This is a genomic window from Echinicola marina, assembly GCF_020463795.1.
GTDB lineage: Bacteria > Bacteroidota > Bacteroidia > Cytophagales > Cyclobacteriaceae > Echinicola > Echinicola marina.
This window is the reverse complement of record NZ_CP080025.1, coordinates 2,455,858-2,513,528: the sequence shown is the minus strand read 5'-3', so window position 1 is coordinate 2,513,528 and position 57,671 is coordinate 2,455,858. Positions and strand designations below refer to the sequence as shown.

The window sequence follows — 57,671 nt, the reverse complement described above, 5'->3', positions numbered from 1 at the left end:
AAAAAGAATAGAACCAGGAATACTGTAGAGAGCAGGTATGCGAGCAGATAATAGACCCAAGGTGCCTTCTTTTGTCGTACTTTGGCAAAGCCCAGGATCACCTGTCTTCTTCCCAATAGACTTATCAGCATAGCCAATACAATAATTACAGCGATCACATTCAATAACAAATCCCCCAAACTTGGATTTAAGGAAGAAGAGGCATAATAATAGGGATCAAAAAGGGCCAGATCAAAATAATCTTGCGGAAAATTAAACACCAGCATAATTGCCCTTACACTTCCCAAGATGGAAATGGTGTAAAAAAGCGCCACCTTTTTATTACCTCTCCTCCAGAGTCTCATCACAAAATCTCCACCAAGAATAAATACCAAGCCTGTTAATGAAAAGAAAAAGAGGATCAAAGTGGTATTGGATTTACTCCCAACAGCCTTATAACCACTTCTTAAAGAAATGGAGAAATAAAAAGTACCATCTTCAGCTTTAATATTTTCATATCCAGACATGGGCTCGGAGGCCAAGATAAATCTATCATTCCCGAAAATTTCTTGATTAAAACCAGAACGCAAATACTCATTATCTATCTCGACCTTATCATTTAGGGAATAGACTTGGGCCATCCAGTAAACCTTATTATTCCTGATCACACGCCTCACCCTACTGAAATAGGTTCCCTTTTGATTATCTATCAACTGATAAGGCCTGTAGTTTGCCCCGGTCTTGAAAAGCTCAAAATCAGGTATCATGGTAATACTGGACCAGTACAAGAGCTTCCCATCCTCACTGTACATATAAAATGGATGTTGGGAGGGAAAATTAAGTGAGCTAAAAGAAATCTGCTTTTCAGGCCTATTGTTCATCAAAAGCTGAATAAAATCATCATCAAACTGCTGAGCAATGATTTGAATTTTGTCCTCAATTTTTTGGATGGCCTTTTCTTCTGGATGTAAAGGGCTTGAAAAAAAATTAATGGCCAAGACAATCGCCATTGAAATGATCGCAAAAATTAATATAAGCCTTCTTTTCTTTAGCATAATTTATTTCACAATAGACTAAAAATAAAAAAGCAAAGTTGATTTTCAAACTTTGCTTTTTTATTTATGTACTTCAAATTTCCTTATACAGCTTGTTTTCTCCGTTTTCTGGAATTCCTATACCATAAAAACCCAATAATCCCTGCTAGCAAATAAGGGGCCACAAACAAATAAAGAATTCCCATATTCAAACTCGCCCCCACTGTGGTATCTCCATTGGACACATTATTTTCTACAGAGGCCCTACACATGGCACATTGTGCCAAACCATAAACTTGAGGTAAAATCACCAAAAGAAAACTAAAATATACTCTTTTTAGTAAGCGCAACATAATATTCAAACGTCTAATCTCAGCTATTAGTTTAATGGGTGTAATAAGGACTGATCATCCAATACACCAGCACACCACTAATCGTTACATAAAGCCAAATTGGGTAAGCATACCTTACGATCTTTTTGTGCTTCTCTACCATCCCCTTGGTACCATAATAATAAGCCAAAAGAATCGGAAAAAGCGCCACTGCTGCCAAGATAATATGACTTATCAATACAATAAAATATACAGTTTTAATAATCCCTTCCCCTCCAAAGCTAGTACTTTCGGCAGAAGCATGATAAATCACATAGGACACCAAAAAGATCGCCCCAAGACCAAAAGCAATGCTCATACTTGCTCTATGATATGGAATCATTTTGTTTTTAATGAAAATCAAACCAGCTATCAATGCCAAACTGGCTGAGAAATTGATTACAGCATTGAGATGAGGAAGAAAATACACCCATTCACTGGCCAGATCAAGCTTGGCCGGCATAAACAATAAGATAGCCACGACTACCGGAATCAAAACCGAAACAATGGTAATCAATTTAAACATTCCTTTTTCTGCAGGATTTGCCATATTACTGCTTTCCATGTAATAATATTTTTGTCTCTAAAATCAATAAATCCACATCCTCTCTATTCGTACCGCTATAGTAACCTCTTATTCTTCCTTCGCCATCTATCAAGGCCAGTTTGTCACTATGGGTGAAATTCTCAGGGACGCCTTGCCCATCTATGGTAGGCAATACAAAACCGCACCTTGCCAAATCATAAACTTCATCTTTTGGTCCATTCAAAAAGAACCATTTTCCTTTCTTGGCACCATGTAGTTCACTGTATTTTTTAAGGACTTCGGGAGTATCATAGCTTGGGTCTATGCTAATGGAATAAAGCTGTACTTGTTCCTCATCCCTAAAGGCATCCTGAACCCTTTCCATTTCAAGGGACATCACAGGACAAATACTAGGACAGCTGGTAAAGAAAAAATCAACGATGGTCACTTTTCCCATCATTTGGGACTTTCCTATCCTACTGGAATCTTGGTCTACAAATTCAAACTCAGGAATATAATGCTGCCCAACTGTGTCCAGCTGACAGTCCCCAAATGGGTCCTGAATGCCATTTTCATACAGTATGGGGATCTCATATTCATTTTCACCGAAATTACGGAGAAACAGTATAATCAGAACAGGTACCATCAAAATACAGACAAGCACCATTCCTTGCAATAATCTAACAACTTTCATATCTCCACTACAAACAAAAAAGTAGGTTGGAAGCATTCCCTCCAACCTACTTTTTTTATCAAATTATTTTTGGATTACCATCTCATCAAAAAGATTTCTGCTCCTTCCTTGGAAAGTGCTATGAGCAACCACACCAAGAAGATCAATGGAAGCATGATGGACCAAAACAAAACTTTTGATTCATCTTTTAAGTGCATAAATTCCATCATGATATATGAAGCTTTTACGATGGTCAGCCCTACGAATATTGCGAATAACAACATTCCTCTTTCCATAGTAAAGGCCAAAAGAAATTCAACAGCCGTAATAACCAATAAGATCAATGCTGTCTTCCAAATCTTTCTAATCTTTTCCTTATTTCGAGGAAGAACCTCTAAGGTTGTTTTATTTTCAAGTGATGACATAACTAATAAATATTTTAGAGGTTAGACAAGGTAGTAGAAGGTAAATACAAATACCCAAACTAAATCTACAAAGTGCCAGTAAAGGCCTATTTTTTCGACCATTTCATAATGACCTCTTCTTTCGTATACCCCCACTGCAGCTTGGTAGAATGCCAAGAAAAGCAATACTACACCTATAGTAACGTGGAATCCGTGGAACCCAGTGATAAAGAAGAAAAGTTGTGCAAACGGAGCCGGTCCGTATTCATTCACATGAAGATTTGCACCGAACACTGTTTCGGTTACCGTTTGACCAAATGAGTTCACATAAGTCATCAAAGTACCTACATCAGTACCGTGGATGAAGTGACTCCATTCCCAAGCCTGACAGCTCAAGAAAGTAGCTCCACCTACGATAGTCCATAGCAACCATTTAACAACATCGTCTTTATCATTTCTATGACCAGCTTCTACTGCCAATACCATAGTTACTGAAGACATGATCAGAATAAAAGTCATTATGCCTACGAAAACCAATGGAGCATGAATACCATGGACAAAAGGCACAGCATCAAAAATCATTTCAGGAATAGGCCAGTACTCATTGGAACTGGTGAATTCGTTTACATGACCAGAAAACGCCGGATAACTTACCCTAATAGCACCATAGGTAATCAGAAAAGCGGCAAAAGTAAAGATGTCGGAAAGTAGGAAAAACCACATCATAAGCTTTCCATAGCTGGCCTTCAAAGGCTCATTTCCACCACCCCATGTTCCTCTCTTGGAGTTGATTTCAATTGCAGTCGATGACATATATTCTAAATTTTAACTTTATATTTCAATGATTCAATAATAAAAAGACAAACAAATAAATCCAGAGACCTCCAAGAAAGTGCCAATAAGTGGCGCACATTTCCATGGTATTCATCCTCTGAGAATGTATTTTATATCTATAGGACGAAATTAATACAATAATTAGAAATATCACACCACTAATCAAGTGGGCAGCGTGCAATCCTGTCAACACATACATAAATGAACCTGCCGGATTACCCACAAAATAAACATCCCTTTCTACCAATGCTTCCCAACTAAACCATTGTCCAACCAAAAATGTCAAACCCAGTATGGCAGTAATCGTCAAAGCTATTTTTAAATTCCCCATCTGATCATTCTTAGCAGAAACATATGCCCAATGCATACTACCACTACTAAGTAAAATCACTGCAGATGTAAACCACAATACCTCAGGTAGACTATAATCCAACCAATTCCCCTCTCCCTGTCTTACAATAAATGCGCTAGTCAAAGCAGCAAATATCATCACTACACTAACGATAAATAACCACAGGGCAAACTTCTTTGGATGCATAGCAATGGGTTGCTCTGCCCCTTCAGTATATGCTAATTTCTCTTCCATTATGGTATTTTATCTAATAAATAAGCTATCTGCACTATAGGTAAATATAGGAACGAACCAAACATGATCTTCAGGGCTGATTTCCTTGAACAGTCTCTCATTAATGAGAATGTCTGCGCCAAAAATAACACCCCACAAATAGTGGCTACAATTCCTGAATTCAACCCTGTCAAGCCAAAGTAGCTTGGCAATAATCCTAGAGGCAATAAGAACAGCGTATAAATCATAATTTGTATCGCTGTATTCAAATCTTTCCTTCCGCCTGAAGGAAGTAATTTAAAACCAGCTTTCTTATAATCTTCATCACTTACCCAAGCAATGGCCCAAAAATGGGGAAATTGCCAAATAAATTGAATTCCAAATATAATCAATGCCTCATAAGTAATGGCCCCTGTTGCAGCAGTCCAACCCAATAATGGCGGCATAGCTCCTGGAATAGCTCCAACAAACACAGCAATAGGTCCTACTCTTTTTAAGGGTGTGTACACGAAAACATAAAGAATCATGCTCAATATACCCAAACCAGTAGTGATAGGATTAGTAAAGAACCATAAGATACTTATCCCAATCAAAGCCACTATTACCGTAAACCAATACGCTTCATTTAAAGAGATAATATTTAACGGTAGAGGACGATTTTGCGTCCTCTTCATCAACTTATCATAATCTCTTTCCAATATCTCGTTCGCAGCTCCAGAAGCACCACTGATCAGAAATCCTCCGACCATTAGCGCAAAGAACTTGCCCCAAGAAAACATCACCCCACTGTCTCCTAAAATAAACCCGAAAACAGCAGAGAAAGTAACTAATGCTGAAAGCCTGAATTTAATCAATTCGTAATATGCTTTCGAACGGATTAATATGCTGTCAATTAAGGACGCTTCTGATAAATTAACTGTCCTCATGAATTGGTTGTATTTAACACTATTCTTTTCTGATCACTTAACTGTAATAGGATCACAAATTGCACTCCAATAATCATCGATCCAACCAAAAGATGAATCGGCTGAAGGAATGCAGGAATACCAAAATAGGCCATCCCCACACCAGTGACAATCTCAAATAAGATCAATATCACTAAGATTTGCGACCACTTAAATATATTTGATCTCCTAAAGGAGACTTTATACACCTTGTAAATAAACAAAAGGTGTATTCCCAATAAAATCAGAGAGAAAGACCTATGTATAATAAAATCGATACCAAGAAGTCCGATCCAATTACCACGGAAAAGATCTCCTAATCTGGCCGCGATCATATCCACTTGCTCTCTAACTTGCGTACCCCAAATTACTTGAACAACCATTAAAATAAATGCGACTAATAAAAGCCCAAATAAGTTTCCTGGTTTATCCAGTTGCTGCCTCACAGTATGATTAATTTTATTCGCTCTAAAATGAATATAAAGTAACAAACAAACAATCAACAGCGCCAACAACATATGAACCGTTATCATCCAATGCAAAAGATTGGTAGATACAACTATGGAACCAATCCAACCTTGAAAGATAACCAATACCAAATTCAAAAAGGAGAGCACAGCAAGGGTTTTGTCCTCTTTTCTAAGTCTCCAAGAATAGATAAAGGTAGCTACAACCAAGAGTCCAATGATTGCTCCTGTCAGCCGGTTCAGGTATTCAATCCAAGTTTTAGTGGCATTAAATTCACCTTCTATAAGTATTGCCTTATCATGCTTTATTTCTTCGGCCTTTTTATGAAAACCAAAACCATGCAGCATTTTGACAAACCTTTCGTTCTTCTCTAACCTTTTGTTGAGATAGATATCTTGATAATTGTCCGGAAGCTGGCTTACATCCGTTGGAGGCACCCAGCTTCCAAAACATTTTGGCCAATCAGGACAGCCCATTCCGGAACCGGAACTTCTCACTATCCCTCCTACCAAAATCAAGAAATAAACAGCTATCACAGTGATCAAACTGACCCTGCGAAAGCTGTTAATATTTTTAAGATTCTTTTGATTCATTAGCTACAAGGACATCAGCACCCTCTTCAGCCATAATTTCTCTTTCCAATTTAACCTGCTCAGCTTCGTGAGGAAGATTAGATTCTGGAGTAGAGGACAATGGTACAGTTTGAGGGATGAAATCATCCTTTGCACCAGGCTTAGAGTAATCATAAGGCCACCTGTAAACTGTAGGAATTTCTCCAGGCCAGTTACCATGACCAGGTTCTACTGGTGTAGTCCATTCCAATGTATTGGATCTCCAAGGGTTCTGAGGAGCTCTTCTTCCTTTGTACATGCTATAAAAGAAGTTGAACAAGAAAATAAATTGAGAACCAAAGGTAACGATAGCAGCGGCCGACACGAACATGTTAAGATCAGTGTACATATCTGCAAAGTTGAAGTTGGTCCAGCTGTAATATCTTCTTGGGAATCCTGCAATACCGATGTAGTGCATTGGGAAGAACACCATATAAACCCCTACGAAAGTCAACCAGAAGTGGATATACCCCAACTTCTCATCGATCACTTTACCGAACATTTTAGGGAACCAGTGATAAATACCGGCCATCATCCCAAAGAATGCCGCAGACCCCATTACCAAGTGGAAATGGGCCACCACGAAGTAGGTATCATGCAATTGAATATCAATGGCTGAGTTACCTAAGAAAATCCCTGTAATACCACCTGAGATAAAGAAAGACACCATACCGATGGCAAACAACATCGCAGGCGTGAAAATAATATTTCCTCTCCAAAGTGTGGTCAGGTAGTTAAATACTTTTACAGCTGATGGAACCGCAATGATCAAAGTCAAGAACATAAAGATTGAGCCCAAAAACGGATTCATACCTGACACAAACATATGGTGCGCCCACACCACAAAGGATAATACAGTAATACCCAACAAAGACAGAATCATGGCCTTGTATCCAAAGATCGGCTTTCTGGAGTTGGTGGCGATCACTTCAGAAGTAATACCAAATGCCGGCATGATCACAATATATACTTCAGGGTGTCCCAAGAACCAAAACAGGTGCTGGAACAATACTGCGCTACCTCCGGTATTTGGAAGAGCCTCACCACCAATATAGATATCGGACAGATAGAAAGATGTACCGAAACTTCTATCGAAAACTAATAATAAGGCTGCTGAGAAAAGTACAGGGAATGACAACAAACCAATTACGGCAGTCAAGAAGAATGACCAGATGGTCAATGGAAGTCTTGAGAAAGACATCCCTTTAGTTCTTAGGTTTATTACAGTAGTGATATAGTTAATACCGCCCAACAACTGAGAAGCGATAAAAAACACCATAGATATCAACCAAAGTGTCATACCCAATCCAGAACCTGGAATGGCTTGCTCCAAGGCGGACAATGGAGGATAGATAACCCAACCACCACCAGCAGGACCAGTAGAGATGAACAAGGAGATAAACATGATCACACCAGCTACAAAGAAGAACCAGTAAGAAAGCATATTCATAAAGCCTGAGGCCATATCCCTTGCACCAATCTGCAATGGGATCAAATAGTTCGAGAAAGTACCACTCAAACCTGCTGTCAATACAAAGAACACCATAATGGTACCATGCATTGTCACCAAAGCCAAGTAAAAATTGGTATCTAAAGCCCCAGACTCATCAATCCATCCACCTAGGATAGGCTTCAAGAAAGTCATGTCCATGTCAGGGAAACCTAACTGTAACCTAAAAAGGATAGAAAGGAAACCACCAATTAATGCCCATACAATACCGGTAACCAAAAATTGTTTACCGATCATTTTATGGTCGGTACTAAAGATATACTTAGTGATAAAATTATCACTATGTGCATGATCATCGTGATGATCATGCTCCGTAGTACCATGCGTTGATATGTTAGCTACTGCCATAATTATTTTATTATATCAAGTTATATCTTATTCAGCGCTTTGAATCTGAGCCAATTCTTTGATCTCAGCTGGAGCATCAGCGATCAAAGTAGGATCCATCTCAATAAAGGTCTTTTGCTCGGCCATCCACTTTTGGTATTCTGCTGGCTCTACTACTTCAATTTCTCTTCTCATGGAGAAGTGACCGCCACCACAAACCTCTGTACAAGCAATTTCGTACACAAATTCATCGTCCCCCAATTCAGCTCTCATTTCAGCAGTTGTCTTGGTAGGTACAAACCAGAATCTAGTAGGCATGCCTGGTACTGCGTCCATTTTCAATCTCATATGAGGGGCAAAAACTGAGTGAAGTACATCTCTAGAACGAATCTTAAATAAGACTGGCTCTCCTTTTGGAATCACTACCGTTTGAGCTGGAAAATCATCCAAGGCATTTTTATCAGTAAAGTCAATACCTCTAGAGTTAGATGGATTGATCAACCTATAATCATAATTGCCTAATTGATTGTCCTTACCTGGATATCTAAATTCCCAAGCAAACTGATATCCCATTACCTCTACAACATGAGCATTTTCAGGGGCTGGAGCAGTAATATCAGTCCAAGACTTCCAACCGTAAACAATCAATACTGTCAATACAAGAGCCGGAACTGCAGTCCAGATTACTTCCAATTTATTGTTATCAGGGAAGAATGTAGCTCTACTATCTTCCTTGTATTGGTATCTATAACTAAACCAAAACAAAAGTATATGGGTAATAATGAAAACCACTCCCGTAATAGCCATAGTCACCCAGAACAATTGATCAGTTACCACACCATGCTCAGAAGCAATAGGTAGGTTATAATTATCGAATTCCTTGATAGAATACCAGAACATCAATGCTCCAGCTGCTAAAAGGAAAACGATGAAGAGCGCAGCATTAACTTTGTTACTTCCAGTAGCAACTTTCTTTTCAGAACCCTTTACTACAGAAACCAAAGTTTGTATCCTGTATACCATCCAAATGATGGATACCAACAATAAAACACCTAGTGCAATAAGAAATCCGTACATAATTTTATCTTTTTCGGATACGTATTAAATGTGATGATGATAAGTTTCCTCCAACATTGGATGATTCTTAGCGATAAGGTTTTTCTTAGCAAGACCTGTCAACACTACAGTAATCACTACTGAACCATATAATAAGAACATACCAACTTCCATAAATCCTAGTCCACCATTGTGACCCAATGTACCTGGCTGAACCATCAAGAAGAAATCAACCCAGTGACCTACGATAATCAAAGTACAAACTACTTTCAAGAAGATAGTATGTCTTTTAGCATCTCTGGTCATCAAAACCAAGAATGGCAATACAAAGTTTAGGATAATATTCACAAACATGAATGATCCATACTTATCACTATTCAATCTTTCTAAGAAGTAAACGGATTCTTCAGGAATATTGGCATAATAGATCAACAAGAACTGAGAGAACCATAGGTAAGTCCAGAAAATGGAGAATCCAAAAATGAATTTACCTAAATCGTGCAAGTGGTTTTCATTGAACATCTCCAAGTATCCTCTTTCTTTCAACATGATGGTTACCAAACAAATAGAAGAAAGACCAGCTACAAACCAAGATGCAAACACATACCATCCAAATAAGGTAGAGAACCAGTGTGTATCAATTGACATCACCCAGTCCCAAGCACTAATAGAAGACGATACAGCAAAAGTAACCAAGAAAATAGCAGACCACTTTCTGATATTGTACCAATAACTATCCCCCCCATTGATATCTTCCTGTAAAGAAAGATTTTTCAATTTATTGAAGAAGAAGATCCAAAGTCCGAAGAAAATGACCAATCTAGCTACCCAGAAAATAGGGAAACTACCTTTGGCCAATGGCCAATAGAAGAATCCGCCTTTTCCATCTATAATAGCATCGTAATGCCCGCTATCTTTAACAAAAAGATCATGGTGAGTCCAGTGGAACAAGTCATGACCAGCAACGAAATAAGTAACGATCATCAAAATAGCTGCAAACGGGAGCCAGTTACCAAAAGAGATCATTACCCTTAAGATCGCTGTAGCCCATCCGGCCTGCGCAGCATATTGTATTGCAAAGAAGAAAACACCTATAATAGCAATACCAGCAAAGTATACATTATTGATCCATAGGTTAGCGAAAAAACGCTTAGACCAATGGAATTCATCATGTCCACCAGCCTCATGTCCTGCTTCAGCAGCGTGTGCATCACCATGACTATCTGCTGCAGCTACATGTTCGGTCTGATGACCTGCAGCTTCATGTCCTCCATGTGAATCACCTCCCATAGAAGTGAAGATACCAATGACCAACAAGATCGCCCCAATACCTCCAACCATCATGATGGTTTTCTTCAGGGCAGCCGTGAAGTCAAATTTTTGATCCAGGTTAAAATTTGTAACGTGCGCCATTATTATTGTTTCTGAATTTCTTGTTTAACATAGTGAACAATCTTCCATCTTCTCTCAGGAGTAATCTGAGAACCATGGGCTCCCATTCTACCTTTTCCGTGCGTAATCACATGGAAAATGTGTCCTTCTGTAAGGTTGATATAAGCACCACCGGTCAAGTTAGCCACACCACCGATTACTTCACCTACTTTACCATCTCCTTGACCACTGGCTCCATGACATGGAGAGCAGTATTGTGTAAACAAACGCTTACCGTCCGCCAAAACCTGATCAGTCAGTTCAATTGGATTTTCTACTGCATCAGCTCCTTCCAGATCAGCTACTTTTAATCTGTAAGGAAGCATATCATATTGATTACGAGCTACTGTGTTAGCCACAGGCTCTCTCATATTCATATTGTGTGGATTGTGAACATTACTATTGAAAAATTCACCTTTTCCATCTTCTCTGTTTGACAACCAACTACCAGCTTCTTCATTTTGAATTTGGGTAAGTGGCTCATAAGCTACAGAGTGGTACATTTGAGGAGCATATTCCAGCCCCTGATCATCGCCTGAAGCCCCGCAAGATACTACTCCCAAAGAAGCAGCAGAAAGCGCAACTAAATATATGGACTTAATAATTTTCATATCTTCAATGTTACCTATTCAAAACTTTTATTATTCACCTCTGAAGCTCCTGAAGATTGAAGCAATTCTTTGATCTTCGCTTCTTCAATATTAGCATTGTTGGCAATATCAATCGCCATTACATGCTTGTCATCAGTACTTCTCAAATCAAAAATTCGAGGTTGAGCCCAAGGCTTCAGATCACTGCTTATCATAAATACTCCTACCATACCGAAAGAAGCTAATAATACAGTAAGTTCGAAGGTTACCGGAATGAAATCAGGAAGCGGAGCGAAATCCTTACCACCAATGATCATAGGCCAGTCTACTGACATCATTAGCAACTGCATGGTCAAGGCCAAACAAGTCCCTAACAATCCGAATAAAAAGGCCGCAATTGGCAACTTACTTCTATTATATCCTAATACATCCTCAAGACCGTGCACTGGATATGGAGTAAATACCTCATGGATCTTTACACCACTCTCACGTACCTTGGTTACCGCATCTTTCAAAACATCCTCATCTTCATAAATACCGAGGATAAAATTCGTATCTCTTTCCATTATTTATTTACTTTTTCAGATGAAGACTTTAATACTGATTTCACCTCAGCCATGTTGATTACTGGGAAGAATTTAGCAAACAATAAGAATAAGGTAAAGAACAAACCAAAGGTGAATAGGTAAACTCCAACATCTGCCCAAGTTGGGTAGAACATTGCCCAAGAAGATGGCAAAAAGTCCCTATGAAGTGAGGTTACTATAATTACGAAACGTTCGAACCACATCCCGATATTTACTACCAAAGAAAGTAGGAAAGTAAAGACGATTGAAGTTCTGATTTTCTTGAACCAGAAAAGCTGCGGAGAAATCACATTACAAGTCATCATTGACCAGTATGCCCACCAGTATGGTCCAAAAGCCCTGTTGATAAAGGCATATTGTTCAGCTTCTACACCAGAGTACCACGCGATAAAGAACTCAGTAATATAAGCTATACCTACTATTGAACCAGTGATGATAATTACAATGTTCATCAATTCGATATGAACCATAGTAATATAATCCTCCAGCTTAAATAATTTCCTAGTGATGATCATCAAGGTCAATACCATGGCAAAACCAGAGAAGATCGCTCCCGCCACAAAGTATGGAGGGAAGATCGTGGTGTGCCATCCTGGTATTACGGAAGTTGCAAAGTCAAAGGATACGATGGTGTGTACAGAAAGTACAAGTGGCGTGGCCAAACCTGCAAGAATCAAGGAGACTGCTTCATAGTGCATCCAAGTCTTAGCAGCTCCAGTCCAACCGAAACTAAGCGCACCATAAATAGTTTTTCTTAAGCCCGTTGCTCTATCTCTGATGGTGGCAAAATCTGGGATCAAACCGATATACCAGAACACCAATGACACAGAGAAATAAGTAGAGATCGCAAACACGTCCCAAAGCAATGGTGAGTTAAAGTTAACCCAAAGAGATCCGAAAACGTTTGGAAGAGGCAATGCCCAATAAGCTCCTAACCATGGTCTCCCCATGTGAAGTACCGGAAACATCGCCGCACAGATAACGGCAAAAATCGTCATCGCCTCAGCTGCTCTGTTAATAGAAGTTCTCCACTTTTGTCTGAAAAGAAGGAGTACTGCTGAAATCAAAGTACCGGCGTGACCGATACCTACCCACCAAACGAAGTTGGTGATATCCCATGCCCAACCTACTGTCTTGTTCAATCCCCACATACCAATACCTTCCCAAACAGTAGCTCCCACAGCTATACTACCCAATAATAAGGTGCCTATAGCCACAGCCAAACCAAGCATCCAACCCACGGTTGGCTTGCCTTCCACCTGTCTGGCAACGTCATGGGTAACGTCTTTGTATGTTTTACCGCCCGTAACTAACGGCTCGCGTACGGATGAAGTAACCTGCATATCTTATAAAATTATTATTTACGCTTCTTTTTTGTCCTTATTTCTAATCTTGGTGAAGTACCATACATTAGGGCTTACGTTGATTTCCTCTAATACATGGTATGCTCTCTCCTCATTCACCTCTTTCACTGCTGAAGTAGTATTTTCTTTGATCTTCAACAATTGTGAAACCTGGCTGTTAGGATCATTCATATCACCGAATACCAAGGCGTCAGTAGGACAGGCTACGGCACAAGCAGTAGTTACTTCTCCATCCTTGATCTTCCTCTTCTCACGTTTGGCAGCCAATTTACCGGATTGGATTCGCTGAACACACAAGCTACACTTCTCCATAACCCCTCTAGCCCTTACGGTCACATCTGGGTTAAGTACCATTTTACCCAAATCATCGTTTTGAGCGACATTGACTTGAGAGAAGTCTTTATTATCGTGGTATTTGAACCAGTTGAATCTTCTTACTTTATAAGGACAGTTGTTCGCACAGTAACGAGTACCGATACATCTGTTATAGGTCATTTGGTTAAGACCTTCAGAACTGTGCGTGGTAGCAGCTACTGGACAAACCGTCTCACATGGAGCATTGTTACAGTGCTGACACATCATCGGTTGGAAAGTTACCTCTGGATTGTCAGAAGCTTTTTCCAAACCTTCCAAATCTCCCGCTTCAGCGTCTGAGCTGTAATAACGGTCAATTCTGATCCAAGCCATTTCTCTACGGTTAAGCACTTCCTGCTTACCTACTACCGCTACGTTATTCTCTACTTGACAAGCTACGGTACAAGCACCACAACCAATACAAGAGTTCATATCAATGGCTAATCCCCAGTGGTGCTGACTATATTTGTGACCGCTCCAAAGAGATACCTTAGATGGTTTTACAAATTCCCCATCTTTATAGATTTCTGGAGAAACTCTACCAGCAGATGGATCTTTTTTGTATTCAGACAAAACTGACTCCTGAATCACGTTTCCACGATCCATATAAGTTTGGTGCGTCTGAGTTTGTGCAATTTTATAACTATCAGAAGTAAGCTCAATACTTACTCCAGAAGTAATATCATAATTAACAAAGCCTTTAGAGTTGTCCAATAATGGGTAAGCGTTAACCCCTACTCCATTGGCTACTCTACCAGCTTTAGTTCTACCGTAACCTAGTGCCAAACCTATAGTACCTTCAGCCTGTCCTGGTTGGATCAATACTGGTACAATAAGAGACTTCCCGTTTACAGTGATTTTAGCTTTTTGGGTGGCTCCTTCAAACATCTTCAAACCTTGCTCATTTGCCCATTTCTGAGATACTGTCAAGTAGTTGTCCCAGGTAGCTTTAGTAACCGGATCGGACATTTCTTGCAACCAAGGGTTATTGGCAAATGTACCTACACCGATACCTACTTTTTGGTAAACCACTAGCTCTGCACCAGAATTAGAAGCTGAATAAGCTTTTCCGATTGCAGCAGCTGCTGCACTGATGTCTCCAAGCCCTGTTAGAGGTCCTTCAGAAGTCGGAACTTCAATAGAATAAACCCCATTATAAAGGGCTCTATCCCAATTCTCTTGGAAGCTAGCCGTTTCACCTTGAGCAGCAAATAGGGCAGCCCAATTTTCTTGAAGGAAATCGTAATAATTAGTAGTAACACCTGCCCAAGTCAAGAAAGACTCTTGCGCTTGTCTAGTATCAAAAAGTGGGGAAATAGCAGGTTGAGATAAACTGAATTCACCGGCTTTTGGTTGGAAGTCATTCCAAGATTCCAAATAGTGGTGATCAGGAGCAATGTACTGAACCATAGATGAAGTTTCATCCATAGTAGCATTGGTACTAACAGATACCTTTGCTTTAGCAATTGCCTTTCCTAACTCTTCACCTTGTGGGTAATCGTAAACTGGGTTACAGTTGTAGAACAATACCCCATCGACTCTACCAGCAGCAAGGTCTGCTACAAACTTAGCCATTCCAGCATCATTTCCTTTTTTGAAAGAAGCGGTATTGCTATAGTCAATAGTTGAATTATTATTTCCCAGAAGTTCGTTGATCGCATTGATCACGATCTGAACATTAGGATCATTAGAACCAGATACTACCAATGACTTGCCTTTATTGGCCCATAGTTCATTGGCAGCTTTGCTCAAATGAGCCACTTCAACGGCAGCTCCCTTTACAGTAGCAGCTCCAGCTTTCTTAGCGATCAGGTTATAAAGCGCCAATACCGCCAATCCACTTTGAGAAGCTTTGATTGGAGTTCTGTAGTCAGCGTTAGCACCAGTTAATGAAAGGTTAGATTCAAACTGGTAATGACGAGACATATTAGGGCTTTCCTTAGAAATCTTTCTTCCTTTTGAATATTGCTTAGCAAATTCAATTGGGGAAATCCAAGTACCCAAGAAATCAGCACCAAAACTTACGATAACATCAGCCTTATCAAAACTGTAGCTTGGAAGCACATTTACACCAAAATAAGTTTCATTGGCCTTCGTAATACCATAAGTAGAAGCTGCATCATAAGTAATCACTTCTGCGCCTCCTATAACTTCAGACAGGGCTGCAATAGCTTTATCTGTTGAAGGAGATAAAATGGTATTGGTAACGATTTTAACATTGCCGGCAGCCTTAAGCTTAGCAGCAACCTCTTTATCTATAGTAGCCCAATCGGATTTTTCACCATTTTTATATGGGCCTGCTAATCTTTCTTTGTCGTATAATGACAATACTGAAGCTTCCACGATGGCATTTACACCACCTTGAGTAATTGGGGAAAGCTTATTACCGTCAATTTTGATAGGTCTACCTTCTCTGGTCTTAACTACTACAGAAGCATAGTCACCACCAGAAACAAAGGTTGAAGCGTAATAATTAGGAATAGAAGGATTTACATCTACTGGCTTGTTCACATAAGGAATAGCCTTTCTAACAGGAGCCTCACATGCTGCCAATGAAGCAGCAGCAATACTGAATCCCATCAATTTTAGGAAATCCCTTCTTGATGATCCTCCCTCTTCTTGTCCGCTTATTGGAAGGTACTCAGGAAATTCCCGATCTGCATTCTTTACAAATTCCGGATCGTTTGTCAGCTGCTCTAATCCCTTCCAGTATGTCTTTTTATTTTCTTTCATTTTATATTAAAGAAAAGAATGTTCTTAAAAGATTTTTTAATTAATAGTGGCACTTAGCACATTCCAACCCTCCGATGTCTTTCACCTTCAGGGCATCCTTAGATGCTGAATGCAATTGTACCAACTTATCGTAGTACTCATTACCAGCAGTTTTGATTTCTGTCTGTCTGTGACAGTCAATACACCAACCCATGGTAAGGGCGCTGTGCTGGCGTACTACCTCCATCTCCTCAATAGGACCATGACAAGTCTGACATTCAATCTCACCAACCTTCACGTGCTGGGAGTGATTAAAGTATGCCAAATCAGGTAAGTTGTGTACCCTTACCCACTCTATTGGTTGATCATTATCTACCGCATCATATATTTTTTGGATCTCTGGAGAAACTCCCTCCTTTCCACCCACATTCTGAATGTGCATATGACAGTTCATACAGATATTTGGAGAAGGTATATTGGCCGATCTACCGATTTCAACACCAGTATGGCAATACTGACATTCTATTTCCTTTTGACCAGCATGCAATTCATGAGAAAATGCAATTGGCTGAGTCGGCGCATATCCCTGCTGAACCCCAACCGAGAAGAGGCCGTCTATAGCAGTCTTTGCCACCAAGGCCACCACCAAGGCCGTAATGATGATGACAAACGCATCACTCTTTAGTACTTTTTTGAAATCAGTCTTTTGGTTGATAAACTCTTTATCATCATCATCCAATGGCTGCTTGTTCAAGTATTTGCTCAATACAGAAACAATTAACCCCAAAACAATCAGGATCAACAACAACACAAGAACCAAAACCGCTAAAATAACAGTAAGATACTCACTTGGGACACCGCCCGCAGCAGCGCCAGCCTGAGCACCTTCACCTGCAGCTCCAGGAGCTACTGCTTCTTCCTTACCACCGAATTCAATATAGGAAAGCAAGTTCATCACATCTTCATCACTTAAGAATGGATGAGCCGGCATAACCGTGTTGTTAAACTCAGCGAAAAGCTCATTGGCAACAGGGTCACCTTCTTGGATCACTTTTTGTGAGTTCTTTACAAATGCCTGGATCCACGCAATCTCTCTTCGGTCACTCACCCCACGCAGAGCTGGGCCAGTAAACTTCTGATCAAGTTTGTGACAGGTCTTACAGTTGGCATTGAATAGTGACTCTCCGGCCTTAACAGCCTCTTCACTATCAGAAACTTCAGGATCCGCAGCAAAAGCATTAATTCCTATCAAAAGGAAAAAAATCAACGCCATGTTGCAAAATCTGAAGGGAACACTTAATAATGAGCGTTTGATTGACATATTTATAACTCTTTAATCAGTTTATTTCACGGTTTTTAAAAACTCCTCACAAATGTACTACCCAACTTCTATTTTTCAAACCCGTACACTTAGCCTAACCTTTTTTATCAATCTCCGTAAAAACCATTTTACCACCTGATAAACAGCTATTTAACCTAACCACACCCCATAATCGGGTTATTTAGAATTTTTATAAATAACCCGATTCATGTAAATAGTTCATATATGCCCCATTTTCCTTGGCTAATTTACTCAAAACCTCAATTCTGAAATCCCACACCTTTTCATTAAGCTTGAAAATTCACTAAAATTTAAGTGACGTAATTTTGCTTATGTAAAAATATCTCCTACATTTGCAACTCAATTCTGACAAGGTCGAGTGGCCGAGTGGCTAGGCAGAGGTCTGCAAAACCTTGTACAGCGGTTCGAATCCGCTCTCGACCTCCTTAAAAGCATCCCGATTTTTCGGGATGCTTTTTATTTTTAGTCCAATCCCCCACCCACTCTTCATCTTTAGGGATCAGGCCTAGAAGTTGGGGAAGGAATATTTCTGGGGATGCATTATAAATAAATATCCCTGTTCATCTTTATCCATCTGTGGTTAATAAATAACACATATCAAAGCTAAAACAGACTGTTTTTCCCCGGCTTTTCGGCTTGGTCCAACCTTGTCCCAAAGTAATACCAAAGCTGGGGCAAAGCTGTATCAAAGCTGGGGTAAAGCCGGGTTTAGCCCTCTTTTTTGTTCATAAACTCCTTTTTTAGTCCAGATTTGCAACCTCCAAGTTGATCCAGATTTGCAATCTGGATCCATAAATAAACGGCATTTGCAATGCCATTATCCCCAAACTATTCACCAATTTCCCCTTAAAAATGGATCATTCCTAAAAGTTAGGGATCAAGCAATATTTCTGGGGATGTATTATAAACAAATATCCGTGTCCATCTTTATCCATCTGTGGTTAATAAATAACACCTATCAAAGCTAAAATAGACCTTCCCCCAGCTTTTCGGCTTCGTCCATCTTTAGATCAAGTAGACCTTTAGCTAAACAGGACGTATATTCTTCCTATATTTTTCTTAAATTAAAAGGTCCATAAAACTTAAAAGACCAAAACATGAAATTCGGAAGCGTTGAAGATCCATCATCAATAGATTTCACCTTACCGGAAGACCATCCGGAAACAAAAAAAATCCTCAATAAACACAAATCAGACGAGCCTTTTGAAGTATATGTGGGATGTGCCAAATGGAACAGGTCTGACCTAAAAGGATTCTACCCAAGAGGCACCAAGGACGAGCTGACCTATTACTCCACCCAATTCAATTCCATTGAGCTCAACGCCACTTTCTATAGCTCTCCCAGCATCGATCAAGTAAAGACATGGGCAGACAAAACACCTGAGGGCTTTAAGTTTTTTCCGAAAATCCCTAATTCTGTCAGCCATTTCAAACGACTGATCAATGTTCAAGAACCAGTTATGGCTTTCACGGATGCCATTGCCAATTTTGAAGACAAGCTGGGCATGGCTTTTCTTCAAATGCATGACAATTTCAAACCAAAGGATTTTGACAGGGTGGAGAAGTTCGTTAATGAATTCCCTCCTGAAATCCCACTGGCCTTGGAGTTAAGAAATGCAGAATGGTTCGCCAATGAAGAGGTCCTGAACAAATATTGTAATCTATTGGTTGAAAACAATCGGGCGAATATTGTTGTCGATACAGCAGGCAGAAGGGACATGCTCCATATGAGATTGACCAACGACACAGCATTTATTCGCTATGTAGGAGCCAATGCTGAGAGCGATTACAGCCGATTGGATGATTGGATGGAAAGAATCATCAGCTGGAGAGAGATGGGATTACAAAAGCTCTACTTTTTTGTGCATCAAAACATTGAAAAGGAATCTCCACTCCTTTCCGCATACCTCATCAAAAAACTGAACAAGCAATTTAATCTAGATTTAAAGATCCCAAATGAAGATTAGTAGTAATTCATGCCATGACTTTGAGTCATAGCATGAATTACCATATTATCAAAAGACTTTTCTCAACAGTCCCAAAAACAAAAAAAGCATCCCGATTTCTCGGGATGCTTTTACTTTTATAGCGGAATAAGCTAATGCTTATTTTTTGTCTCCACCTTCCATTTTCTCTTTCAAAGCAGAAAGAGCGTCTAGGTCACCAAGAGTAGATTTCTCTTGAGGCTCAGTACCGGCAGCTTTCTTCTTAGGAGCAGCCTTCTTAGCTGGCTTAGCAGCAGGGATAGCTTCTTCTTTGAAAGTAGCAGTATGAGAAAGAACGATACGCTTATCATCTTTAGAGAATTCAGTTACTCTGAAGTCAAGAGACTCTCCAACTTCTACTTGAGAACCATCTTCTTTCTCTAGGTTTTTGATAGTAGCGAATCCTTCCAATCCGTAAGGAAGCTCTAGAACCGCTCCTTTGTCATTTTTAGAAACAACAGTACACTTGTGAACAGAACCTACTGGGAAGATACCTTCAAAAGTATCCCATGGATTCTCTTCCAATTGCTTATGACCTAGGGCCAATCTTCTGTTGTCAACATCAAGTTCAAGAACGATTACTTCTAATTCATCCCCTACCTTAACATATTCAGATGGGTGTTTGATTTTCTTAGTCCAAGAAAGATCAGAAACGTGTACAAGACCGTCGATACCTTCTTCAAGTTCAAGGAACAATCCGAAGTTAGTCAAGTTTCTTACCACACCTTTATGCTTAGTACCTACTGCGTACTTAGTCACCATATCTTGCTTAGTCCAAGGATCTTCAGTCAATTGCTTGATACCAAGAGACATTTTTCTATCGTCTTTGTCCAAAGTAAGTACAACAGCTTCGATTTCGTCTCCTACCTTAACAAAGTCCGCAGGATTTCTCAAGTGCTGAGACCAAGACATCTCAGAAACGTGGATCAAACCTTCAACGCCTGGAGCCAACTCAAGGAATGCACCATAGTCAGCAACGTTAACGATCTTACCTTTTACTTTAGAACCAACTTCCAATTCAGCAGAAAGAGAATCCCAAGGATGAGCAGTAAGCTGCTTCATACCCAAAGAGATACGTTTCTTATCATCATCAAAGTCAAGTACCACAATCTGAACTTTGTCATCAAGGTTAAGTACTTCTTCTGGATGGTTGATTCTTCCCCAAGAGATATCCGTAATGTGAAGTAGACCATCCACACCACCCAAGTCGATGAATACACCGAAGTTGGTCATGTTCTTGATCACACCTTCCAATACCTGACCTTTCTCTAGGTTGTTTAGGATTTCTGCTTTTTGCTTCTCTAGATCTTTTTCGATCAATACTTTGTGAGAAACAACTACGTTATCGTTAGCGTGGTTGATCTTAACCACTTTCACTTCCATTTTCTTACCTACATAAACATCAAAGTCTCTGATAGGCTTCACATCAATTTGAGAACCTGGCAAGAAGGCTTCTACACCGTAGATATCTACGATCAAACCACCTTTGGTTCTTCTCTTCACAAGACCTTCGATCACATTGTCGTTCTCAAGCGCATCTTCGATGTCTTGCCATGCACGAACCATTTTGGCTTTCTTTCTAGAAAGTACCAACTGACCCAAAGCATTTTCTTGCTCTTCAATGAAAAGTTCTACTTCGTCACCGATTTTGAGATCAGGAAGGTCACGGAATTCAGTTCTTGGCACCAAACCATCAGATTTGAAACCGATGTTGATGATAACATCCTTATCATTGATACCTACTACAGTACCTTTGATTACTTCCTTCTCACTGATCTCAGTCAAAGTTTGGTCATAAAGCTTTTCCATTTCCGCTCTCTCAGCAGAAGTGTAGCCTTCTCCAAAACCTTTAGTTTCGAACTTTTCCCAGTTAAAATCTTCGTTATTAGACATATTAGTAAACGACTCTGATTTTCAACAGCCCTAGAGTCTTCAGGCTGAGGTTTTTAGTTGTAAAATTCCCAAATCCAAAAAAGAAAATCAGGAACCGTTCACCCGAACGGACTGCAAAGGTACGTAAATTTTATAACTAGAAACAGTAACCCATAAAAAAATTAGCAGTAAAAAGAGGGATCTCAGGAAGAAATAAACACTGTATTTCAATAAGTTAACGAATTATTACAGCAACCATAAGCCCTTTAGCATATTATGACCATGCATTTCTTAAAAACCGTAGCCAATTACCATGCATCACTTTTTCTATATCTACCGCCGTATAACCTCGTTTGGCAAGCATATCAGGTAACTTCTGCAAATCTGCAATGGTTTCTAAATCATAAGGACATTGCTCCCTCCCAAAAGCACCATCGAGATCAGTGCCAATACCAATATGGTCCGCATTTCCTGCCAGCTGACAAATATGATCCAGATGATCCAGCATCTTCCATAAATTACAATCAGTGCCTAATGGAGTAGATACACCCCTCACCCATCCAGGCACCATCATCCAGGCATCCAGAGCGCCGCCAATTACCGCTCCCCTCTCTATTAAAGCTTTGATCTGATCATCACTGAACTGGCGATTATGATCCACCAATGCCCTGCAATTATTATGACTTGCCCAGACAGGGCCATGATAGTGGTCCATTGCTTCCCAAAAACTATCATCACATAAATGAGTAGCATCTAAGATAATCCCCAATCTGCCCATCTCTTTTAACAATGCTTGCCCCTTCTTTCCCATAAAACCACTAGCATCTGTTCCTTGGGCATATCTACCCGGTCCGTAATGGGCCGGACCAAGCGCTCGGAGCCCATTATCATATGCTCTTTCCAAATAACTCAAATCAACTATGGAGTCCGCTCCTTCCAAAGACAAAATATACCCCACAGGCTTTTTGGCATTTGGAGCATCATTGGACCATAATTTAACATGTGAATCCAGTCCTGACAAATCTTTCACTTGAACCATCTCCCCAGCATCTTCCATAGCCTTGTACCAAGCTAACTGACCTTGTGTCTGCGCCCAGGCCTGGGTAGGTGAATGCCAACCAGGAAGAGGATTATCTGGCCCCACATATCTGGCAATTTGCGTAGCGACCACCAAACCAACATTTCCTTCCCTTAATGCAGGCAGGGAAACTGTGGCTTTTCCTCGGTCTGGTTTATCATCAAGCCCACACTCCCTTCTATTGATTGCTTCCACACTTTGGGTCAAATCCCTGTTCCACTCCAAAGCATTCATACTTAAATCCAAATGGGCATCAATGGTAAACATCATTTTGGTATTTTTTTTCAAATCAACAATGAGTGCAATCGAACTGTTAAAAAAGCTTGAATAACCCTCTTAAAGTCCAACCTTACAATACACCTTGGAATCGCTATCCTAAGTCTAAAGACACTTATTAAAATTATTTTCAAATATTTATTCTCCTACGTCTAGCACTGGTAACCCATCTTTCTGACACTTTCTCATATTCTATGGACAAGACCCTATCATACATCGCGACAGTGGGACAAATATGATAAGGTATAGCATACAATAATTTCCCTACCGTCAGATCCATATCCTCTTGTACCCGGAGCACCATATGCTCCTCGCTATGGCTGACAGGCTCTAAATCTGGATAATCCAAAAACCAAACCCTATTCCCCAACGGTCCTTCAGAAGCTACGGCCTTATAACCCAGATCGACACAAATCAAATCTTTGGCGGGCCTTGAAATCACTCGACATATCAATACTGCCGCATAGGTAAATTTTTGCTCAGGTAAGCTCAGTGCATAGCCCCTGTCCCAATAAGGAAAAGTACCTGGGCTACAAACCACACCCTCCCTTTTCGCGTGGATAGGAAACGTAGGACTTCCTCCAGCAATGATGGAAACTTCCTTTCCATATTTCTTTTCCATTTTAGAAGCCAGTTTCTGAACCGGCTCAAAGGCCTCATTACACGCCAATCTTCTTTCCTTTATATCAATTTGCCGAAGATGCCCGTCATACACATGCAAACCCATTATGATCAAATGACTGGTTGACTTACAGAGGTCATAAAGAGCCTCGGCGTTTTTGCCTGGTTTCATGCCAGTACGATCAGTACCTACATTTAGGTCCAGATACACCCGAAGATATACCTCGGCCAAATGCGTGTGATCAGAAAGATGCTTCGCTTGGGCAGGACAATCCACCAGACAAGAAAACTGGGTATCCTGATAAGCCAAAATCAACTTGACCATCCTATCCACCTTTGGCCCTACCATCGGGTAAGCGATTAGAACTTCTTTAGCTCCAGACATGGCCAGCATTTCTGCTTCAGCTATAGTAGAACACTTAAACTTATAAACACCTTCATTCATCATCAAATGCACCACCTCTTGACATTTGAAAGTTTTGACGTGAGGCTGAAGGAATTCAGGTCCTCCAGCCATACTAACAGCCCTTTTAATATTTTGTTTTACCCTTCTGGGATACACCAACAAAGACGGTGAATCTATCTTTTCAATCCCCTTTACATCATACCAATTTTGTAAGTCTTCTAAAAGCATTTTTAATGTAATTCAAAAACTGCCTCCACTTCTACAGGAATATTATCAGGCAAGGAGCCAAAACCTACAGCACTTCGAACACCTATGCCATTTTCCTCTCCCCACACAGCCGCAAAGAGTTCACTTACCCCATTGATAACATAAGGGTGCCTTTCAAAATCCGAAACACAGTTTACCATCCCCAGCACCTTAATCACACGCTTCACTTTGTTGAGACTTCCCATATTTTCACGAATGGTAGAAAGCATCGCCAAACCAACTTGACGAGCGGCCAACTTTCCCTCTTCCATATCCAAATCCAAACCTATCCTTCCCATAATAAGACTTCCGTCATCCTGCACAGTCCCATGACCTGAAAGGTATAGGTATTTCCCATCGATCAAACATGGCTTATAAACCCCTAAAGGCTTGGGAGCCGGAGGTAAGCTTAGCCCTAGCTTATTAAAATTCTCTTCCGCAGACATCTATTGTATATTTTATTGTTGATCCCTCTATTGGGACATAAATTTTTCTAGAACAAAAGCCAATCTAAAGTCATAACCCCTATCAACCCCACAACCGCCACAATGGTCTCCATCAATGACCAAGACTTAATGGTATCCTTAATACTTACATTAAAAAACTCCTTGTACATCCAGAACCCTGCATCATTAAAATGAGAAAACATCAAACTACCGGCCCCTATTGATAATACCACCAAATTTGGGTCCACTCCAGAGTCATGGATTAAAGGAGCGATAATACCTGCCGTGGTCAGCCCAGCGACAGTTGCCGAACCCACGCAAACTCTAATTACTGCTGTAATGATCCAAGCCAGCAATAAGGGGTGTACATCCCAAGTTTCCAAGGAATCTGCGATTACCTGACTCACTCCACTATCCAACAAGACTTGTTTCAAGGCTCCAGCTCCAGCAATAATCAGGATAATCATAGAAACATCCTTCACCGCCCGAACGTATTGCTCCATCAATTCCTTCATCTCCACCTTCATCCCCAAGCCCAAGGTAAATGTAGCCACTATCAGTGAAATTAACATAACCATTCCAGGATCAGCCACAAATATTATATATGGATACCAAAAGCTATTCTCAGGCACTTTCAAGGCCAAAATAGTCGTCCCAATCAATAAGGCAACCGGCAATAAGGCTGAAAAAAAACTATTTAATACGCTAGGAAGCTCTTCTTCTGGCTTTGGACTAGCACGAAAGGTTTCTAATGGATGCGAAGGTATTTTCTTAAGGAATTGAGCAAACCAAGGCCCCGCCACCAAAATAGTGGGAATGGCAATTATAATCCCGTACAATAGGGTCAATCCCATATTGGCATCAAACTGAGCTACCAATGCTGCCGGTGAAGGATGCGGTGGCAAAAAGCCATGCGTGACGGACAAAGCTGCCAACAAAGGAATCCCCACAAAAATAGCGGGCAATTTAAACTGATAAGCTACGGTAAACACCAATGGCACTAATAAAACAAAACCCACAGTATAAAACAAAGGGATACCAACGACCAAACCGGTCACCATCATTGCCCAGTGAATATATTTCTTCCCGAATATCCTCATCAGAAAGCTTGCAATCCTCTGTGCAGCACCACTTTCAGCCACCACCTTCCCAAGCATGGCTCCCATGGTAATGATGATAATCAAGTCACCCAATAATTTGCCCATCCCACTTTGGACAGAACCAGCAATCTGATCTACCGGAATGCCCAGTAAAAAACCAGCAGTAATGGAAGTGATTAAGAAAGCTAGAAAAGGATTGATTTTTGCCCAGACAATGAGCAACACTAAGAGCAAAATGCTCAGCAGGACATAAAGTATAGTCAACGGTAACTTAGATTTTGGTTAAAAATCCAATATAAAAATTAATCGATTAAATTGTTTGTCATTCACCCAAAAGAAAAACAGAAAACACCTTTTATTACCAGAAAAACATAATATTCGTTATGTATATCCGCTATTGCACCAGTAAAGTTCACCCTTCAAAACATCCCCTAAAAAAACGGGGCAGATCTGACTGAAATGAGGGTTTAAATCAGTGAAAACCTGTCTTCCGCCAGGTAGATCTGTGGAATCTGTGAGAAATAAGGTTACTGGTATGAAAACGGATAATCATATTATTCACTTTAGCATTCGTGCATTTTTCAGATTAATAGGCAAATCCAGAAAAACTCAGCCACTTTGGACCGTCTTCATATCTAAAAACGGCACCCATTCCTCTGCATTTTTTTCCGCATACTCTGCCAAAAAATAAGAAAGGTTTGGTTTAAATGGCTTTTTCCTCAATAACATCCCCACCTCTTCAGGTTTTTTATCCCCCTTCTGTACATTACATCTATGACAAGCTGTAATTAGATTTGTCCAATTGCTCTTGCCTCCCTTGGAACGTGGCACAACATGATCAATAGTAAGGTGTTTTTGTGAGCCGCAATACTGGCATTCGTTATTATCTCTTTTGAACAGATTGCTCCTATTCAGCAGCACTCCCCTGTAGGGCACATTTTTGTATTCATCTAACCTTACCACGGCCGGATATTTAAATTCCTGGTCTATCGTTCGGATGCTTAAGAAAGAATAATCGGCCAATACGCTTACCTTTTCCAAAATAGTAAGCACCATCGCCTTTTGAGCCGTCACCACGGCTATTGGCGTATGATCTAAGTTAAGCACGAGCACCTTCTTTTCCATTATTCTACATTAAACGCCTAATTTTCAAAACCTGATATAAGGGAGAATTGTTTTTAGCCATTTTGGTCCCATCCAATCTCACCGCATCCACCCTCACTTTCCCTCTTACATGAATCACCTGATTTTCACCCACATATATTCCTGCATGATGGGGAATATCTTTCGAATTTCCAAATATGACGATATCACCAAGCTGTATCTCAGTATAGGAAACTTCTTTGCCTGCATCAATAAATTGGGAAATAAACTTCGGCACCATATAACCTGCCATTTTATAGACCAGTTGGATAAAACTACCCGAACCAATCCCAAAAAATCCCCTTCCGCCTGACAGAAAGGGCACATTGACAAATATTCGGGCAAGAGACACCAATTCCTCCCTGCTCGCCTTCTCTTTAAAACATCTTGAATTTCCTTTGAAAGCAACCGTCCCATCCATCTCAAAAAGTTCACTGGAACCGATATGCAAATTACTCCCTGGCAATATATAGAGGGTTTCCCCTCTGAATTTCAATGAGGAAAGCGGTGAAGTGACCACCTGAAAATCCTCTTCTTGATAAAAATCAAATGCTTCTTTGGATACACTTTCATGTTGTATGGCCGGAATCCATCCTACCGACCCATCTACTTCCACATTCACTTTAAGCCATTTTTCATCTGGAGTACCTTCCATCACTTGGTAAGTCTCTCCAAAAAGTATTTGGGTAAGCAGGCCTGAACCATGTCTTGGCTCCTGATATACACTTATCAGGCTTAACCTGCATATACCGTATGTTTGTTCAATAGGCCATTTTATCAAGTTCTCGTTTTGCATCCTTTTTCTTAATGTCCTGACGTTTGTCATGAAGTTTTTTACCTCTACCCAGGGCTATCTCCATTTTCGCTAAACCCTTGTTATTGATAAATATACGAACAGGAATAATAGAAAGTCCTTTCTCGCTTAATTTACTCTCTAATTTATCAAGCTCTCTTCTATTAAGCAAAAGTTTGCGTTCTCTTACCGCATCATGGTTAAAATGTGCAGCTTGGGTATATGGAGAAATATGCATTTGCTTAACAAATAACTCTCCTCTTCTAAAATAGCAAAAGGCCTCTTTTAAAGACACCTTCCCTTCTCGGATAGACTTGATCTCTGTCCCCATCAAGGACAATCCTGCCACATACGTATCCAAAAACTCAAATTCAAAACTTGCCTTCCTGTTCTTTATATTGATTACTTTACTGAATCTATTTTCTTTCGCCATCTCTAAACGCTAATTAACCGATTTTCATTTTCGCCATTGGACTGACATCCAAATCACAAAACTCTCCTTTCAGGTATTTATAATGTGCCGCCATCGCAATCATAGCTGCATTATCTGTACAATACTCAAATTTGGGAATATAAATATTCCAATTCAACTCCCCTGCCAATCTTTCCAATTCCTTTCTTAATCCGGAATTGGCCGACACCCCTCCTGCAATCGCTATTTCCTTCACTTTATGCTCCCTGGCCGCTCTTTTTATTTTTTGCATCAACATTTTGATCAAAGTATATTGAACAGATGCGCAGATATCTGCCATGTTCTTCTCTATAAAGTCTGGCTCCTCCTTGATATTATCCCTCAGAAAATAGAGTACAGCAGTCTTAATCCCGCTAAACGAATAATTCAATCCTGGCATTTCCGAAACAGGGAATTTATAAGCCTCAGGATTACCCTCTTGGGCATACTTATCTACCAAGGGCCCTCCCGGATAGGGCAAGCCCAACAGTTTAGCAGTTTTGTCAAACGCCTCCCCTACCGCATCATCCAAGGTTTCACCGATCACCTCCATCTCCAAATAATCCTTCACCAAGACCAATTGGGTATGTCCTCCGCTTACCGTCAAACAGATAAAGGGAAATTGAGGTTTGGGATCATCAATAAAATGTGCCAAAATATGGGCCTGCATATGATTTACATCGATCAATGGTATCCCCAATGAATAGGCAAATGACTTGGCAAACGAAACACCGACCATCAAGGACCCCATCAAGCCCGGCCCTCTGGTAAAAGCAACCGCTGAAAGCGCTTCCTTTTGCAATCCAGAAGTGGTAATAGCCTCATGAATCACCGGAATAAGGTGTTGTTGGTGTGCTCTAGAAGCAAGTTCTGGCACAACCCCCCCATATTTTTCGTGAACCGATTGCGTGGCGACAATATTATTAAGTATTTTGCCGTCAGATATAATAGACGCTGATGTCTCGTCGCATGAGGACTCTATAGCGAGTATATTAATATTCTTCATAATCCTTTGGAAAAGAAATCGAAAGTTACGGAATTTTTGCAGAAAGCTTTGCGGGGAATGCTTCGAGTAGCAGTTTTTCTGCTGATCCTTTTACTTTTGGTTGCTGGAGCATTGCAAATCCCAAGAATTCAAACTGAAGCTACCCAGTTTTTTGCTTCTATGCTCAGTAAGAACACGGGCTATGAAACAAAAATTCAGACAGTAAATATCCGTTGGTGGGACACCATCAGTCTAAAAGGCCTTACTGTAAAAGATCCTCAAGATAGTCTAATGGCTGACTTGGATGAAATTTTCATAGATTTTTCCCTTCGGGGACTGCTAGACACCAACAGGCCAGGCTTCGATGAAATAAGATTGAAGGGGGGGAAGCTTAAATTCCTCATCCATCCAGGTGATTCCGCTCCCAATATTTCCGGTTTCATACAAAACATTAACAGCTTCTTAGGAAAGAGAAAAAAGAAAAACCATTCAAAGAGCAGTGAATTTATTATTGATAATATATTCTTTGAAGGAACGTCTCTTGATATTTTTGACCTTCGAAAAGACAAAATTGAAAACGGATTTGATTACACACGTCTTAGGTTTAGAAAATTATTTGGAGGAGCCCAAAACTTCGTAGCATCAGGAAGCAACTTCAACTTTGATATAATGTACCTGCGTGGATTGGAATCCACTTCAGGAATGGAATTCCAACAATTGAGGACTTTGTTCAGCTATTCGCCGCAGGAAATGGAATTCCAAAACTTATATTTCAAGTCCAATGAAACCATCATAAAAAATTACTTGAAATTCAGTTACGAGAACATCAGATCACTTAGTGACTTTAATAACCAGGTAAATATTATTGCCCAATTGGATGAATCCGTTCTGGATATCAAAGACTTGAAATACTTCACCAGCAAGATTCCCGACTTTGATGACAAAATCTATTTGAGCGGTCAGATCACAGGAAAAGTCAGCGATCTATTTTCTGAAGAATTATTGATCCGATTTGGAAAAAGAAGTGCCCTTTTCGGAAAGTTTAATATCGATGGCCTCCCCAAATTAGACAGCACCTTCTTTCAACTATCCTTAGTCAATTCCACGGTAAATAGTACCGACCTTGCCCCCTACTTGGATGAAAAAGGCAGAAAAGAAATGAATAAATTCAAGACCTTTTTCTTTGATGCCGATTTCACAGGCTATCTTACCCGCTTCCAGACGCAAGGTGAATTCAGAACCCAAATTGGAGATTTCACGGGCAAACTAAACTACCTGATAGACAAAGGACAACCTCGCTACTATGGACAACTTAGCTTACAGGATTTTAATTTAGGCAAGATAATGGAAGACCCAAAAACCTTCCAAAAAGTCAGCCTTAAGGGAAACCTGAGAGGAACTGGTACGACGCTGGAAACTGCATTGGTTGAGCTTGACACCAAAGTCAGCAAAATTGGGATTTTAGGTTATAATTACTCAGGTATTGAAACCAATGCCACCTTTGGTAAAGACTTATTTAGAGGAAAACTAGCAGTAAAAGATCCCAATCTAAAAATGGATATTGACGGTGTACTGGACCTTCGCGACCAAAAAGATTCTGCCAGACTTACCGCAAGACTGGATACTGCCTATTTAAAAGCCATTAAATTAACAGAAGAGGAGTTTTTTGTAAGCGGAGGAGTGGAACTGGATACAAAAGGAACCGATGTTGACAAAGTAGAAGGCATCGCCAGATTCAGGGACTTGCTGATCAGTCACGAAGGTAGAAGTTTAGGCATCGACAATTTCTTTTTCCAATCTGTATTCACGGAAGATTCGAGAATGATCTCCCTTAATTCGGACCTACTGGTAGCCAGCATCTCTGGAAATTTCAAAGCTAAAAAAGTCTATAGTGACATACTGCTATTACTTGATAATTACCTGGCCATCCTCACCAACTCAGAAATGCAAACAGAAGCAGCACTTACAAATGATTTTGAGGAATACAATATTGATATCAACATGAACTTATTCGATATCAACCCCATCATTAACCTATATGAACCTTCCTTATACATTTCCAAAAACACCTTAGTGGAAGGAGCCTTTTATCAAACAGCAGAAAACACCATTTTTAATTTTTATTCAGGTATAGACACCATACAATACGACAACAAAATATTTCTTGAGAACGACTTGGACTTTAACACCTCCAAAATTCGGAATTCAAGAGAGGTCTTGGCAGCTTGCTACATTAATTCCAAAGAACAACAGCTCACTCCCGACATCAACTTCAACTACCTCAGTCTAGAAGCTATCTGGAATGAATCTGCCATAGATTTCAACCTCAATATTGATCAGCTAAAAACGGAAAGTTATGCAAAGATCAAAAGTGAAATACAACTCTCAAAAACCAACACCAATATAATTTTCGCGCCTTCAGACATCAAAATCCTGGATAACTACTGGGAATTTGCCACTGATAATTCGATTACCATTTCTGATGGGCAAATTGATTTTGACAATTTAAAGCTCTTTCATGAGGACCAATATTTAGCTTTTAATGGTCGTATTAATGATAACCCCGATGAGATCCTCGGCTTTGAGGTCCATGAGGTAAACATGGATTTCCTGAACACATTTGATAATAAGAAGTACAAGGGCAAGGCCAATGGAATTTTTGCCTTGAACAATTTTAGTGAACGCACAGGAACTTACGGAAGCCTTACCATCGACAGTTTATACATCAATAAATTTCTAATCGGAAACATTGAGGCTGCGACCTATTTTGAAAATGATAAAATGAACCTGAATCTGGCCAATTACAGGAGCAATAATAAAAACATAGAAGTAAAAGGGTACATAGATACCACAGATGACCAGCTTAACTTGGACGGAAAGCTAGAGAACACCAACCTGGACATATTGGAACCTTTTCTCTCCACTTATTTAACTGAATTCGGCGGAACTGTCTCAGGAGACCTAAAAATGACAGGCACGCTCAACCAGCCCAATATTGAAGGAATTGGAAAAATCAGCGGCGGTGCTGTTAGGGTAAATTACCTCAACACCTATTATACAGTCGATGGAAACATAAATTTCACGCCAAATGAAATCAGTTTTAGAGGCCTGAACGTAACCGATGTCCAGAAAAACACGGCAAGGATGAGTGGGGGAATTGCTCATGACGGCTTCAAAAACTTCGTATTGGATATTTCTTCCGATCTCAGCAATTTCCAGGTGCTCAACACATCAGCAAGGGATAATGATCTCTTCTATGGCACAGCATATGCCAGCGGAACACTGAAAATCTTTGGTGCAGCCTCTAATCTGGACATTACGGCTAATGCTACCACCCAACCCAATACCAAAATTTATATCCCAATAGGAGAGTCAGAAGGCCAGACCCAAGAGGAATTTATCAATATCATCAACGTAAGGGACACCACACGTGAAATCAAAATAGAAGAAACCATAGAAAAACTCGCGATCAATAATGTAAGGATGAATTTTGTATTGGATGTCACTCCTGATGCTTACACCGAAATCCAAATAGATCCAAGAACAGGCGAGAATATCCAAGGTAGAGGCAAAGGCATACTTAACCTTAATATTGATACACAAGGTGAATTTTCCATGACTGGAGACTATGAAATAGTAGATGCGAAATACAATTTTTCCCTTTATAATATCATTAATCGGCAATTTGAAATCCTCCCAGGAGGACACATTTCCTGGTATGGGGATCCTTATGAAGGGGTGATGGATATAGAAGCGACCTATGAAGAAAATGTTTCCCTTACCAGTTTACAAAACAGCCAAACCAGCAGTCCGGAATTTGAAAACTCCCAGCTTTACAGAAGATATCCTGTGAAGGTGATCATGGACCTTAATGGCCCTCTGCTTTCACCAGACATTAATTTTGATTTTGACTTTTCTGAATTTCCAGAAGGAGAATCCCAAACGACCATCTCAGCTTTTAAAAACAGAATAGCCAATGACGAACAGGAAAAAAACCGTCAGGTCTTCTCACTGATCATGCTGAGAAGATTCTCTCCTGAAGGCCAATTCAACAGTGCGGGAATCGGTTTCTCTAACCTAAGCCAGTTGGTTTCTTCCCAATTAAACGCCCTTATCTCACAGGTAGACCAGAACTTGGAGATCAACATTGACTTGGCCTCCCTGGACAATACTGCCCTGGAAACCTTCCAGCTCCGGGTGGCCTACACCTTTTTGGATGGCCGGCTAAGGGTGACCCGAGACGGAAGTTTTACAGACCCTCAAGGAAATGCAGATTTAGGGAGTATTGCAGGAGATTGGCAAGCCGAATACCTGATCACCAATGATGGCAGATACAGAATCAGAATTTATAACAGAAATAATTTCAGTAATCTATCCTCTCTGAATATAGACAGGGTAAATACCTACGGTGTATCCGTCTCACAGACTTTATTATTCAGTACCATTAAAGAGTTATTCCAAAATATCAGTAAAAAGAAAAAAGAGAAGCTACTGATCAATGACACGGATGATTTTCTAAGATACGACTACCAAGAAGGTGCGCCAAGTTCAGACGCTCCTTCTCCTGAAAGCCCCAACGATTTTCCACAAATCAATATCCTGGAATCCAGACCCGCCGAGGAAAAACTTAAAAATCAACCAAACAATCAGTAGTATTTTTCTATTCTATCTGTAAAAAACTAACAATGGAAAAAATATGCGTTTTTTGGTTTAGAAGAGACCTCAGGTTACAGGACAATACAGGACTGTTCTATGCCTGCCAAAATGAAGAAAATGTGCTCCCTCTATTTATTTTTGACACTACCATCCTGGAAGAACTTGAGGACAGAAAAGACCCAAGGGTGACCTTTATATATCAGCAGCTTGGATTAATCCATAAGGAGCTGAAAAAAAGGGGAGCGTCATTAATGGTTAAAAAGGGTAAGCCTCTGGATATTTTCAAACAGTTATCAAAGGACTACAAAATATCATCTGTTTATACCAACAGGGATTATGAACCTTATGCAATGGAGAGAGACCAGGAAGTAGCCAGATTTTTAAAAAGTCAAAAGGTCATTTTTTTTGATTTTAAGGATCAGGTCATCTTTGAAAAAGATGAAATTTTGAATGAAAGTGGCAGTTTCTATAAAGTTTATACTCCATATAAAAATGCATGGCTCAAAAAATTCAAGTCAAATCCACCTCAAATTTTAAAAACAAATTATAAATCCCTCTATCAAACTTCCGCTTTTGAAATGCCCTCTTTAGCGGATCTTGGTTTCGAGGAGACCGACATAAAACTACCTCCACAGAAGCTTGATAAAACACTGATCAAAGACTATGATCAAAACCGGGATTTCCCAGCCATGGATCAGACCTCCAAACTTGGCATCCATTTACGTTTTGGAACCATAAGTATAAGGTATTTAGCATTAGAGGTGGCTGAGTTAAATGAAGTTTTTCTTAGTGAATTGATATGGAGGGAATTCTTTATGATGATTCTTTATCATCATCCTCGGCTTGTCAAGCAATCCTTCAAAAGTCAATACGACAGGATTCCATGGCGAAATAATGAAGACGAATTCGAAAAATGGTGTCAAGGAAAAACAGGTTATCCCATCGTAGATGCGGGGATGCGCGAGCTAAATGCCACAGGTCATATGCACAATAGGGTGAGAATGATTGTAGCTAGTTTTCTCACAAAGCATCTTTTAATTGACTGGCGTTGGGGAGAAGCGTATTTTGCAAAGAAATTACTGGATTATGAGCTAGCCTCCAATAATGGCAATTGGCAGTGGGCCGCAGGAACCGGCACAGATGCCCAACCCTATTTCAGGATTTTCAACCCAAGCTCACAGATAAAAAAATTCGACAAAGACCATAAATACATCAAAAAATGGGTCAAAGAATTCGGCACAGACAGCTACCCTGAGCCAATAGTAGATCACAAAAAAGCGCGGGAAAGAGCGCTAAAAACCTATAAAGCAGCATTAGAATCATGAATATCGGAGATAAGGTGCGATTACTGCACGGAAATGAGGAAGGTACCATTACCAAAATTTCAAACGGAGGACGAATAGAAATAGAAATTGAGGACGGTTTTAGAATCCCTGCCATGAAAAACGAGGTAGTGGTCATCCATGAGACCGAAAAACAATATTTTGGAAACAAGAGCTCAAAGGTCCAGGAAAAAGAAAGCTCACTTCCTGAAGTAAAAAGCACCAAGACAACAGATGGTTTGTACCTAAGCTATGTCCCCATCAACGACAAAACATTGAGCCTCCATTTGATCAATAATACAGAAAAAGATTATGTCTTTATGGCTTCGGATATTTTTGGAGACAATTCCAAAACCCTTTCTTCTGGAACCATTAGCGCCTTAAGCGCTAAAAAACTAGACGAAAAATCTATCCCTCAGTTTGAAAACTGGCCACCGCTTTTCTTACAGTTTATCCCTATTAACCACCGGGCTGAGAAAACCATGGCTCCTTTTGAGAAGAAGGTTAAATTCAAAGCATCCTCATTTTTCAAAAATCAGCACATGGCTCCAGTGTTAGGAAAAAAAGGTTATTTATTTGCCATTGACCAGCAAACGCGGGCTTTGGACATCAATAAACTCAACCAGGAACTCAACGAAGGCAAGGGAGAAGAGCCCGTTAGCCAACAATTCAAACGCCCTGAAAAACAGATTGATCTCCATATAGAAAAACTTACTAAAGAGCATGAATTCATGAGCAATACTGAAATGCTCAAGCTACAAATGGAAACTTTTGAGAAAAACCTTAACTATGCTATTGCCACTGGGATGGATGAGATCACCTTTATACATGGCCTGGGCAATGGAATACTACGAAAAGAAATTCACAAATACCTCAGCCAATTGGAAAATATTAAGTATTTTCAAGATACCCAAAAGAGCCGATTTGGATATGGTGCCACTCTTGTACGTATAAATTAGACTCAAATGCAAGTTCAACAAGTTTCTCCGATATTTCAGCTCTTCGATCAGCAATACACTATTGCTAAAAAACTTTTTGCCTCTCTTGCCAAACAGTTTAAGTCGAAAAAAGCCATTGAACTGGAAGAGAAACTTATATTTTTGGAGATTTATATTGACTTGCTGAGCCGAATCCACTTCAGTGAAAAAAAACTGAAATTTGAGCTATTTGGTCCTTATAAACAACTTTTTAAAGCCCTGAAAAAAGTATTACATATTAAGCTCATTCAGCAAGCCTTAGAATCTGCTTCTGCCAAATCCAACCTTACTTACAGGTCTTATGAAAAGCTCCTATTAAAGGACAAAAACAAAATCTATACGGATGCCTATGACCTCATCATGGGCACTCCTTTTGAAATCTGGGAAGCGCTATACAAGGAGGCTTTTGAACATAGCAAATCCCTCAAGCCACTAGAAATCAACACTTCGACCACGCAAATCATCAATGAAGAGCTTGACTTCTTCAAATATGACAGTGAAACCAAACTTGAAGCCAAGGAAATCAAAGACATTTACGAAGGACTGCAGGTGATTATCACCCTTGAAAATGTCAGGATCGTATCGGGCCTTAACTCCACATTTACAGAAATGGTACATGAGCATATGAACCAACTCAGCCTATTGCTGTACAAATGGTATCAAAACCACCTTTTCCTGCAGCACCTTACCTTTGTGCACGCTAACACTGAAGAAACACCTTCGCAAAAGTACCTTGATCTGATCCTCACTTTAAAGAGTAATAAAAAAAAGCTAACCACCAAAGTGGTTAGCAAATCACAACATTTGTTTACAAATATCCTAGGCTAATTCCTTAGGGAAAAACAACCTTAAATCTTATCCAAGGCCTGTGCAAGATCATTCTTGAGATCCTCCGCATCTTCCACCCCTACACTCAATCGAATCAATGAATCTGAAAGTCCCACTTTCTCCCTTTCCGCTTTTGGAATACTGGCATGGGTCATTGTAGCAGGATGCCCACAAAGTGACTCTACCCCACCAAGAGATTCTGCCAAAGAGAAATAGTGAAGGCTTTCCAATATCGTTTTGGCATCATCAATTTTATTGCCCTTCAACGTAAATGAAATCATACCTCCAAAACCGCGCATTTGCTCAAGGGCAACCTCATGATTCGGATGATCTTCAAATCCAGGCCAAAAAACCTTATCCACTTTGGGGTGATTTCTAAGATAACCTGCGATGGTCTTCCCATTTTGACAATGCCGCTCCATTCTCAAATGCAAGGTCTTAATGCCCCTTAAGACCAAGAAACAATCTTGCGGACCTGGAGTAGCTCCACAGGAGTTCTGAATAAAAGCCAGATCCTCTGCCAATTTATCATTATTGACCACCAATGCTCCCATGACCACGTCTGAATGACCTCCAAGATATTTGGTTACCGAATGCATCACCAAATCTGCTCCTAGATCCAAGGGATTTTGTAAAAATGGTGTGGCAAAAGTATTGTCCACGCCCAATAACACATCATGTCTTCGGGCAATTTCTGCCAATGCCTTGATGTCTACAATATTCATCATCGGATTAGTGGGCGTTTCTGCCCAGATCATCCTAGTATTATCAGTGATATATTTTTCTATGGATGCAGGATCTTCCATGGGCACAAAATGGAATTTGATCCCATACTTCGCAAAAACCTTAGTAAAAATCCTGTAAGTCCCTCCGTATAGGTCATTGGTGCTGATAATCTCGTCACCCGGACTAAACAACTTAATGACCGCATCTATAGCTCCCAATCCCGAAGAAAAGCACAAACCATGTTTGCCATTTTCCAGGGCAGCCAAACTATTCTGTAAAGCTGTCCTAGTTGGATTATGCGTTCTGGAATATTCATAGCCCTGATGGTCTCCGGGAGATTTCTGTACATAAGTAGAAGTTTGAAAAATAGGCGTCATTATAGCTCCAGTTGTCGGGTCTGGTTCCACACCTGCATGGATTACTTTTGTTCCAAATTTCATGTTCTTATTCGTCATTTGTACTGATTGCTGTTGAACTTAAATCAAAGAAAACAAATTTATAGCTCTCTTCCCCATAAAACCCCAAAAAACACTTCAAAACGAATCGCAAAAAATGCAGCATTTCCATTATCAACAAGGAGACCAATATTCAAGGAAATTAAAACGGTCATTTACAAAGTAAAAATTATAAGCATCATCACCTAGCCAAACTATAATGCTAATCACCTCCATTTCCTAATCTATTGACCATGTATTAGCCCCTACATCACCCTCATCAACACTTGTCTCTAAATCTTCCGCCAGTGCTAAAAAAGTAGTGCTTGTGGTATTCTGATCTATTATTTGCCCTTGAAAGACTAATTTCAAACTATCTGCTTTTTCCATCTTTAGCTCATCCAAAACATAGCTGCTCTTTTCATTCCCTGTCCATTTGAAACCGTCATACTCCATAGAATAAAACACCTCACCTTGCTCATCCGAAGACAAAAAACCACACTCATAATCGGGCCTAACAGTATTTATTGGTACTCCAAATTGTTTTTGAATGGCTGACTTTGTAGCAGATAGTGGTATCCCGTTTAGTGTAATAATGGCTTTTTCTTGCGACAAGGCTGTAATGACTATCTCAAAGAATAAAACCAGTGTGAGCATTACTTTTTTCATATTAAAAAAAATTAAGTTCAGATATTACCAACCGTTACTTGAATAAACAAATCACATGCCTATTTGCTAAAAAGTACAAGATAGGAACCAAACAAAATATTTTACCTATTTTCGACGCAGATTAGATTTTAAAAATGCCTGCTAAAAGCACTTCCCCCCTTATCGACCGTCTTAAAACAACTTATCATAACAACCCCGCTATGGCCTTTGCCCTCCTGTGGGTGATGATTATCCCAATACTTGGCAGCTCTCTTACCCTAAGTTTTCTTTATGAATACAGTACATCACTTCCAGCGTCTATTGACCTCATAAACATTCTCAGTTTTATTATTATTGGGAGTATTATGATGGGAATTGCTTTTTGTCCCACCACTTTATTGGCCATCGTCTCTGGTTTTATATGGGGCTGGGCGGCCTTTCCTATTTTGGTTCTCGCATATTCCTTAGCTAGTTTATTGGGTTATTTTATTGGGCTAAAATTGGACCATAATAGCCTGAACATCATCCTTGAAAGTTATCCCAAAGCCGGCCAAGTTGTACAAGAAAAAAGAAGCAAAATAGGGAACTTGATATTTTTTGTAAGAATCAGCCCTGTCATCCCTTTTGCCCTGTCCAATCTGCTCTTTGCCTTACTCAAAACAGGTTGGAAAAAACTCTTGTTTTATGGCGTTCTGGGCATGTTGCCCAGGACGCTAATGGCCTTTAGTATTGGCGTAATGGCCGAATCATTTATGGAGGCCCTATCCAATAGAAAAGGAAGTCTTCAGATCTTCCTTTTTCTGGGATTACTGTTCCTGAGTATCTGGGGCATCATCCGCTTTTTCAGAAATTCATCTTCCAGAAACTAAGCCTTGATTATGATTTCAGCATAAATCATTTCTTTCCCATTTCACTTTTCACAAAGGCATCCAACCTCTTTCTGTAATGATCCATATTATCTTCATATACTGGAGACAATCCCTGCTTCTCCGGGAATGTTTCCATATGAACTGTTTGGGTTGGGAAGGCAAAGTTTACCCCCAGTTCATTGGCTAGTTTCACGATTTGGATCAATACTTCATGCCTTGCCTGCAACTCATCTCCCCAAGTTGGTACTTCAAAAAACACATAAAACATGATATCCAGACTAAATGCCGACATATTATTGAAGTACACATTATAATAATCCTTTCTGGTTTTAGGATGATTTTTCACTATCTCTCGCAAACCATCCACAAACACATTGATCAATTCTGGAGGTGTATCATAGGTAATTGTAATCGTACTATAAAACCTCCTATACTGTCTTAGACCATGATTATCTACAGTAGCATCGGCAATTTTCCCATTAGGGATATACATCAAAGAATTCCTAAAAGTCCTCACCCTCGTAGATCTAAAACCAACCTCTTCCACCGTACCATCCACATCTCCACTGGTAATCCAATCTCCCACTTGAAAAGGCTTATCTATGAAGATCATCACCGAACCAAAAAAGTTTTTGATGGTATCCTGGGCAGCCAAAGCAAAGGCCAAACCACCTATCGAAAGCCCTGTAAGGAATGGCCAGATATCCACTTGAAGACCTTCCTTCAGGATAAACAATGAACCTACAACCACCACAAATGCTTTTAAGGTCTTCCTTACCAGCGGAACCAACTGATCATCCAAGTTTGACTCGGTTTTGTCTGCCTGCCTTTCAAAATATGCGGACAACAAATCCACCAACTTGTAAAAAACAATGGTAATGATAAAAGGCTTGGCAGCATTTAGCAAAAGCGCTATCCATGAAATTATCCCTATTGGCAACTGTAAAACCCTAATAAAGATATCCAACAAAAGCACAATAAAATAAATACTGACCACCCTGGCCACAGGCAGGAGGTACTTTTCAGCGACATGAGCATAGCCCACTTTCACCGATAAATGATACATCCCCCTGTCAACAATAAAAGTGAACAATTTATGAGCGAGGAATACAAAAAGAATCAATACAAAAATTCCCACTAACTGCCACAAATGAAGCCCAAAATACTCTTGTTGACCTATCTTGGGCAATAAATTTAATAATTTGTCAGTTCCATAAGGATAAGTTTCCTTGTGCAACTCATCAATCTGGGCCACTGTAAACCTGGAAAAAACCCATTTATCCCCTTCTTTCTCTAGGAAAATCATGGGTAATCGATTGGTGTCAAAAAAATATTTGGCTTGATAATTATGTGTAGAGTCCACATAATTCTGCTCATTGGGAACATTATCTATATCCACAAACACTCCTCTTCCATCAAAGATCTGCTTTAACTCCACGACTTGATTAATCGCCTTTTTCCCTTCAATATCTCCTCCTAATGCCTTTACAGCCACTTCAGGCCGAAAATTTTCTTCCTGTAGGTTATGAAAGAAAGTTAAGGTAGTATGATAAGGTGAAGAGAGGTTCAAATAGGACACTGTATCATTCACAGCGACATTTGATACATCTGATAAAACCTGTGCAGATAAACCCTGACTTAAAACAACTGCCAAGCCCAGAAGGATCAGCTTTACTCGGAATCCCATAATTCAAGTATTTTTTGAAGATTTCACAAATCTACATAATTCCAACTTACAAACTAGACCTAACCTAAAGGGGCATTTTATAGCTTGCAAAACGGTTTTGATGAATGGCGTAAATGCTATATTCATTTTTACTCCCTGAATATTTCACCTCAATCTTATGACTACCATTAATAGGCCGGGTATTTAGGAGCTCACCCTCAAGATTATAGAGATAGATAAATTCTTGGACCTTATCTATGATCACGAAGATATTTTTATCCGACCCAAAGGAATAAAACTGAAATTCCAAATCTTCTGAAGCCATGTTTTTCTCAAAAAGAACTTCCAGTTCCGTATTCATGACCGAAACTTTATTGTACTCATGAATCACAAACAAATATTGATCGCCGGACTGGTCTTTGACCAAATTAAACCCTGTATTTCCTTCTGGCCTCAACAGCTGGTTTCTAAAGGTCACTTCGCCTCTAAAATTCACCCGAACCACTTCTCCATCAGCCGTGATGGTGACCATCTGTGTATCACTATGGTCGCCCCTCTGCAAAAGCACATAATCAGTCTCCACTCCATCACCCAAGTTGACAGGACTTCCGGTTTGCAGTTCTCCCCGCCTGTTCATAATATATAACTCGCCATTGGTGTTCAATGCCACCATATAATCTCCGATGCCTGAAAGTCTGTGATGAGCTGGCGAACTGGCCAATCTCCCGGAAGTTGTTCGGGGAGTCCAGCCTTCCAGGTTATTGCCTTTTTTGTCAAAAATGTATAAATCTCCTTCAGTAGAAGCTACAAAATACCTATAATCACGGGTATTATTATAATCCACTAAATTTAACTGCGCTATATCCTCACCATTTGGCATATGCATTGGATATCCAGGCAAGGGATCTCCCAGCCGATCAAAAGCATAAATGGCACTATTGGTAGCGAACAATACCTGAAGCTTTCCATTCTTATAATAATCTATTTGAAATATATCACTTACCACGCTACCATCAAGCGTCATATTGAATATTCTCTCACCCTCATCATTAAAAAAGTGGATGGTATTTGACTTATCCTGAACCAAAAAATCTGTACTCCTATCATTGAAATTCTCTATGGCTTTGGGGCCATAAACCAAATCTTCTTGAAATTCCAGCTCCATATTTTCAGCCAGTAAAATATCCTGAACGGATTTAATCGGTGCCAGATTATACCCCAACTCCAAGTTCACATATTGATGGTCCCCCAATTCACTTAACTGTAAAGCCACCAAATCAATAGATTTGAGTTGTGGTGCATACTTTTGCAGCAATGCCTGCCAATCCGGGGTGCTGACCTTAAGCAGAGTATTCCAGAAGCGCGGTATATTCATGATAAAATTAAAGCCTGCATTCTTGGAAACTCCTTCCAAAAACCGCCTTTGGTTAATGGACCTCCCCCAGGTATTATCATTATAGATATCATCCAAAAACACCTTTACGGCCTTCATATTATTGGCAAAAACCAACATATCCTCATAACTGCTGACATAGGTCCTTTCAAAACCCAAAAACTGTCCGTTAAACAAATGGGCAGGAAACTCTTCCTGATTGACCATAAATACTTCGCTTTCTTTATAATAGTTACTGATGAGCTGACTGGTATCTCCTTGGCTCAAAGAAAGACTGAACGACTTCAAAAGTTTCAATTGTTCCTCTAGTGATGTGGTCTTCAAAATGACCACTTTATCGGTATCCATATTGGGTAATTCCTCGAGAATCATATAACCAATCTCCCCTGTCAACCTCTCCAAGAAACCTTTGTCCACCAAGTATTTCTCCACTTCTCCCATCAAGGTATTCTTGCTTTCAAATGCATAATTGGAAATAGCCTGGATTTGGGAAGCCTCATTGATATTGTACTGGTAGTAGATCGAGGTACGATTGGAAATATAATTGCTGAACAAGCTCCCTCCTCCTTTCTTCTCATTAGAGAAATCCATTTTTTCTCCATTTTGATAAAAAGTAAAGCCATCTAGAAAAACTTTATTCTCAGCAAATTTTAACTCTAGGTTGGCAGAAATTTGATGTTGGGAAAAATTATTTACCAATCCTAAATATTCGTCCTGAACTATCCCTTTGATAAATGTCGCCACACCTTTGCTGCCCATTCTAAAAACCCCATACCCATCTTTATAGGAACTTTGAGCCTTATACAGTTCATTGTAGGTATCCCTAAAACTGTCCAACTTATCCGATTGAACATAGCGAATAGCTTCTTCTATCAAAAATGAATTATAACTCGCCGCGACCACATTCCCCAAAAGGGCAAAAGATAAGGTTGTCTGATGTTCTTCATCTCTGTATTCAAAAACCGTCTCCCCACTGTAAAGCCTACTCTCAATATTCTCAGGTTTTACTTTTTCCCTGATCGAGGCAATAAACTGTTCCTGCTGCTTATCCTTAAAGGCCACCAAAAACAAAAAATCAAACTCTGACTTGGCTGTAGGGTGCAGGGAAACTACGAACTGGTTTCCTTTCAATGTGCTTTCTAGTTTCCCTCCCTTGCCAGTAAGACTATCCAAAACCACAAGCTGCTTTTCCACTCCTTTCAAAGAAGGCACATCAGAGAGCCTTTTCCAGATGCGCTGATTGACCAACTGGTTCCAAACTTGAACAGGTTCCTCCGTTTCAAACACGAATACAGCTTGGTCTGAAACCAAATCCACTGCATCTATTTCATCGGTAAAAGCCTTTGAACTATAAAAAAGGTAAGCTGCCAATCCAATAATTATGATAAGCAAAATCACCAAAAGACGTTTTAACATACTCTCGTAGCCAATTAAGGTTTACTTAATTCAGTAAATTAAAAACTTACAGTAATACAATCAAACTATACCCCCATCAAAAAAACAAAATCCCGACCAAATGGCCGGGATTTCAAACTAATTCACCTATCAGTGCTTATTTAGCAGCAAGGTTTTCCAACACAGACATCACTTCTTTTACGTGAGTTCTGGACGTTTCCAACAATGCTTTTTCTTCCTCATTGAGGTCTAGTTCGATAACTTTCTCAATACCATTTTTACCGAGGATAACTGGTACGCCCAAATAGCAATCATCGATTCCATATTCACCTTCCAATTTGATACAAACTGGGAATACTCTCTTTTGATTTTTGACGATCGCTTCAACCATCTGAGCAGCTGCAGAACCTGGTGCATACCAAGCAGAAGTCCCCATTAGTTTCACCAATTCACCACCACCAAATTTGGTTCTTTCGATAATTGCATCCAGCTTATCCTTATCGATCAACTCAGTTACTGGGATACCAGCTACTGTAGTATATCTAGGAAGTGGTACCATAGTATCACCATGGCCTCCCATTAGGATGGCTTGGATTTCTTTTGGAGAAATATTTAACTCCTCAGCGATAAACGCACGGTAACGAGCCGTATCCAAGATACCGGCCATCCCCATTACTTTGGTACGAGGAAGTTTAGACGTGATGTGAGCTTGGAAAGTCATCACATCAAGTGGGTTAGATACGATGATCACGATAGCATCCGGAGAATGCTTGATCACATTTTCTGTAACAGATTTCACGATACCTGCATTGGTCTCGATCAAATCGTCACGGGTCATACCTGGCTTACGAGGAAGGCCTGAAGTAATTACCACTACATCAGAATTTGCAGTTTTGCTGTAATCATTGGTACTTCCTACGGTTCTGCTGTCATAAGCATTGATAGGGGCTTTCTGCCAAATATCCAAAGCTTTACCTTCAGCTACGCCCTCTTTAATATCTACCAATACAATCTCCTCAGCGATTTCTCTGTATGCCAATACATCAGCGCAAGTAGCACCCACATTACCGGCTCCAACTACGGTTACTTTAGTCATGATTTATGAATTATTTTATTTTTTGATTGAACTTTTGAAAAGCTCCGCTAAGATATTAAAGAAAGCCAATTTAATAAAGTATTCCACTGATTAGTTGAAGCCATTATTCAACTGTAAGCACAAGGCCTTTGAGCCTTACCAAATAAATTACTCAAACATTTCTCCAAGCTTAAAAAATCCAAAGGAACTTTTATAGGCTGCAAATAATCTGTGATTATTGGCATTATAATATTCGGCCAAAGAAGCCAGCATTTTAGCTTTGATTTTAGGGCTGCTATCAAACACCTCTTTGACCGCATAATGGGGGATAACCATCATTTCTGCCTCTTCGGAATCCACTATGGCTGTATAAACCCGTTTCGCATCAGTCAACAGGGCATTTTCTCCAAAAGCCATGCCTCGCCTTATTCTTAATACGTTTTCTAGATCATCCTTAATATCCACATTGAGGCTAACTTGTCCACTTTTTACGATATACAAGGCTTGACTGGGGTCATTTCTGAAAAATATCACCTCATCCTTTACATATTTCCTGTTATGTATGGCCGACAAAAAACGGTACATCTCCGCATATTTCAGTTTATTGAAAAACACGGTATTGGCCAAAAACTCAAAAATCTCTAATTCTCCCTCTGAATAGGTTCTCTTAAAAGGATTAAGCATAAGCCGCTATTTAAATTTCAAATACATCACCTCTTTGGTGGAAGGCGAGACCTTAAACCGATCATCAACTCTGTGCCCCATTACCCAAACGACCTCCCCATTTGCATCACAGAGCACTTTCACCGAACGCTTAGCAATTACAGGCACTTTCAAATCTATCAAAAAATCACTGATTTTTTTAAACTTTTTCATACCCAAAGGCCTAAACCTATCTCCCTCCTCCCAGTTTCTCACCACTAATGGAAAATCCAAAGTCCTTCTATCCAGCATGGCATTTTTAGGATTCTTGTCCAAAGAAACCTCTCCTTCTAACACCAATATATCATAACGCCTTTTCCCTAAATCAATATGTAAATCGCCCTCCTCTACATTTAATATATTCATATCCACCTCCAAATCCCCCAGGTAAATATAATCTCTGTCAATATTCACCATATGGGATTCCCCCTCAAATCTCCGCCCCACCTCTCCAGTCTCCATGACCTCCAGCATACCGCTCACTTGATCCGAATTAAAACCGTAATTCCTTAACCAGTAATAGAGCAAAGACCTCTTACCAGGAACATTTTCCAATACCGACTTCTCCATAAAAAAAACTTGATCTTCCTCATTTACATGCTTTTCCAACCAGGTTTCGTAAAGGTAAAAGAAGGCCCTGCCTGTATCCTTTAATCGATCAAAACTTTGATGAAGCTTATCTTCCACCAATAGATCCTGGGACTTCATCAAAGGCAAAACTTCATTTCTTAAAAAATTGCGCTTATAATCACTTTCCTTATTAGAGCTGTCTTCCCGCCAAGCTATCTGTTCCTTGGCTGCATACCGCTCCAACTCCGCCCTTCTGAATGGCAACAAGGGTCTAATGATATGATCGCGCCTCTCCGACATGCCATACACTCCTTCTATACCCGTCCCCCGCTGCAAATTCAAAAGAATAGTTTCAAGTTGATCATCAGCATGGTGCGCCACCACTATCCCTGAAAACCCCTCGTCCTCCAGAATTTCATCAAACCAACGATAACGTAGCTCCCTTGCTGCCATTTGAGTAGAAATCCCTTTGGAAACTGCATATTTTTTTGTTTCAAAACATTTAACGTAAATCGGCACTTTCAAGCTTTTGGCCAGTTCCCGCACAAACAATTCATCTCCCTCACTTTCTTCTCCCCGTAGTCCAAAATTGCAGTGCAACATGGTGAAATTAATTTGAGCGTTTTTTAACAAGATGGCCAAACAAACACTATCAATCCCACCACTTATTGCTAAAAGATAACGCTTACTGGTATCTAAAAGATTTTTTCCCCGTATATGTTGGATAAACTGATCAAGCATAAACCAAAAATACCATTTTTGATTAATTTTGTCGTTCATATAAACCAGAATGCTAAAAAAGAATCCAACATACTTCCTTTCACTGATATTTTTAATTTTCAGCTTTCAATTTAGCAAAGCTCAAAACCAAGGTACTTCCAAGACCTTAAAGATCATCAAGTCCGACAAACTTAGATCCGTGGGCAATATCCAAAAGCTGATCAATAACGTGGTAATGCAACAGGACAATACCATGATTTATTGTGATTCGGCCTATTTCTATGAAAAGGAAAACAAGGCCAAACTTTTTGGCAATGTAAGAATGAACAATCCCGTGGACACGGTTTCCAGTAGCAGTCGCTATGCGGATTATGATGGGAATACCCAGCTAGCAAAACTCAGAGAAAATGTGGTATTCAAAAAAGCGAGTACTACACTTTATACTGACTTCCTTGATTATGATAGAAGATATGGTATAGCTGATTATTATAATTTTGGAAAGGTGGTGGACTCCACTAATGTACTTACCAGCCAAAAGGGCCGTTATGAGACGCAGATTGAGAAAATCACTTTCCGCGACAATGTAATCCTGGTCAACCCTGAATATACCCTGAAATCCAATACACTCTATTATTATACCTTAAACAAAACAGCAGAAACAGAGGGACTCACCAATATCCGGTCCCCAGAAGGGGACGAATTAAATGCCAAAAAGGGAAGCTTCTATGATACCCAAAATAAATTGTTCAGGTTCTACCACGGCGATGTAGAAAATGAAACCAGCAGGGTAGCAGGTGACACGCTCTTTTACGACGATATAAAAAAATATTACGAAGCTAGGGAAAACGTCAGCATCTTCAATAAAGAACGAAATCTGGAGATCTTTGGGGATAAGGGGCAATATTGGGAAGCCAGAAAATACTCAGAAGTATTCGGTAATGCACTCGTCCAAAAATATTTTAAGGAGGACACGCTCTATATGGCTGCTGACACCTTGATCAGTCAAGACAGTGAATTAGCAGAAAACAGGCACATGCTTGCTTTCCCCAATACAAGAATGATCAAAGGCAACCTTTCCGGCAGAGCCGACTCAACGACTTATGTCTATTCAGACTCAACGATATATCTTTTCGGAGACCCCTTACTTTGGAACAACAAAAGCCAAATATCAGCTGACAGCATCCACTTTGTCATCGCCAATGAAGATATAGACAAGGTCTTCCTTAAAGAAAATGCCTTTGTGATCACTGCAGACACCATTGCCAATTTTAACCAAATCAAAGGCCGACAAATGACGGGACACTTCACTGAAGGCGATATATCCAGGCTAGATGTAGAAGGCAATGGCGAATCCCTGTATTTCGCCTTAGAAAACGACACTACAGTCCAAGGTATCAACACCTTATTATGTGGAAAAATCATCATGCATTTTGAGAAAGGAAATGTAAGCAAGATCAACCACACTATAAATCCTGACGCCTCTTTTATCCCTCCACACCTCATTACAGAAGACGACACCAAACTGAAAGGCTTTTCATGGCGGATTGATGAAAAACCTGATATGGAGATGATTTATGAATGGAGAAAACCAATTGAGAAAGAAGAAAACCCATCAAATCTTTTCAATGAACCCAACATAAGAATCCCCTACCCAAATGAGGATGAAATTCAAGAAATCATCAATGAATGGCTGAATAGCCAAAACAAAAACCTAAAAAAACCTTAAGCACCTAATCTAAAAACATCCTGAACGCATACCGTTCAAATAAATTTTGCGAAGGTTAACATTTTTTAACCGTAAATCTTTTAAAAGAACAAATCTTATAGGTATTTTTATACGTATAAGATTAAGGATTACAATGAATTAAAAGAATATCTTATTGGAATAACATTTACATGAAAAATTTTTTATCGCTGCTCACCATGTTTTTTGTCTTTTTTCAACTGTACACAGTTGAAGCGAGACAAGTGCGTGTACTAAGCGATAAAGCCCAATTCACCGGAAAAATCAATAGCACTCAGAGGCAATCCATCATACTTCAAAATGATTCCGATAAAGCAAAAGAATACGTTTTGAAATTCATGCGTGGAGAAATAGGTTCCTCTCAAGACATCAGCTTATGCATCGGTGAAGAATGCTATGACCCAAGAAAGGACTTGGCAAAGATCAAAATCAGCTTGGAGCCTGGCGAAATATTCACCGATCTATATATAGAATTCAGTACAGGAATTACCGAAACCAAAGGCACCTTCGATCTTCACTTCTCCAATACCGAAAACCTTCGTGATGTCTTCATCATCGAAGGGGTCTATGAAGTCTTCGCTCCAAAAGACACTGAAATTGTAGATCATAAAGCCATTTCATTTGGCGAAGTTTATCCAAACCCAAGCAATAGAATTGCCCAAATAGATTATCAGATAAAGGATCCAAATGCCACGATCAAACTGGCCATTAATAGCTTCATTGGCAACCCCATTGAAGAATTGACCCTTTCCCCCCAACAAAAAACACTTCTGATCAATGTCAGTGACTTTAACCCCGGAGTGTATTTATATACTCTGATTGTAAATGGCAAAAATATAGTCACCAAGAAGCTCGTCGTTAAAAAATAATCATTGCCACATACCCGTTAACTAACTTTGATACAGAATCAAATTCCCTTATATTTGCAGATTGAAAATGATGAACACAGTTATTAAGTATACATTACTATTTGTAATCATCATCTCACTAGGTGCCTGCGGCAAGTTTTACAAGCTGGAGAAAAGCACTAATTGGGATGAGGTTTACACCGCGGCCAACGACTACTACCAAGAAGGTGAGTACAGTAAATCCATTATCCTTTACGATAAGGTGTTACCAGTAATTCGCGGAAGTGAAAAGTCAGAATTGGCCCAGTTCAATTATGCCTACGCTCATTTTAGACTAAAAAGATATATAGAAGCTGCAAGTTATTTTAACAACTTCTACCAAAGCTATAGCCGAAGCCCTATGGCGGAGGAAGCATTGTTTATGCATGCCTACTCCTTATACATGGATGCCCCCGATTATAATTTGGACCAAAAGAGCAGTAAAGAAGCAGTAACGGCCATCCAACAATTTATAAGCAGATTCCCTGAGTCAGATTCCTATGAACGCGCAATGAGCATGATCACAGACCTGCAGTCCAGGTTTGAGAGAAAAGCTTATGAGGAGTCCCAAATGTACTACAGACTTACAGAAGGACTTTTCCCGGGACAGTTTTATTTGGCCTGCATTGTTAACTTCCAGAATTTCGCCAAAAGGTATCCTAACAGCGAGCATAATGAAGAATTGGCCTATAAGTTAGTAGAAGTAAGCAGCGCATATGCCGAAAGAAGTGTTTTCAATAAGAAAGAAGAAAGACTTCAAGAAGCCATCGAATTTGGAGAAGATTTTAAAAGAAAATACCCTGAGAGTGATTTCAACAAAGAGGTGATTTCCTTGGTAGAGCAATCTAAATCCGAATTGAATTCCCATCAAAAGCTGAAAAAGCAATATGAGGAAATCAAAGCCCGGGAAGCAGCGCTAAGAAAAGAAAACGCGGACAAAGAAGAAACAGAAGAAGAATCTGAACTAGAAAAACCCGTAAAACCAGCCAATGCAGGCAGTAAATAATTTAATAAAACAGAAAATAAACTTTATATCGATATGGCAGTTAATCCTTCAATCATCACTAGAGACTTGGACAAAGTAGCCGAAAAGTCTGGCAACCTTTATGAGTCCCTTCATATAGTTGCTCAAAGAGCCAAGCAAATCTCTTTGGCTACCAAAGAAGAATTAAACAACAAGCTATCTGAATTTGCTTCTACTGTAGACAATTTGGAAGAGGTATTTGAAAACAAAGAACAAATAGAAATCTCCAAATTCTACGAAAGAATGCCTAAACCAACTAATTTGGCCATGGAAGAGTTTATGGAAGACAAAGTCCACTTCCGTAATCCTAACCTCGATTCAGAAGAAGAATAATCATCATGCAGCTGCAAGGCAAAAGAGTATTACTTGCTGTTACAGGAAGCATTGCCGCCTATAAAGCAGCTCATTTAACCAGATTACTGGTAAAAGAAGGGGCAGAAGTGCAAATCATCATGAGCACTTCTGCTCTTGACTTTATTACCCCGCTGACATTATCCACCCTTTCTAAAAGGCCGGTCTATCACCAATTCCACAAAAATGAAACCGGTGAATGGAATAACCATGTAGAACTGGGGCTTTGGGCAGACCTTTTTATCATAGCCCCTCTTAGTGCAAGTACACTTTCAAAACTTGCCCATGGCAACTCTGACAATTTACTTACCGCCACTTATCTTTCAGCTAGATGCCCAGTAATGTTGGCACCAGCAATGGATCTGGACATGTACCAACACCCATCTGTCAGAGCGAACCTTGACACTGTGGAGAAACACGGCAACATCCTATTGGAAGCAGAAAGTGGAGAACTGGCCAGTGGCCTGAGCGGACAGGGCAGAATGATGGAACCTGAACATATTCTGGAAAAAACCATCCAACTCCTCAAAAAATCAAAGGATTTTGAAGGCAAAAAAATCATGATCACTGCTGGCCCCACCCAAGAAACTATTGATCCAGTAAGGTTTATAGGAAATCACTCTAGCGGCAAAATGGGTATAGCCCTGGCAAAAAACCTGGCCAACCGCGGAGCAAAAATAGAATTAATCCTGGGGCCCAGCCAAATCACTATTAGCCATCCTAACATCAAAATCAGCCCGGTTACCAGCACACATGACATGTATAAAGCTGCTCAAGCGGTACATCCACAAATGGATATTTGTATTTTTGCTGCCGCAGTAGCTGATTACGCCCCTGCAGATCCCGCCAAAGAAAAGATCAAGAAGAATGAGGAGAACATGTCCATTATCCTAAAGAAGAATGTAGACATCGCTGCAAGTTTGGGTGCGGTAAAAAAAGATGGACAAATCCATATTGGTTTTGCACTAGAAACCAACCATGAGGAAGAAAATGCCCAAACCAAACTAAAAAAGAAAAACTTTGACTTTATCGTACTCAATTCCATGAACGATGCCGGTGCAGGTTTTAAACATGACACCAATAAGGTGACCATTTTCCACCAATCCGGCAAAAAACAAGTTTCCGACTTGTTACCCAAATCGGCCATTGCAGAATTGATCATTGATACATTAAAAAAACAATTGGACACGGAAAACTGATTTGAACATTATTTTTATATTTAGGCAATACCATAAGAATATGAGGATCAAACTACTTTTACTTATATGCTTTCTATCCACTTTTCAGGTAGCTGCACAGGAACTCAATTTCACAGTTGCTATCAATAGCGACAGGGCCAGAACCCAAAACAAAGACATCTTTGATCAGATGAAAAACTCCTTTGAGCAATTTCTAAATGGTAGAAGCTGGACCAATGACCAATTCACCCAAGAAGAGCGTATCAAAGGCAATATGCTGATCACCATTAATGACATGCCTCAAGTCGGTTTCTTTGAAGCTACCGTACAAATACAAGCAGTCCGCCCCATCTATGGCACGAGCTATGAAAGCCTCACCTTTAATTTTGTGGACAGAAATTGGAGTTTTGAATTTCTCGAATCCCAGCCCATGGAATTCAACAGGTATTCTCATTTAAGTGAAATTACTTCCCTACTCGCATATTATGCCAATATTGTCATTGGAATAGATTATGACACATTTTCCCCTGAAGGAGGGGAACCTTATTTTGAAGTGGCCAATAATATTGTATCCAATGCCCAGCAATCTTCAAGACCCGGCTGGGAACAAAGCCCTAGCAACAGAAGGAACAGGTACTGGCTGATGAACGAACTCTATAGTTCTCAGGTTACGCGATCTATCAGGGAGGCCTATTACCTTTATCACAGAATGGGGATGGATCAATTGACCAAATCTCCCGAGGATGCTTACACAAACATACTTGCTGCCCTACAGAAACTGGAAGAAGTAAACCGTACAATTCCCAACAGCATATTGGCCATATCTTTTATGGATGCCAAATCAGATGAAATCAGTAAATTACTAAAAAATGCCCCCGAGGAAATCCAAAAACAAGCTATTGAAATTCTGCTAAAGGTAGACCCCAACAATGCCAGAAAATACAACGACATCCTCAAAGGATAGCTGCTTTTTGATTACTTTTACCTCCAATCCAAGAAAAACAATATTACTGTATGCTAAAAAGCCTGAGCATTTCGAATTATGCATTAATTGAAACATTGGAAATGACCCCTTCCAACTCACTGAACATGATTACCGGTGAAACTGGAGCCGGTAAATCCATTATGCTTGGTGCTGTAGGACTTCTATTGGGTAACAGGGCAGACACTAAATCTCTTTTTGATGATTCCAAAAAATGTATCATTGAAGGAGAGTTTGATATTCACAATTATGGACTTGAGCCTTACTTCGAATCTGAAGATTTAGACTTTGAGTCACAATGTATCATTCGCAGGGAAATAGCGCCATCTGGAAAATCCAGGGCCTTTGTCAATGACACACCTGTAAAACTGGACGTATTGAAAAATCTGGGAAAATCCTTAATGGATATTCATTCCCAGCACGACACCTTACTATTGGCTGCTGGGGAATACCAGTTAAACTTAATCGACGCTTTTGCCCAAAGCAAAAAGGAAAAAGAACAGTATAGCTCCGCTTTCCAAGCTTTCAAAAAAATCAACAAAGCATTTGATCAACTTTCCCAAGAAGCCGCTGAATTAAGGAAGGAAGCCGACTTCAACCAGTTCCAACTAGAGGAACTCTCTGCACTCAACCTACAGGAAGGAGAGCAAGAGGAACTCGAAAACGAACAGGAGATCCTCGATAATGCGGAAGAAATCAAAGCCAAGATCAATGAAAGTTTACAATTACTAAACGGCGACGAACTGGCGGCCAGCACCCTTCTTATGCAGATCAACCAATCTCTTCAACAACTTAGCCGATTCAGTACACGATTTGAAGAACTAAGGGACCGCTTCGATAGTGTCCGTATTGAGGTCAATGATATTTCTGCCACGCTGGAGGACGAAGACAGTAAAATAGAAGTGGACTTTGAAAAGTTAGAAGAAATCAGGGAAAGACTGAGCAAAATTTACCAGCTTCAAAAGAAACATGGCGTCCAATCCGTGGAAGAGCTGATGAATTTGGAAAAGGAACTTGCTGAGAAAGCTTTTCAGATAGATCATTTGGACGAAGAACTAGAGAGACTGAAAAATGAGAGCGAACAAGCATGGAAAAACCTTATAAAAGCTGGCGAGTCACTTTCCCAAAAAAGACAAAAATGCTTTAAGGAATTTGCAAAAGAAATCACTAGTCTCTTGGCGCAATTAGGAATGGAAAACGCGAAAATCGAGTTCTCACACCATAAAACCAAGCCTACTTCCAATGGGATGGACGAGGTAGAAATCATGTTTTCTGCAAACAAGGGAGTTAAACCGCAGCCTATCAGACAAGTGGCCTCAGGAGGTGAGTTTTCCCGTTTGATGTTTGCCATAAAATACATTATGGCAGACAAAGTAGCCCTTCCTACCTTGATATTTGATGAAATTGATACAGGAATTTCTGGCGAAGTAGCCCTCCAAATGGTCTTGATGATGCAGCAAATTGCCACAAACCATCAAGTAATCTGTATCAGTCATTTGCCACAAGTGGCCGCAAAAGGTGATACGCATTATTTTGTCTATAAAGACAACAGCTCTGAACGTACGATCAGTAAGATCAGAACTTTGAATGAATCGGAGCGGATTACAGAAATTGCCAAAATGATTGCTGGCGCCAATCCTTCTGAATCCGCACGACAAAGCGCCATGGATTTATTGAAATAAAACCTAACCTTAGCCACCAGAGAACCAAGGACGGACATTTATCATATCAATCGCATAAGTTTGCCTAAAATTTTATTTATTTTTACAGATTATTTAAGCGAAATCAATTAAAAAACATATCATGCCTGAGAATCTACTTCAAGGAAAAAAAGGAATTATTACAGGTGCATTGGATGAAAACTCCATAGCCTGGAAAACCGCTCTTAAAGCTAAAGAGCAAGGAGCTAAGTTTGTCCTTACCAATGCGCCTATCGCTATGAGAATGGGAGCAATCCAAGAACTGGCAAAAGAATGTGATACTATCGTTATCCCTGCCGACGCCACTTCAGTAGAAGATATCGAAAAACTATATGCAGAAGCTAAGGAATTCTTAGGAGGAAACTTTGACTTCCTATTGCACTCTATAGGAATGTCTCCAAATATCAGAAAAGGACGTGAATATGGCGACCTTAATTATGATTGGGCCATGAAGTCTTATGACATTTCAGCCTTGTCTTTCCACAAGATGATGCAAGTAGCCGAAAAGCAGGACGTCATGAACGAATGGGGATCTATCGTAGGTCTTTCTTACATTGCAGCCCAAAGAGTTTATCCTTTCTATACTGACATGGCTGATGCCAAAGCCCTATTGGAAAGCATCGCTAGAGGATTTGGATACAGATATGGTAAAAAGAAAAAGGTAAGGGTTAACACTATCTCCCAATCTCCTACAGTTACTACTGCAGGTTCAGGAATTGGAGGATTTAGCTCTTTCTTCAACTTCGCCGAGTCACTTTCTCCACTTGGAAATGCTTCTGCAGAAGCTTGCGCAGAGTACATTGTGACCATGTTCTCTGATTATACCAGAATGGTTACCATGCAGAACTTGTACCACGATGGAGGTTATTCCAGCACCGGTATCTCAGAAGAGATCATGGAAAAGCTTATGGATGAAAAACAGTAAAACAAGGAGGCTGTCTCAAAAGTAGATAGTTTAAAAGGCTAGTCGATTTCTCGGCTAGCCTTTCTTGTTTAACTCAAAAATGTTATTTTGAGGTGTGCAAAAACAAGACTTAAATGTAGCTTTTAAAGACTACAATCCCAACCAACTGATGTTTCTTCCTCCCAGTTTGGAGGAATTGATTCCCGTCCATCATCCAGGCCGTGTAGTTCACCAGATCATTGAGCGGATAGATCTGAGCGAGGTGTATGGTCGATACTCAGAGAACGGATCTAGCAGTTATCATCCCAAGCTGTTGTTAAAGGTGCTGGTTTATGGATATTTAGAGAACTGTTATTCTTCCCGCAAGCTTGAAAAAGCGGTCCGGGAGAATATTGTGTTCATGTGGCTTGCCGGAATGCAGCGTCCCGATCACCATACAATCAATCGGTTCCGTTCAGAACGTCTCCGAGATGTGATTGGTGATATTTTTGCCCAAGTGGTGCTGTTGCTGCATGAAGAAGGACTTTTGGACATCAAAGAAGTGTACACCGATGGGACCAAGATAGAAGCCAATGCCAACCGCTACACCTTTGTCTGGGGCAAGGCGATTAAAAAGAGCAAGGAACGGATCAGCTCCCAGCTTCAGGAACTTTGGAACTATGCCGGTTCGGTAGCCTCCGCTGAGTTGGGGACAGAAGAACCCGACTTTGTGAATCCGAGTGCAGAGAAAGTTTCCCGAACCATCGAAAAGATCAATCAGGCGCTGGAAGGGAAAGCCGTTGACAAGAAGGTGAAACAGAAGTTGGGTTATGCCCAAAAGAACTGGCCTGCCAAACTGGAAGAATATGCCCAGAAAGAGGAAGTACTGGCTGGACGGAACAGTTATTCCAAAACCGATCCGGATGCCACGTTCATGCGGATGAAGGAAGACCATATGAGAAATGGCCAGCTCAAACCTGCCTACAACCTTCAACTCAGCACCCATGGACGGTTCGTGGTCAACTATTCCCTGCATCCCAATCCCAATGATACCTTAACCCTGAAGCCTCATCTACAGCAGTACCATCAGCATTACGGATTCTACCCTTCCTGTTGTACAGCAGATGCTGGATACGGAAGTGAAGAGAACTATTGCTTTCTGGAGCAGAACCGGATCGAAGCTTACGTCAAGTACAACACCTTCCACAAAGAACTCCGTCAGGAATCCAAATCAAAGAAAGTCCATGGCTTGCTGGAAAACCTGTATTACGATCCACAGAAAGATCACTACATCTGTCCGATGGGACAGGCGATGAAACCCAGTGGGGAAAGTACCGGAAAAACCTCGACCGGTTTTGTCCAGCATTACCGGCACTATGCAGCCAAAAATTGCCAGGGGTGCCCACTGGCTGCTAGTTGTAGACCAGGGGCCGGTAACAAAACCCTCAGGGTAAACACCAGGTTACAGCAACAGAAGACAAGGGCAAAACAACGACTCACCTCTGAGCAGGGAGTCCAGAAACGAAGGCAACGGGCCACCGATGTGGAACCGGTATTTGCAGACTTCAAACACAACAAAGGGAGGGCAAGGTTTATGTTAAGAGGAGCCGAAAAAGTAGCAATTGAAACCGGATTGATTGCCATCGCCCACAACCTGGCAAAAATGGCCGGGTAAGAAGGAGCTGACGCCGTTTTTAAGTTCAAAAACCCTCTGATCCCCCAAGTTTAAACTGTCGCTTCAGAACAAAGAACCTAGAGCTGAATTGACCGTAAGTCAAAAAAAAAATAGAGGCCGATTAATGAAAATCGGCCTCTATTGGCTAAAATCGACTGTCCCACTTTTTTAACTCTTGTTTT

The 57,671-nt window shown here is 40.2% G+C and carries 48 protein-coding genes and 1 tRNA gene (1 of these 49 running past the window's edge); 16 read left to right on the top strand and 33 right to left on the bottom strand.

The genetic code is table 11. The features are described from left to right. The 17 genes from KZP23_RS10535 to KZP23_RS10455 form a co-directional block, all read right to left on the bottom strand. A protein-coding gene (locus KZP23_RS10535; protein WP_226336197.1) for an ATP-binding protein crosses the window boundary here: on the bottom strand, positions 1-1,034 show its 5' end (the start). Its footprint begins 2,686 nt before the window's first position; 1,034 of the gene's 3,720 nt are visible here — the first part of the coding sequence; it begins with the start codon at positions 1,032-1,034; the stop codon falls past the left edge of the window. Positions 1,035-1,117: 83 nt separating this feature from the next. Continuing rightward, complete coding sequence (locus tag KZP23_RS10530; RefSeq protein WP_226336196.1) at positions 1,118-1,366, bottom strand: hypothetical protein; 249 nt, start codon at positions 1,364-1,366, stop codon at positions 1,118-1,120. Positions 1,367-1,397: 31 nt separating this feature from the next. Next, entirely contained in the window at positions 1,398-1,949 is a 552-nt protein-coding gene (locus KZP23_RS10525) for a DUF420 domain-containing protein (RefSeq protein WP_226336195.1), read from the bottom strand. After that, positions 1,936-2,604: an SCO family protein gene (locus KZP23_RS10520; protein ID WP_226336194.1), complete on the bottom strand. Its 669-nt coding sequence runs from the start codon at positions 2,602-2,604 to the stop codon at positions 1,936-1,938. Before KZP23_RS10520 ends, KZP23_RS10525 begins: the two co-directional genes overlap by 14 nt. A gap of 74 nt (positions 2,605-2,678) precedes the next feature. After that, positions 2,679-3,008 carry a cytochrome C oxidase subunit IV family protein gene (locus KZP23_RS10515; protein WP_226336193.1) on the bottom strand — a complete coding sequence of 110 codons (330 nt, stop codon included), beginning with the start codon at positions 3,006-3,008 and terminating at the stop codon, positions 2,679-2,681. Between the two features lie 21 nt (positions 3,009-3,029). Continuing rightward, positions 3,030-3,800, bottom strand: a complete 771-nt coding sequence (locus KZP23_RS10510; RefSeq protein ID WP_226336192.1) for a cytochrome c oxidase subunit 3 — start codon at positions 3,798-3,800, stop codon at positions 3,030-3,032. 25 nt (positions 3,801-3,825) lie between these two features. Further along, entirely contained in the window at positions 3,826-4,407 is a 582-nt protein-coding gene (locus KZP23_RS10505; RefSeq protein WP_226336191.1) for a cytochrome c oxidase subunit 3, read from the bottom strand. Next, a complete protein-coding gene (gene cyoE / locus KZP23_RS10500) occupies positions 4,407-5,312 on the bottom strand; it encodes a heme o synthase (protein ID WP_226336190.1) in 906 nt (301 codons plus the stop codon). Before cyoE ends, KZP23_RS10505 begins: the two co-directional genes overlap by 1 nt. Continuing rightward, positions 5,309-6,391, bottom strand: a complete 1,083-nt coding sequence (locus KZP23_RS10495) for a COX15/CtaA family protein (protein ID WP_226336189.1) — start codon at positions 6,389-6,391, stop codon at positions 5,309-5,311. The genes cyoE and KZP23_RS10495 overlap by 4 nt, the downstream gene beginning before the upstream one ends. Beyond that, positions 6,372-8,267, bottom strand: a complete 1,896-nt coding sequence (locus tag KZP23_RS10490) for a cytochrome c oxidase subunit I (protein ID WP_226336188.1) — start codon at positions 8,265-8,267, stop codon at positions 6,372-6,374. The genes KZP23_RS10495 and KZP23_RS10490 overlap by 20 nt, the downstream gene beginning before the upstream one ends. 27 nt (positions 8,268-8,294) lie before the next feature. Continuing rightward, positions 8,295-9,323: a cytochrome c oxidase subunit II gene (locus tag KZP23_RS10485; RefSeq protein ID WP_226336187.1), complete on the bottom strand. Its 1,029-nt coding sequence runs from the start codon at positions 9,321-9,323 to the stop codon at positions 8,295-8,297. Positions 9,324-9,347: 24 nt separating this feature from the next. Then, positions 9,348-10,715: a quinol:cytochrome C oxidoreductase gene (locus KZP23_RS10480; protein WP_226336186.1), complete on the bottom strand. Its 1,368-nt coding sequence runs from the start codon at positions 10,713-10,715 to the stop codon at positions 9,348-9,350. A gap of 2 nt (positions 10,716-10,717) precedes the next feature. Next, positions 10,718-11,344 carry a c-type cytochrome gene (locus tag KZP23_RS10475; RefSeq protein ID WP_226336185.1) on the bottom strand — a complete coding sequence of 209 codons (627 nt, stop codon included), beginning with the start codon at positions 11,342-11,344 and terminating at the stop codon, positions 10,718-10,720. 14 nt (positions 11,345-11,358) lie between these two features. After that, positions 11,359-11,889 (bottom strand): DUF3341 domain-containing protein, encoded by a 531-nt coding sequence (locus KZP23_RS10470; RefSeq protein ID WP_226336184.1) that lies wholly within the window; start codon positions 11,887-11,889, stop codon positions 11,359-11,361. Beyond that, positions 11,889-13,253: an NrfD/PsrC family molybdoenzyme membrane anchor subunit gene (gene nrfD / locus KZP23_RS10465; RefSeq protein ID WP_226336183.1), complete on the bottom strand. Its 1,365-nt coding sequence runs from the start codon at positions 13,251-13,253 to the stop codon at positions 11,889-11,891. Before nrfD ends, KZP23_RS10470 begins: the two co-directional genes overlap by 1 nt. An 18-nt stretch (positions 13,254-13,271) precedes the next feature. Continuing rightward, positions 13,272-16,361: a TAT-variant-translocated molybdopterin oxidoreductase gene (locus tag KZP23_RS10460; RefSeq protein ID WP_226336182.1), complete on the bottom strand. Its 3,090-nt coding sequence runs from the start codon at positions 16,359-16,361 to the stop codon at positions 13,272-13,274. Positions 16,362-16,401: 40 nt separating this feature from the next. After that, entirely contained in the window at positions 16,402-17,661 is a 1,260-nt protein-coding gene (locus KZP23_RS10455; protein WP_226336181.1) for a c-type cytochrome, read from the bottom strand. Between the two features lie 373 nt (positions 17,662-18,034). On the opposite strand from KZP23_RS10455, the gene KZP23_RS10450 reads away from it, so the two are divergent. Both KZP23_RS10450 and KZP23_RS10445 read left to right on the top strand, forming a co-directional pair. After that, positions 18,035-18,105, top strand: a tRNA-Cys gene (locus tag KZP23_RS10450). Positions 18,106-18,779: 674 nt separating this feature from the next. Next, complete coding sequence (locus tag KZP23_RS10445) at positions 18,780-19,649, top strand: DUF72 domain-containing protein (protein WP_226336180.1); 870 nt, start codon at positions 18,780-18,782, stop codon at positions 19,647-19,649. 138 nt (positions 19,650-19,787) lie between these two features. Here KZP23_RS10445 and rpsA read toward each other — a convergent pair whose 3' ends face one another. The 9 genes from rpsA to tsaD form a co-directional block, all read right to left on the bottom strand. After that, a complete protein-coding gene (gene rpsA, locus KZP23_RS10440; RefSeq protein WP_226336179.1) occupies positions 19,788-21,560 on the bottom strand; it encodes a 30S ribosomal protein S1 in 1,773 nt (590 codons plus the stop codon). Positions 21,561-21,813: 253 nt separating this feature from the next. Continuing rightward, positions 21,814-22,884 (bottom strand): dipeptidase, encoded by a 1,071-nt coding sequence (locus tag KZP23_RS10435; RefSeq protein ID WP_226336512.1) that lies wholly within the window; start codon positions 22,882-22,884, stop codon positions 21,814-21,816. Positions 22,885-23,023: 139 nt separating this feature from the next. Further along, positions 23,024-24,148, bottom strand: coding sequence for a D-TA family PLP-dependent enzyme (locus KZP23_RS10430; RefSeq protein ID WP_226336178.1), 1,125 nt, complete (start codon positions 24,146-24,148; stop codon positions 23,024-23,026). 2 nt (positions 24,149-24,150) lie between these two features. Then, the gene (locus KZP23_RS10425; RefSeq protein WP_226336177.1) at positions 24,151-24,612 is read right to left on the bottom strand and encodes a RidA family protein; all 462 of its coding nucleotides are present in this window, start codon (positions 24,610-24,612) and stop codon (positions 24,151-24,153) included. 47 nt (positions 24,613-24,659) lie between these two features. After that, positions 24,660-25,976 (bottom strand): gluconate:H+ symporter, encoded by a 1,317-nt coding sequence (locus tag KZP23_RS10420; protein ID WP_226336176.1) that lies wholly within the window; start codon positions 25,974-25,976, stop codon positions 24,660-24,662. Positions 25,977-26,321: 345 nt separating this feature from the next. Beyond that, positions 26,322-26,837 carry an HNH endonuclease gene (locus KZP23_RS10415; RefSeq protein ID WP_226336175.1) on the bottom strand — a complete coding sequence of 172 codons (516 nt, stop codon included), beginning with the start codon at positions 26,835-26,837 and terminating at the stop codon, positions 26,322-26,324. A 4-nt stretch (positions 26,838-26,841) separates the two neighbouring features. Beyond that, a complete protein-coding gene (locus KZP23_RS10410) occupies positions 26,842-27,651 on the bottom strand; it encodes a C40 family peptidase (RefSeq protein WP_226336174.1) in 810 nt (269 codons plus the stop codon). Further along, entirely contained in the window at positions 27,617-28,081 is a 465-nt protein-coding gene (gene smpB, locus KZP23_RS10405) for an SsrA-binding protein SmpB (RefSeq protein ID WP_226336173.1), read from the bottom strand. The genes KZP23_RS10410 and smpB overlap by 35 nt, the downstream gene beginning before the upstream one ends. 13 nt (positions 28,082-28,094) lie before the next feature. Next, on the bottom strand, positions 28,095-29,105 hold the full coding sequence (gene tsaD / locus KZP23_RS10400; RefSeq protein ID WP_226336172.1) for a tRNA (adenosine(37)-N6)-threonylcarbamoyltransferase complex transferase subunit TsaD: 1,011 nt from the start codon (positions 29,103-29,105) through the stop codon (positions 28,095-28,097). 57 nt (positions 29,106-29,162) lie between these two features. On the opposite strand from tsaD, the gene KZP23_RS10395 reads away from it, so the two are divergent. Genes KZP23_RS10395 through KZP23_RS10380 form a run of 4 tightly spaced genes read left to right on the top strand, consistent with a single transcriptional unit; the run spans position 29,163 to position 36,867 of the window. Further along, complete coding sequence (locus KZP23_RS10395; protein ID WP_226336171.1) at positions 29,163-33,737, top strand: translocation/assembly module TamB domain-containing protein; 4,575 nt, start codon at positions 29,163-29,165, stop codon at positions 33,735-33,737. A gap of 32 nt (positions 33,738-33,769) precedes the next feature. Then, positions 33,770-35,065 (top strand): cryptochrome/photolyase family protein, encoded by a 1,296-nt coding sequence (locus KZP23_RS10390; protein ID WP_226336170.1) that lies wholly within the window; start codon positions 33,770-33,772, stop codon positions 35,063-35,065. After that, entirely contained in the window at positions 35,062-36,021 is a 960-nt protein-coding gene (locus tag KZP23_RS10385) for a Smr/MutS family protein (protein ID WP_226336169.1), read from the top strand. The genes KZP23_RS10390 and KZP23_RS10385 overlap by 4 nt, the downstream gene beginning before the upstream one ends. Positions 36,022-36,027: 6 nt before the next feature. Then, positions 36,028-36,867 carry a hypothetical protein gene (locus KZP23_RS10380; RefSeq protein ID WP_226336168.1) on the top strand — a complete coding sequence of 280 codons (840 nt, stop codon included), beginning with the start codon at positions 36,028-36,030 and terminating at the stop codon, positions 36,865-36,867. Positions 36,868-36,887: 20 nt separating this feature from the next. On the opposite strand, the gene KZP23_RS10375 is transcribed toward KZP23_RS10380, so the two are convergent. Both KZP23_RS10375 and KZP23_RS10370 read right to left on the bottom strand, forming a co-directional pair. After that, positions 36,888-38,048, bottom strand: coding sequence for a cystathionine gamma-synthase (locus tag KZP23_RS10375; RefSeq protein WP_226336167.1), 1,161 nt, complete (start codon positions 38,046-38,048; stop codon positions 36,888-36,890). Between the two features lie 219 nt (positions 38,049-38,267). Then, a complete protein-coding gene (locus tag KZP23_RS10370) occupies positions 38,268-38,696 on the bottom strand; it encodes a hypothetical protein (protein ID WP_226336166.1) in 429 nt (142 codons plus the stop codon). A gap of 134 nt (positions 38,697-38,830) precedes the next feature. Here KZP23_RS10370 and KZP23_RS10365 point away from each other — a divergent pair, with 134 nt between their 5' ends. Then, positions 38,831-39,544, top strand: a complete 714-nt coding sequence (locus KZP23_RS10365) for a TVP38/TMEM64 family protein (protein WP_226336165.1) — start codon at positions 38,831-38,833, stop codon at positions 39,542-39,544. A gap of 25 nt (positions 39,545-39,569) precedes the next feature. Here KZP23_RS10365 and KZP23_RS10360 read toward each other — a convergent pair whose 3' ends face one another. The 5 genes from KZP23_RS10360 to tilS all read right to left on the bottom strand — a co-directional run bounded on the left by KZP23_RS10360 (position 39,570) and on the right by tilS (position 47,125). After that, positions 39,570-41,231, bottom strand: coding sequence for a mechanosensitive ion channel family protein (locus tag KZP23_RS10360; RefSeq protein WP_226336164.1), 1,662 nt, complete (start codon positions 41,229-41,231; stop codon positions 39,570-39,572). Positions 41,232-41,295: 64 nt separating this feature from the next. After that, positions 41,296-44,001, bottom strand: a complete 2,706-nt coding sequence (locus tag KZP23_RS10355) for a hypothetical protein (protein WP_226336511.1) — start codon at positions 43,999-44,001, stop codon at positions 41,296-41,298. Positions 44,002-44,155: 154 nt separating this feature from the next. Further along, positions 44,156-45,094: a malate dehydrogenase gene (mdh, locus tag KZP23_RS10350; RefSeq protein WP_226336163.1), complete on the bottom strand. Its 939-nt coding sequence runs from the start codon at positions 45,092-45,094 to the stop codon at positions 44,156-44,158. Positions 45,095-45,241: 147 nt separating this feature from the next. Next, a complete protein-coding gene (locus KZP23_RS10345) occupies positions 45,242-45,757 on the bottom strand; it encodes a Crp/Fnr family transcriptional regulator (RefSeq protein ID WP_226336162.1) in 516 nt (171 codons plus the stop codon). Positions 45,758-45,763: 6 nt separating this feature from the next. Continuing rightward, positions 45,764-47,125 carry a tRNA lysidine(34) synthetase TilS gene (tilS, locus tag KZP23_RS10340; protein WP_226336161.1) on the bottom strand — a complete coding sequence of 454 codons (1,362 nt, stop codon included), beginning with the start codon at positions 47,123-47,125 and terminating at the stop codon, positions 45,764-45,766. A 10-nt stretch (positions 47,126-47,135) separates the two neighbouring features. On the opposite strand from tilS, the gene KZP23_RS10335 reads away from it, so the two are divergent. The 9 genes from KZP23_RS10335 (at position 47,136) to KZP23_RS10295 (ending at position 57,489) form a co-directional block, all read left to right on the top strand. Beyond that, positions 47,136-48,791, top strand: a complete 1,656-nt coding sequence (locus tag KZP23_RS10335; protein ID WP_226336160.1) for an OstA-like protein — start codon at positions 47,136-47,138, stop codon at positions 48,789-48,791. A 170-nt stretch (positions 48,792-48,961) separates the two neighbouring features. Beyond that, positions 48,962-49,678 carry a T9SS type A sorting domain-containing protein gene (locus KZP23_RS10330; protein ID WP_226336159.1) on the top strand — a complete coding sequence of 239 codons (717 nt, stop codon included), beginning with the start codon at positions 48,962-48,964 and terminating at the stop codon, positions 49,676-49,678. A gap of 70 nt (positions 49,679-49,748) precedes the next feature. Beyond that, complete coding sequence (locus tag KZP23_RS10325; RefSeq protein ID WP_226336510.1) at positions 49,749-50,702, top strand: outer membrane protein assembly factor BamD; 954 nt, start codon at positions 49,749-49,751, stop codon at positions 50,700-50,702. Positions 50,703-50,735: 33 nt separating this feature from the next. Then, positions 50,736-51,053 carry a DNA-directed RNA polymerase subunit omega gene (locus tag KZP23_RS10320; RefSeq protein ID WP_215223210.1) on the top strand — a complete coding sequence of 106 codons (318 nt, stop codon included), beginning with the start codon at positions 50,736-50,738 and terminating at the stop codon, positions 51,051-51,053. Positions 51,054-51,058: 5 nt separating this feature from the next. Next, the gene (gene coaBC / locus KZP23_RS10315) at positions 51,059-52,270 is read left to right on the top strand and encodes a bifunctional phosphopantothenoylcysteine decarboxylase/phosphopantothenate--cysteine ligase CoaBC (RefSeq protein ID WP_226336158.1); all 1,212 of its coding nucleotides are present in this window, start codon (positions 51,059-51,061) and stop codon (positions 52,268-52,270) included. A gap of 40 nt (positions 52,271-52,310) precedes the next feature. After that, a complete protein-coding gene (gene porD / locus KZP23_RS10310) occupies positions 52,311-53,213 on the top strand; it encodes a type IX secretion system protein PorD (RefSeq protein WP_226336157.1) in 903 nt (300 codons plus the stop codon). Positions 53,214-53,263: 50 nt separating this feature from the next. Next, entirely contained in the window at positions 53,264-54,913 is a 1,650-nt protein-coding gene (gene recN, locus KZP23_RS10305) for a DNA repair protein RecN (RefSeq protein ID WP_226336156.1), read from the top strand. A 121-nt stretch (positions 54,914-55,034) separates the two neighbouring features. Further along, the gene (locus KZP23_RS10300; RefSeq protein WP_226336155.1) at positions 55,035-55,856 is read left to right on the top strand and encodes an enoyl-ACP reductase FabI; all 822 of its coding nucleotides are present in this window, start codon (positions 55,035-55,037) and stop codon (positions 55,854-55,856) included. Positions 55,857-55,950: 94 nt separating this feature from the next. Further along, positions 55,951-57,489: an IS1182 family transposase gene (locus tag KZP23_RS10295; RefSeq protein ID WP_226335980.1), complete on the top strand. Its 1,539-nt coding sequence runs from the start codon at positions 55,951-55,953 to the stop codon at positions 57,487-57,489. Positions 57,490-57,671: the final 182 nt, after the last annotated feature.

Excerpts from the sequence above, each read along its gene's own strand:
- KZP23_RS10530 (WP_226336196.1), bottom strand. The coding sequence starts at position 1,366 with ATGTTGCGCTTACTAAAAAGAGTATATTTTAGTTTTCTTTTGGTGATT.
- KZP23_RS10525 (WP_226336195.1), bottom strand. The coding sequence starts at position 1,949 with ATGGAAAGCAGTAATATGGCAAATCCTGCAGAAAAAGGAATGTTTAAA.
- KZP23_RS10520 (WP_226336194.1), bottom strand. The coding sequence starts at position 2,604 with ATGAAAGTTGTTAGATTATTGCAAGGAATGGTGCTTGTCTGTATTTTG.
- KZP23_RS10515 (WP_226336193.1), bottom strand. The coding sequence starts at position 3,008 with ATGTCATCACTTGAAAATAAAACAACCTTAGAGGTTCTTCCTCGAAAT.
- KZP23_RS10510 (WP_226336192.1), bottom strand. The coding sequence starts at position 3,800 with ATGTCATCGACTGCAATTGAAATCAACTCCAAGAGAGGAACATGGGGT.
- KZP23_RS10505 (WP_226336191.1), bottom strand. The coding sequence starts at position 4,407 with ATGGAAGAGAAATTAGCATATACTGAAGGGGCAGAGCAACCCATTGCT.
- cyoE (WP_226336190.1), bottom strand. The coding sequence starts at position 5,312 with ATGAGGACAGTTAATTTATCAGAAGCGTCCTTAATTGACAGCATATTA.
- KZP23_RS10495 (WP_226336189.1), bottom strand. The coding sequence starts at position 6,391 with ATGAATCAAAAGAATCTTAAAAATATTAACAGCTTTCGCAGGGTCAGT.
- KZP23_RS10490 (WP_226336188.1), bottom strand. The coding sequence starts at position 8,267 with ATGGCAGTAGCTAACATATCAACGCATGGTACTACGGAGCATGATCAT.
- KZP23_RS10485 (WP_226336187.1), bottom strand. The coding sequence starts at position 9,323 with ATGTACGGATTTCTTATTGCACTAGGTGTTTTATTGTTGGTATCCATC.
- KZP23_RS10480 (WP_226336186.1), bottom strand. The coding sequence starts at position 10,715 with ATGGCGCACGTTACAAATTTTAACCTGGATCAAAAATTTGACTTCACG.
- KZP23_RS10475 (WP_226336185.1), bottom strand. The coding sequence starts at position 11,344 with ATGAAAATTATTAAGTCCATATATTTAGTTGCGCTTTCTGCTGCTTCT.
- KZP23_RS10470 (WP_226336184.1), bottom strand. The coding sequence starts at position 11,889 with ATGGAAAGAGATACGAATTTTATCCTCGGTATTTATGAAGATGAGGAT.
- nrfD (WP_226336183.1), bottom strand. The coding sequence starts at position 13,253 with ATGCAGGTTACTTCATCCGTACGCGAGCCGTTAGTTACGGGCGGTAAA.
- KZP23_RS10460 (WP_226336182.1), bottom strand. The coding sequence starts at position 16,361 with ATGAAAGAAAATAAAAAGACATACTGGAAGGGATTAGAGCAGCTGACA.
- KZP23_RS10455 (WP_226336181.1), bottom strand. The coding sequence starts at position 17,661 with ATGTCAATCAAACGCTCATTATTAAGTGTTCCCTTCAGATTTTGCAAC.
- KZP23_RS10445 (WP_226336180.1), top strand. The coding sequence starts at position 18,780 with ATGAAATTCGGAAGCGTTGAAGATCCATCATCAATAGATTTCACCTTA.
- rpsA (WP_226336179.1), bottom strand. The coding sequence starts at position 21,560 with ATGTCTAATAACGAAGATTTTAACTGGGAAAAGTTCGAAACTAAAGGT.
- KZP23_RS10435 (WP_226336512.1), bottom strand. The coding sequence starts at position 22,884 with ATGTTTACCATTGATGCCCATTTGGATTTAAGTATGAATGCTTTGGAG.
- KZP23_RS10430 (WP_226336178.1), bottom strand. The coding sequence starts at position 24,148 with ATGCTTTTAGAAGACTTACAAAATTGGTATGATGTAAAGGGGATTGAA.
- KZP23_RS10425 (WP_226336177.1), bottom strand. The coding sequence starts at position 24,612 with ATGTCTGCGGAAGAGAATTTTAATAAGCTAGGGCTAAGCTTACCTCCG.
- KZP23_RS10415 (WP_226336175.1), bottom strand. The coding sequence starts at position 26,837 with ATGGAAAAGAAGGTGCTCGTGCTTAACTTAGATCATACGCCAATAGCC.
- KZP23_RS10410 (WP_226336174.1), bottom strand. The coding sequence starts at position 27,651 with ATGCAAAACGAGAACTTGATAAAATGGCCTATTGAACAAACATACGGT.
- smpB (WP_226336173.1), bottom strand. The coding sequence starts at position 28,081 with ATGGCGAAAGAAAATAGATTCAGTAAAGTAATCAATATAAAGAACAGG.
- tsaD (WP_226336172.1), bottom strand. The coding sequence starts at position 29,105 with ATGAAGAATATTAATATACTCGCTATAGAGTCCTCATGCGACGAGACA.
- KZP23_RS10395 (WP_226336171.1), top strand. The coding sequence starts at position 29,163 with ATGCTTCGAGTAGCAGTTTTTCTGCTGATCCTTTTACTTTTGGTTGCT.
- KZP23_RS10390 (WP_226336170.1), top strand. The coding sequence starts at position 33,770 with ATGGAAAAAATATGCGTTTTTTGGTTTAGAAGAGACCTCAGGTTACAG.
- KZP23_RS10385 (WP_226336169.1), top strand. The coding sequence starts at position 35,062 with ATGAATATCGGAGATAAGGTGCGATTACTGCACGGAAATGAGGAAGGT.
- KZP23_RS10380 (WP_226336168.1), top strand. The coding sequence starts at position 36,028 with ATGCAAGTTCAACAAGTTTCTCCGATATTTCAGCTCTTCGATCAGCAA.
- KZP23_RS10375 (WP_226336167.1), bottom strand. The coding sequence starts at position 38,048 with ATGACGAATAAGAACATGAAATTTGGAACAAAAGTAATCCATGCAGGT.
- KZP23_RS10370 (WP_226336166.1), bottom strand. The coding sequence starts at position 38,696 with ATGAAAAAAGTAATGCTCACACTGGTTTTATTCTTTGAGATAGTCATT.
- KZP23_RS10365 (WP_226336165.1), top strand. The coding sequence starts at position 38,831 with ATGCCTGCTAAAAGCACTTCCCCCCTTATCGACCGTCTTAAAACAACT.
- KZP23_RS10360 (WP_226336164.1), bottom strand. The coding sequence starts at position 41,231 with ATGGGATTCCGAGTAAAGCTGATCCTTCTGGGCTTGGCAGTTGTTTTA.
- mdh (WP_226336163.1), bottom strand. The coding sequence starts at position 45,094 with ATGACTAAAGTAACCGTAGTTGGAGCCGGTAATGTGGGTGCTACTTGC.
- KZP23_RS10345 (WP_226336162.1), bottom strand. The coding sequence starts at position 45,757 with ATGCTTAATCCTTTTAAGAGAACCTATTCAGAGGGAGAATTAGAGATT.
- tilS (WP_226336161.1), bottom strand. The coding sequence starts at position 47,125 with ATGAACGACAAAATTAATCAAAAATGGTATTTTTGGTTTATGCTTGAT.
- KZP23_RS10335 (WP_226336160.1), top strand. The coding sequence starts at position 47,136 with ATGCTAAAAAAGAATCCAACATACTTCCTTTCACTGATATTTTTAATT.
- KZP23_RS10330 (WP_226336159.1), top strand. The coding sequence starts at position 48,962 with ATGAAAAATTTTTTATCGCTGCTCACCATGTTTTTTGTCTTTTTTCAA.
- KZP23_RS10325 (WP_226336510.1), top strand. The coding sequence starts at position 49,749 with ATGAACACAGTTATTAAGTATACATTACTATTTGTAATCATCATCTCA.
- KZP23_RS10320 (WP_215223210.1), top strand. The coding sequence starts at position 50,736 with ATGGCAGTTAATCCTTCAATCATCACTAGAGACTTGGACAAAGTAGCC.
- coaBC (WP_226336158.1), top strand. The coding sequence starts at position 51,059 with ATGCAGCTGCAAGGCAAAAGAGTATTACTTGCTGTTACAGGAAGCATT.
- porD (WP_226336157.1), top strand. The coding sequence starts at position 52,311 with ATGAGGATCAAACTACTTTTACTTATATGCTTTCTATCCACTTTTCAG.
- recN (WP_226336156.1), top strand. The coding sequence starts at position 53,264 with ATGCTAAAAAGCCTGAGCATTTCGAATTATGCATTAATTGAAACATTG.
- KZP23_RS10300 (WP_226336155.1), top strand. The coding sequence starts at position 55,035 with ATGCCTGAGAATCTACTTCAAGGAAAAAAAGGAATTATTACAGGTGCA.